We start from the raw sequence: 55,228 nt of genomic DNA, 5'->3' as shown, positions 1-55,228 counted from the left end.
GGCAGGAAGCGCTGCTGCTGCTCGGCGTTGCCGAAGGCCTGGATCACCGGAGCCACCATCACCGGGCCGAAGGGGATGATGCGCGGGGCGCCGGCCAGGGCGGTCTCCTCCTCGAAGAGGTGGCGCTGGATCGAGGTCCAGCCCGGGCCGCCGAACTCCTTGGGCCAGCCGTAGCCCAGCCAGCCCTTCTTGCCCAGGATCCTGGCCCAGCGCTGGTGATCCTCGCGCGTGAGTTCGAGGGCGTTGTGCACCTTGTGCGAAATGTCGGCCGGAAGGTGGTCCTTGACCCAGGCGCGGATCTCTTCTCGAAACGCCTGCTCTTCGGGGGTGAAGCTCAAATCCATGCGTGCCTCGCTGTGGGTGTTGCCGCCGCCCGGGGAGGGCGGTGCGGCGTGTCTCCGGAACCAAAGGTTTTAGCACGGTCGTGCGCCTTCGCGATGTCCTCGCAGCGACACGGATAATCCGGCGCTCCCATGAAGCACAACATCGTCATCCTCATCTCCGGCACCGGCTCCAACATGGCCGCCATCGTGCGCGCCGCCGCCGCCGACCGCTGGGCCGAGCGTTTCGACGCGCGCGTGGTCGCCGTCGTCAGCAACAAGGCCGACGCCGGCGGGCTCGCTTTCGCGCAGGCGCGGGGCATCGCGACCGCCGTCGTGCCGCACAGGGATTTCGCCACGCGCGAGGCATTCGACGCCGCGCTGGCCGAGGCGATCGACGCGCACGTCCCGTCGCTGGTCGTGCTCGCGGGCTTCATGCGCATCCTGACGCCGGGCTTCGTCGCGCGTTACGAAGGACGGCTGCTGAACATCCATCCCTCGCTCTTGCCAGCGTTCCCGGGGCTGCACACGCACCGCCGCGCCATCGAGGCCGGCTGCCGTGTCGCGGGCGTCACGGTGCACCAGGTGACGGCCGAGCTCGACCACGGTCCGATCCTCGACCAAGCCGTCGTGCCCGTGCTGCCCGGGGACACCGAGGCCGTGCTGGCCGCACGCGTGCTCAGCCAGGAGCACCGGCTCTACCCGCGCGCGATCGCCGGCTGGCTCGGCGCCCGGCGCTAGACGCCGCCGTCCCTCAGACGATCTTCAGGAAGCGCGGCCGCGCCACGCCGTTGATCGCCACCGTCTCGTTGAACATCGCGGCGGGACGCACCCACAGGCCGCGCTGACCGTAGAGCGCGCGGTAGAGCGTCATCGGCTCCAGGGTCTCGCTGTGGCGCACGGTGCCGATCACTTCGTATTCGCCGCCCTTGTGATGGCGGTAGAGGCCGGGCGGGGTCTCGATGAGGGGCGGGAGGTCGTCGTCGGTCATGGCGGGGCAGGGTGGAAGCAAGATGGTTTCTGGGAGATCGCCGCGGCATTGTCCCGGGCCGGCGGTCCCCGGCTGAGACAATCGCCCGCATGCATCCCAAAGCCCTGTTGGAGGCGAGCGCCGATCTGGTCGGCCTCGTCCTGAAATTCGATCATCCCGCCGACCAGGTGGTCTCGCGCTTCTTCCGCGATCACCGCGAGTTCGGTCCCCGCGAACGCGCCACCCTGGCCGAGACGGTCTACACCGTGCTGCGCAAGAAGCTGCTGTTCGATCATCTGTCGCCCTCGGGCACGGGCTCGAAGGAGCGGCGCATGGCCATCCTGGGCTTCCACGGCCCGCGCGATTTCCTCAAGAGCGCCCTTAACGACGTCGAGAAGCGCTGGCTGGACAACTGCGACGCCGTCGGCGAGAGCGACCTGCTGGAGCGCCATCGCCACAACCTGCCCGAGTGGCTGGTCAAGCCCCTGAAAGCACAGCTCGGCGACGAGTTCTGGCCGCTGGTCGGGAGCCTGCAGCAGTCCGCGCCGCTCGATCTGCGCGTCAACACGCTCCACGACAAGCGCGCCGACGTGCAGAAGGAACTGTCCCTGGCCGGCATCAAGGCGGTCGCCACGCCGTTCTCTCCCTGGGGCCTGCGCATCGACGGCAAACCGGCGCTGACGAAGCTCGATGCCTTCGCGCGCGGTGCCGTCGAGGTGCAGGACGAGGGCTCGCAGCTGCTCGCCCTGCTGCTGGACGCGAAGCGTGGCGAGATGGTGGTCGATTTCTGCGCCGGCGCGGGCGGCAAGACGCTGGCCATCGGCGCCACCATGCGCAACACGGGCCGGCTCTACGCCTTCGACACCTCGGCCCATCGGCTCGACGCGCTCAAGCCACGGCTCGCGCGCAGCAAGCTGTCGAACGTGCATCCGGCGGCCATCGCGCACGAGCGCGACGAGCGCATCAAGCGTCTGGCCGGCAAGATCGACCGCGTGCTGGTCGACGCGCCGTGCTCCGGCCTGGGCACGCTGCGGCGCAATCCGGACCTGAAATGGCGCCAGTCCCAGAAGTCGGTCGACGAACTGACCGCGAAGCAGACGGCCATCCTGCAGAGTGCCGCGCGGCTGGTGAAATCCGGCGGACGTCTGGTCTACGCGACCTGCAGCGTGCTGCCGGAGGAGAACGAGGCCATCGCGGAGGCGTTCGGCGCGGCGAATCCGGACTTCGTCCTCCAGGAGGCTGGCGACCTGCTCGAGGGCCTGAAGGTCGAGGACGCGGGACGGCTCTGCGCGGGCGGCGAGGATGGCAGGCGTTACCTGCGGCTGTGGCCGCATCGCCACGCGACCGACGGGTTTTTCGCCGCCGTGTGGAACCGCAAGTAGTCCGTACGCTCCAAAACAACGGCAAAAGCCCGATTGATCAAGGCTTTAGCGCTTCTCCGAGGGGCTAACCTTTAAAATCCTCGGTTCCCCTTGGAACTGCACCTTCGTGTGGTAATGGAGTACCTGACTCAATGTTCCTTCCTGACTCTGCCGTGTTGAACGCGGCTGTCGACTGGCTCGCCCATGGCATGTGGGACCTCACGTGGTGGCAGATCGTCCTCTACACGCTGGTGACCACCCACATCACGATCGCGGCGGTCACGATCTTCCTGCACCGCACGCAGACGCACCGGGCCATGGAACTGGGTCCGATCCCGTCGCACTTCTTCCGCTTCTGGCTCTGGCTGGGAACCGGCATGGTCACGAAGGAATGGGTCGCCATCCACCGCAAGCACCATGCGAAGTGCGAGACCGTGGACGATCCGCACAGCCCGCAGGTCAAGGGCTTCGACGAGGTCATGTGGCGCGGTGCCGAGCTCTATCGCAAGGAGTCCAAGAACAAGGACACCGTCGAGCGCTTCGGCCACGGCACGCCCAACGACTGGATCGAGCGCAACCTGTACTCGCGCTACAGCTGGCAGGGCGTGGGCCTGATGATGATCCTGAACGTGGCGATGTTCGGCGCCATCGGCTTGGCCGTCTGGGCCGTGCAGATGGTCTGGATTCCGTTCTGGGCAGCGGGCGTGGTCAACGGCATCGGCCATTTCTGGGGCTATCGCAATTTCGAGGCGACCGACGCCAGCACCAACCTGATTCCCTGGGGCATCATCATCGGCGGCGAGGAACTGCACAACAACCACCACACCTACCCGACCTCGGCCAAGTTCTCGGTCAAGAAGTACGAGTTCGACATCGGCTGGGTCTACATCAGCCTGATGCAGAAGATCGGCTGGGCCAAGGTCAAGAAGCTGCCGCCGAAGATGCTGATGGGTGACGTCCAGCCTGTCGCGGACGAGAAGACCCTGGAAGCCGTGATCGCCAACCGCTACGAGGTCATGGCCGGGTTCGCACGCGAGATGCGCCGTACGACCCGCGACGAACTGGCCCAGCTCAAGGCGAAGGGTGCCGACCTGTCGGTGCTGAAGGCGGCCAAGCAGTGGCTCCATCGCGACGACGACAAGGTGCCGGCCGCGGCCCGCACGCACGTCGTCCAGGCACGCGCCGCGCACCCCGTGCTCGACAAGATGGTCACGATGCGCGAGGAACTGCGTCAGCTGTGGCTCAACACCTCGCATTCGCGCGAGCAACTGGCATCGGATCTGGCGGCCTGGTGTCACCGTGCGGAAGCCAGCGGTATCGCCGGCCTGCGCGAGTTCTCCACGCGACTGCGCGCGGCACGGGCCTGATCGGGTTCGTCGATCGGCTGTTGCCGATCGATCGCCAAGATGAAAACCGACCTGAGAAGGTCGGTTTTTTTACGTCTGTTCGTGGCTCCGCATCGGTATGCGAAAGAAGCACCCAGGCATGAAAAAACCCCGCTGCGGAATGCAGCGGGGTTTCATGTCGAAGCGATCAAATCGCCTCGCGGAAAATCAAATCTGAATCACTTCAGCTTGATTTCCTTGTATTCGACGTGCTTGCGCGCCTTCGGGTCGAACTTCATGATCGACAGCTTCTCGGGCGTCGTCTTCTTGTTCTTGCTGGTGGTGTAGAAATGGCCGGTACCCGCGGTGGATTCCAGCTTGATCTTCTCGCGTCCGCCTTTGCTCGTTGCCATGATCGTGCTCCTTAAGCTTGGCCGCGTGCGCGCAGGTCTGCGAGCACGGCATCGATGCCGTTCTTGTCGATCAGGCGCAGTGCAGCGCTCGAAACCCGCAGGCGAACCCAGCGGTTTTCAGTCTCGACCCAGAAACGGCGGTATTGCAGGTTCGGCAGGAACCGGCGCTTGGTTTTGTTGTTGGCGTGGGAAACGTTGTTTCCCACCATCGGGCCTTTGCCCGTGACTTCGCAGACGCGTGCCATGTGGACACTCTTTCTTGGAACAGCTGGCGTCCGGGTCGCCGTGGGCGTGGACGTTTTGCAGCTTGACCTCGCCATGAAAACGGGTGGCGGTACCCCGGCTCTGCCGCGGGCTGCGAGACAGCCCCTTGTTCGGCAAAGCCTGCGATTATAGCGTGCCGTTGGTTTCAAGATAGCGCTGCGCGTCCAGCGCCGCCATGCAGCCGGTGCCGGCGCTCGTGATGGCCTGACGGTAGATGTTGTCCTGCACGTCTCCCGCCGCGAACACACCCTCGACGCTGGTCATGGTCGCGAGGCCCTTCAGACCGGAGCGTGTGACGATGTAACCATCCTTCATCTCCAGTTGGCCTTGGAAGATGTCGGTGTTCGGATGATGGCCGATGGCGATGAAGCAGCCCTTGAGATCGAGCTGTTCCGTAGCGCCGGTGTCGACGTGCTTCAACCGGATGCCGGTGACGCCGGAGTCGTCGCCCAGCACCTCGTCGAGCACGTTGTGCGTCTTCAGGACGATCTTTCCCTCCTCGACCTTCTCGTGCAGCTTGTCGACCAGGATCGGCTCGGCCTTGAACCTGTCGCGCCGATGTACCAGGGTAACCTTGCTGGCGATGTTGGACAGGTACAGCGCTTCCTCGACGGCCGTGTTGCCGCCGCCGATCACGCAGACCTCCTGCTCGCGGTAGAAGAAGCCGTCGCAGGTCGCGCAGCCCGAGACGCCACGCCCCATGAAGTGCTGTTCGGATTCGAGTCCCAGGTACTTGGCCGATGCGCCGGTGGCGATGATCAGCGCGTCGCAGGTGTAGGTCCCGCTGTCGCCGGTGAGCGTGAACGGGCGCTGGCCGAAGTCGACCTGGCTGATGTGATCGAAGACGACCTGGGTCTTGAACCGCTCGGCATGTTCGAGAAAACGCTGCATGAGTTCCGGACCCTGCACACCCTGCACGTCGGCCGGCCAATTGTCGACCTCGGTGGTCGTCATGAGCTGCCCACCCTGCGCCATCCCCGTGATGAGCAGCGGCTTGAGATTGGCGCGGGCGGCATAGACCGCCGCGGTATATCCGGCCGGACCCGAACCCAATATCAGAACTTGTGCGTGTTGTTTATTTGACATACCTAAAAACCCAAAATTTGCTGTATCAGCGTGTATATTTTCCGGTGGTGAACATGAAAGTATCACCTTCAAGGCCGTCTCTCATCAGGGACGTTTTCAATGCGCGCAATTGTATTTAAGCAATAAGTTCTCCAATGGCGCGCTCTCCGGGATTCGAAGATGTCCATGCTGTCCAATCTTGAATTGCTCAGGCGCGTTCCGCTGTTCTCCGCGCTCACGCCGGCCCAGTCGGCGAGCATCGCAGATGCGATCGTCAAGAAGAGATTCAAGCGGTCCGAGGTGATCGTCGAGCAGGGCAAGAAATCGGACGCCCTCTACATCATCCTGACCGGGAGAGCCCGCGTGATGAGCACGGACACCCGAGGCCGCGAAGTCATCCTGGCGACCCTGCAGCAGGGCGACTATCTCGGTGAGATGAGTTTGATCGACGACGAGCCGCATTCCGCCACCGTCAGGACCGAGATCCAGACCGACGTGCTGGTCCTGGCGCGCGAGGCATTCGGCCGATGCCTGCCGGAGAACGCCTCGATGTCGTACAACATCATGCGCGGACTCGTGCAGCGCCTGCGCCATGCCGACCGCAAGATCGAATCGCTGGCGCTCATGGACGTCTACGGTCGCGTCGCCCGCTCGCTGATCGAATTCGCGGTCGACGATGGCCAGGGCAACCTCAAGATCCGCGACAAGATCTCGCGCCAGGATCTGGCGAAGATGGTGGGCGCGTCGCGGGAGATGGTCAGCCGCGTCATGAAGGACCTCGAGGAGCGCGGCTTCGTCCAGACCCAGACCGATGGATCCATGATCGTGAAGGATCGGTTGTCGTCCCTGACCTGATGTCGCAGGCCCGGTCGTCGCGGCGACGAGCGCTCGCGCGACACCTTTTCCGTTGTAGGCTCGGTGCGTCGACGGCCTGGATCGCGGGCCAGACCACGTTTTCATGACTTACTCGCTGAACTCTCTCCAGACTCCCAACGCTTCCACACCGCCACCGGTCCGCCTGCGCGCGATGCGCTTCGCGCAGGAGATCACCCTGATCGCCGGTTTCGTGGTGCTTCTTTTCTGGCTGATCTCGATGCTCAGCTTCACGCCCTCGGACGCCGCGTGGTCGACCTCGGGCACGGGAGGCGAGGTCAAGAACTGGGGCGGACGCATCGGTGCCTGGATCGCCGACGGCAGCTATTTCCTCGCCGGCTACTCGATCTGGTGGTGCCTGGTCGCCGGTGCGCGCGTCTGGCTGTCGTCGCTCGCCGGCTGGTTGCGTGGTGGCGAAGCGGCGCCGGCGGTGGTCGAGACACCGCCCTGGGGCCGTCTCGATCGGGGTCGGCTCGCCTTCTGGTTCGGCTTGCTGCTGCTTCTGTGCGCCAGTGCGATGCTCGAATGGTCGCGCCTCTACCGGCTCGAGTTCCGCCTGCCCGGGCACGGCGGCGGCGTTCTTGGCTATTTCGTCGGTCCGATGAGCGTGAAGTGGATCGGATTCACCGGCTCGGCGCTGATCGCCATCGCCGCCGGCGTCGTCGGATCGGCGCTGGTGTTCCGCTTTTCATGGGCGCAGGTGGCCGAGCGGCTCGGCTCGCGCGTGTTCTCGCTGTTCGAATCGCGTCGCGAGAAGCGCGAGATCGCCGAGGACCTGGCGATGGGCCGGCGCGCCGTGCGCGAGCGGGAGGCAGGCGCCGAGACGTCCGCCCCCGCAGCGCGCGTCAGCGAGCCGACGATGGACGACTTCGTCCCGTCGCGGCCCACGGCCCGGACGAGCGCCGAAGTCCCTACGCCCGTGGAGGCAGCGGCGCCACGGGCCAGCGTCAAGCGCACGGCAACTGTCTCGGCACCCGTCCCGACGCCGGGTCAACCCGCGGTGACCGAAGCGGTTCGCAACGAGCGCGTCGTCAAGGAGAGCCCGAAGCCCGTGTCGTCCGTGGCCGCCGCTTCGGCCGTGCCGCGCGAGCATGGCGAAGGCAAGCTGCCACGCGTGGACCTGCTCGACGCGCCGCAGCTGCGCCAGGAGACCGTCTCCTCCGACACGCTGGAGATGACCTCCCGCATGATCGAGAAGAAGCTCAAGGATTTCGGCGTCGAGGTGCGCGTGGTGCTCGCCTCGCCCGGACCGGTGATCACGCGCTACGAGATCGAACCCGCCACGGGCGTGAAGGGCTCGCAGATCGTCGGACTCGCGAAGGACTTGGCACGCTCTCTGTCGCTGGTGTCGATCCGGGTGGTCGAGACGATCCCCGGCAAGAACTACATGGCGCTCGAACTGCCCAACGCCAAGCGGCAGTCGATCCGCCTGAGCGAGATCCTGGGCTCGCAGGTCTACAACGACGGCAAGTCGATGCTGACGATGGGCCTGGGCAAGGACATCGTGGGCAACCCGGTGGTGGCCGACCTCGCGAAGATGCCGCACGTGCTGGTGGCCGGCACGACCGGTTCGGGCAAGTCGGTGGGCATCAACGCCATGATCCTGAGCCTGCTCTACAAGGCCGAGGCGCGCGACGTGCGGCTGCTCATGATCGATCCGAAGATGCTGGAGATGTCGGTCTACGAGGGCATCCCGCACCTGCTCGCGCCGGTGGTCACCGACATGCGGCAGGCGGCCCACGGCCTGAACTGGTGCGTGGCCGAGATGGAGCGCCGCTACAAGCTCATGAGCAAGCTGGGCGTGCGCAACCTGGCCGGCTACAACACCAAGATCGACGAGGCCAAGGCGCGCGAGGAGTTCATCTACAACCCCTTCAGCCTGACGCCGGACGATCCCGAGCCGCTCAAGCGCGAGCCGCACATCGTGGTGGTCATCGACGAACTGGCCGACCTGATGATGGTGGTGGGCAAGAAGATCGAGGAGCTGATCGCCCGCCTGGCGCAGAAGGCGCGCGCGGCGGGCATCCACCTCATCCTGGCGACCCAGCGACCCAGCGTGGACGTGATCACCGGCCTCATCAAGGCCAACATCCCGACGCGCATCGCGTTCCAGGTCTCCAGCAAGATCGACAGCCGCACCATCCTCGACCAGATGGGCGCCGAGGCGCTGCTGGGCATGGGCGACATGCTCTACATGCCCAGCGGCACCGGCCTGCCGATCCGCGTCCACGGTGCCTTCGTGAGCGACGAGGAGGTGCACCGCGTGGTGGCCTATCTGAAATCGCAGGGCGAACCCGATTACATCGAAGGCGTGCTGGAGGGGGGAACCGTCGACAGCGACGGCGATCTATCGGGCGAGGGTGGCGACGGCGAGAAGGATCCGATGTACGACCAGGCGGTCGAGGTCGTGCTCAAGAACCGCAAGGCGAGCATCTCGCTCGTGCAGCGCCACCTGAAGATCGGCTACAACCGCGCCGCGCGGCTGGTCGAGGACATGGAGAAGGCCGGGCTGGTCAGCCCCATGAGCGGCGCCGGCCAGCGCGAGATCCTGGTGCCCGCGCGCGCCGAATAGACACACGGAAACATCGAAGATGAAGAAGATCCTGATCGCTCTGGCGATCGCCGCGTCTGCTGCAGGCGCCTGGGCCGACGGCCTGCAGAGCCTGGAGGCGTTCGTGCGCGAGGTGAAGTCCGGCCGCGCCGATTTCACCCAGACCGTCACCGCGCCGTCGCGGGAGGGCCAGCCCGGACGCGTGAAGACGTCGAGCGGCACCTTCGAATTCCAGCGCCCGGGCAAATTCAAGTTCGACTATCGCAAGCCCTTCGCCCAGACCATCGTGGCCGACGGCCAGACGCTCTGGCTCCACGACGCCGAACTCAATCAGGTGACGCAGCGATCGCAGGCGCAAGCGCTGGGTTCGACGCCGGCCGCGTTGATCGCCGCGGCGCCCGATCTGCGCGCGCTGCAGGCCGACTTCAAACTCGAATCGGCGCCCGTGCGCGATGGTCTGCAGTGGGTCAGGGCGACACCGCTGGCACGCGACGGCCAGCTGCAGAGCATCGAGGTCGGCTTCCAGGGCAATACGCTCGCAGCGCTCGAGATCCTCGACAGCTTCGGCCAGCGTTCGGTGCTGAAGTTCGGCAAGGTGGAAACCAATCCGGTGTTCGGTGCCTCCACCTTCGCGTTCAAGGCGCCCGTGGGTGCCGACGTGCTCAAGCAGTAGGGCGATCGATAGTCCGGCCGCCGGTTCCCGGACCCGATGGCCAAAGTCCAGGTCGAACAGGCCGCCGTGTGTAGAAGGAAGCCATGCCCGATCTGTTTTCCCAGGAGCCCGTCGCGCCGCTCGCCGAGGCGCTTCGCCCCAAGACGCTCGACGACGTGGTCGGGCAGTCGCACCTGCTGGGAGAGGGCAAACCGCTGCGCTTGGCCTTCCAGTCGGGCAAGCCGCACTCCATGATCTTCTGGGGACCGCCGGGCGTGGGAAAGACGACCCTGGCGCGGCTGACGGCCTCGGCCTTTCGCTGCGAGTTCATTGCCCTGTCGGCGGTGTTCTCCGGTGTCAAGGACATCCGGGCGGCTATGGAGCAGGCGCAGCAGAACTTGGCCCTGGGCAAGCACACCCTCCTGTTCGTGGACGAGATCCACCGATTCAACAAGTCCCAGCAGGACGCGCTCCTGCCCTATGCGGAAAGCGGCCTGGTGACCTTCATCGGCGCGACCACCGAGAACCCCTCCTTCGAAGTGAACTCGGCGCTGCTGTCGCGGGCGCAGGTCTATGTGCTGAAGTCGCTCACGGACGAGGAATTGAAGCAATTGCTGGAGCGGGCGCAGGAGGAGGCGCTCGGCGATCTCCGGTTCGACGAGCGGGCCCGGGACACCCTGATCGGCTATGCGGACGGCGATGCCCGGCGGTTCCTGAACCTGCTGGAGCAGGCCCACACCGCGGCAAAGACCTCCGGCGTCACCGCGATCACGGCCGAGTTCCTGCAGAACGCGCTGACTCTGAACGGCCGGCGCTTCGACAAGGGCGGAGACAATTTCTACGACCAGATCTCGGCCCTGCACAAATCCGTGCGCGGCTCCCATCCCGATGCCGCGCTCTACTGGCTGACCCGGATGCTCGACGGTGGCGCCGATGCCCGCTACCTGTCGCGGCGGATCGTCCGCATGGCATGGGAGGACATCGGCCTCGCCGACCCGAAGGCCCTGCAGATCGCCAACGACGCGGCGCTGACCTATGAACGTCTGGGCAGCCCCGAAGGCGAACTGGCCTTGGGACAGGCCGTGATCTACCTGGCGGTCGCCGCCAAGAGCAATGCCGGCTACAACGCCTACAACGAGGCTCGCGCCTTCGTGAAGAAGGACAGGAGCCGCGAAGTGCCCGTGCATCTGCGCAACGCCCCGACGAAGCTCATGAAGGAACTGGGCCACGGCCACGACTACCGCTACGCGCACGACGAACCCAATGCCTACGCCGCGGGCGAAACCTACCTCCCGGAAGGCATTGCCGAACCCCGCTGGTACCGGCCCGTGCCACGCGGCCTGGAGATCAGGATCGGCGAGAAACTCGCGCAATTGCGGCAATGGGATCGGGACGCCGGCGACGATTGAGGGCGCGACACGTGCCGCTCGGCGCGGCCCGCGGGGGTAAACCCCCGTCGAACATGCACCACGACGGGTCATCGGCATGCCTACAATGCCGCCCTTGAATCCGCCGAGCGACACATGCTGGCGGGTTTTTTGCTTAGTGAATCGCAGACGCCGATCCGGCCTCCGCGAATCTTGAAAGCACCTTGATACAGGTGCCAACCCACTGGACGAACTTATGGAAATCCTGCTGCAGCAGATCATCAACGGTCTGGTGTTGGGCAGCATGTATGCCTTGATAGCCTTGGGCTACACCATGGTGTACGGCATCATCAACCTCATCAACTTCGCGCACGGCGAGGTACTGATGGTCGGTGCCCTCACGAGCTGGACCATCATCGGCCTGATGCGCGAGTCCATGCCGTGGCTGCCGGGCTGGCTCATGCTGCTGATCGCCCTGGTGATCGCCTGCATCGTCGCGGCCAGCCTCAATTTCGTCATCGAGAAAGTGGCCTACCGGCCGCTGCGCAACAGCCCGAAGCTGGCGCCGCTCATCACCGCCATCGGCATGTCGATCCTGCTGCAGACGCTGGCGATGATCATCTGGCGTCCTACCAACAAGGCCTACCCGACCCTGCTGCCGAGCGCCTCGATCGACGTCGCGGGCGCTTCCATCTCGCCCACGCAGATCATGATCCTGGTGGTGACGGCGATCTCGCTGGCCATCCTGACCTGGCTGGTGAACTACACCAAGCTCGGACGCGCCATGCGTGCCACGGCCGAGAACCCGCGCGTCGCCTCGCTCATGGGCATCCGGCCGGACATGGTGATCTCCGCCACCTTCATCATCGGCGCCGTGCTCGCGGCCATCGCCGGCGTGATGTACGCGAGCAACTACGGCATCGCCCAGCACGCCATGGGCTTCGGGCCCGGCCTCAAGGCCTTCACCGCGGCGGTCTTCGGCGGCATCGGCAACCTGGCGGGGGCGGTCGTCGGCGGCATCCTGCTCGGGCTCATCGAGGCCATCGGCGCGGGCTATCTGGGCACCGTCACGGGCGGCATCCTGGGCAGCCAGCACAGCGACATCTTCGCCTTCGTCATCCTCATCCTCACGCTGACCGTGCGGCCCTCGGGCCTGCTGGGCGAGCGCGTGGCCGATCGCGCCTGAAGGAGGAACGACCATGAGATCCAACAATTTCAAGAACCTGGCCGTGTTCCTGGTGGCCGCCGTGCTGCTGCTGGCGCTGCCGCTGGTGCTGCAGACGCAGGGCAACGCCTGGGTGCGCATCGTCGACATCGCCTTGCTCTACGTGCTGCTGGCGCTGGGCCTGAACATCGTCGTGGGCTATGCCGGCCTGCTCGACCTCGGCTACGTGGCGTTCTTCGCCATCGGGGCATATCTCTACGCCCTGATGGGTTCGCCGCACCTCGCCGAGACCTTTCCGGCGTTCAAGGCGATGTTCCCCAACGGCGTGCACACCTCGCTGCTGATCGTGCTGCCGCTGGCCTTCGTGCTCGCGGGCGTGCTGGGGGTGATGCTGGGGGCGCCGACATTGCGCTTGCGCGGCGACTACCTGGCCATCGTGACGCTGGGCTTCGGCGAGATCATCCGCGTGTTCCTCAACACGCTCGACCATCCGGTCAACATCACCAACGGTCCCAAGGGACTCGACGCGATCGACTCGATCCGCATCTGGGGACTGAACCTGGGGCGGCCGCTGAAGATCGGCGACTACACGATCTCCTCGGTCTCGCTCTACTACTACCTGTTCCTGGTGCTGGTGATCTTCACGGTGATCATCTCGCACCGGCTGCAGCTCTCGCGCGTCGGCCGCGCCTGGATGGCGATCCGCGAGGACGAGATCGCCGCCAAGGCGATGGGCATCAACACCCGCAACATGAAGCTGTTGGCCTTCGGCATGGGCGCGAGCTTCGGCGGCATCTCCGGCGCGATGTTCGCGGCCTTCCAGGGCTTCGTCTCGCCCGAGTCCTTCAGCCTGATGGAGTCGGTGATGATCGTCGCCATGGTGGTGCTCGGCGGCATCGGCCACCTGCCGGGCGTCATCCTGGGCGCGGTGCTGCTGGCGGCGCTGCCCGAGGTGCTGCGCTACGTCGCCGGTCCGCTGCAGTCGATGACCGACGGGCGCCTCGACGCCTCGATCCTGCGGCAGCTCTTCATCGCGCTGGCGATGATCGTCATCATGCTGCTGCGTCCGCGCGGTCTGTGGCCCTCGCCCGAGCACGGCAAGTCGCTTAAGCGGCGCCAGGGCGACGCCACCCCCGGCACGCCGATCGAGGCGCCGGGCGTGGACAGTCCCGCCGACGAGGTGCCGGGTTCGCCGGCGCGGCCGATGTCGATCAATCCGTGACGGCCACGCACACCGAGCCAGGAACACACGAACAATGACTGACACCATCCTCGAGGTGCGCGGCATCTCCAAGCGTTTCGGCGGCCTGCAGGCGCTGTCGGACGTGGGCATCACGATCCACCGCGGCCAGGTCTACGGCCTGATCGGCCCCAACGGCGCGGGCAAGACGACGTTCTTCAACGTCATCACCGGCCTCTACACGCCCGACAGCGGCAGCTTCGTGCTCGCCGGCAAGCCCTACCAGCCGACGGCGGTGCACGAGGTCGCCAAGGCCGGCATCGCGCGCACGTTCCAGAACATCCGCCTCTTCGCCGACATGACGGCGTTGGAGAACGTGATGGTCGGGCGCCATGTGCGCACGCAGTCCGGCGTGATCGGCGCCATCCTGCGGACCTCCGGCTTCAAGGCCGAGGAGCGCGCCATCGCCGAGCGCGCCCACGAACTGCTCGACTACGTCGGCATCGGCAAGTTCGCCGACTACAAGGCGCGCACGCTGAGCTACGGCGACCAGCGCCGGCTGGAGATCGCTCGCGCCCTGGCCACCGATCCGCAGCTCATCGCGCTCGACGAGCCGGCCGCCGGCATGAACGCGACCGAGAAGGTGATGCTGCGCGAGCTCATCAGCCGCATCCGCGCCGACAACCGCACCATCCTGCTGATCGAGCACGACGTGAAACTGGTGATGGGGCTGTGCGACCGCCTCACCGTGCTCGACTACGGCAAGCAGATCGCCGAAGGCACGCCCGCCGAGGTGCAGCGCAACGAAAAAGTGATCGAGGCCTATCTGGGCACCGGAGGCCATTGAACATGAGCGAGATTCTTCTGAAGGTCAGCGGTCTGAAGGTGGCCTATGGCGGCATCCAGGCCGTCAAGGGCGTCGACTTCGAGGTGCGCGAGGGCGAGCTCGTCTCGCTCATCGGCTCCAACGGCGCCGGCAAGACGACGACGATGAAGGCCATCACGGGCACGCTGCCCTATGTCGACGGCGACATCCTCTACCTCGGCCGCAGCATCAAGGGGCGCGGCGCCTGGGACCTGGTGGGCGAGGGTCTGGTGATGGTGCCCGAGGGCCGCGGCGTCTTCACGCGCATGACGATCACCGAGAACCTGCAGATCGGCGCCTACGTGCGCAACGACAAGGCGGGCATCGCCGCCGACATCGAGCGCATGTTCGGCATCTTCCCGCGCCTGCGCGAACGCAAGGACCAGCTCGCCGGCACCATGTCCGGCGGCGAACAGCAGATGCTCGCCATGGGCCGCGCCCTGATGGCGCGCCCGAAGGTGCTGCTGCTCGACGAGCCCTCGATGGGCCTGTCGCCGATCATGGTCGACAAGATCTTCGAGGTCGTCCAGACCGTCCACGGCCAGGGCGTGACGGTGCTGCTGGTCGAGCAGAACGCCAGCCGCGCGCTGCAGATCGCCGATCGCGGCTACGTGATGGAGTCGGGCGTGGTCACGATGTCGGGCGACGCCCGCACGATGCTCGACGACCCGAAGGTCCGGGCCGCCTACCTCGGCGAGTGAGACGAGGGTCCGCGGGCTCCGGAACGCTCCGGGCCGCGCGGGTTCGATGTGCGGTCAGTCGACGCGGGCGCCGGTGGCCTTCACCACGTCGCGGTACTTGGCCAGTTCGCTCTTCATGAAGGCGCCGAACTGCTCGGGCATGCTGGGTGCCGGCTCGGCCAGCAGGCCGGCGAAGCGGCTGCGCGTCTCGGGCGCGTTCAGCGCCGCCACGAACGCCTGGTTGAGCCGGGCGATGGTCGCCGCCGGCGTGCCCGCCGGCGCCACCAGGCCCCACCAAGTGTCGATCGAGAAGCCCTTGAGCGTGTCGGCGATGGGCGCCACGCCGGGCAGGGCGTCGCTGCGTCCCAGGGTCGTGACGGCGATGGCGCGCAGCTTGCCGGAGCGGATGTTCGGCGCGGCGGTGGCGAGGTTGTCGAAGTTGAAGTCGACCTGGCCGGACAGCAGCGCCAGCTGCGCCGGGTTGCCGCCGTTGTAGGGGATGTGCAGGGCGTAGATGCCCGCTTCCTTCTTGAACAGCTCGCCGGCCAGGTGTCCGGCGCTGCCGTTGCCGCCGCTGCCGTAGTTGAGCTTGCCGGGGTTCGCCTTGGCATAGGCGATGAGTTGCGCGAGCGTGCCGATCTTCAGGCGCTGGGCGGCCTCGGCGTTCATCACCAGCACGTTGGGCACGCGCACCATCTGCGTGACGGGCGCGAAGTCGGTCGCGACGTCGAAGGGCATCCGGGCGTAGAGCCACGGGTTGACGGCATGCGTGGCCGTGGCCGCGATGCCGATCGTCAGGCCGTCGGGCGCGGCCTTGGCGATCGCGTCGACGCCGATGTTGCCGCCGGCGCCGGGCTTGTTCTCGATGATGACCGTGCCGAGCGAATCCCTGACCCGCTCAGCCAGGATGCGTGCCGTCACGTCGATGGGGCCGCCGGCCGCGTAGGGCACGATCAGGCGGATCGGGTGCGTGCCGGGCTGGGCCCGCAGCGCCGTGGTCGACAGCGACAGGGCGCCGAGCGCCAGGGTGGCGAGGAAAGGGCGTCTCTGCATGGGGTGGGACTCAGGCAGCGGCCTTGTCGGCCTCGGTCGTGAAGGCGTCGGCGAAGAATTCCTCTTCCGGCAGGCCGGCCTCGACGACGTAGTCGCGCTTGGCGGATTCGACGACGATCGGCGCGCCGCAGGCATACACCTGGTGGCCGGAGAGGTCGGCGAAATCCTCCAGCACGGCGCGATGCACGAAGCCGGTCCGGCCCGTCCAGTTGTCCTCCGGCGTGGCGTTGGAAACCACCGGCACGTAGCGCAGCTGCGGCATCTCGGCGAGCTGCGCCTGCAGCCAGTCGTCCATGTACAGGTCCTCGGGGCGGCGGCCGCCCCAGTAGAGCGTGGCGGGCCGGTCGATGTTCTTGAACTTCATGTGCTCGAGCAGCGCCTTGATCGGCGCGAAGCCGGTGCCCGAGGCGAGCAGCACGATCGGCTTGGTCGATTCCTCGCGCAGGAAGAAGCTGCCGTAGGGCCCTTCGATGCGCAGGATCTCCTTCTCCTTCATGGCGCCGAAGACGTGGTCGGTGAAGCGGCCTCCGGGCATGTGGCGCACGTGCAGCTCGATGCCGGTGCCCGGCTCGAGCAGGGTGTGCGGCGCGTTCGCCATCGAGTAGCTGCGCCGCGCGCCGTCGCGCAGGATGAACTCGACGTACTGGCCGGCGTGGAAGCGCATCGGCTCGCCCGCGGGCATCTGCAGGCGCAGCTGCATGACGTCGTGCGACTTGCGCAGCAGCGACAGCACCCGGGCGGGCATCTTGCGGATCGGGAAGGCGCCGATGTCGGTGACCTGGCGCGATTCGAGCATCACGTCGCTGCGCGCGGTGGCGCAGCAGGTGAGCACGAAGCCGGCGATCTCCTCCTCGGCGCTGAGGGCCTTGCTCTGGTGCGGACCGTGCGTGACCTCGCCCGAGAGCTTCTTGCACTTGCAGGAGCCGCAGGCCCCGTCCTTGCAGCCGTAGGGCAGGCCGACGCCCTGGCGGATGGCGGAGGAGAGGATGGTCTCGTCGCCCTGCGCCACGAAATTGCGACCACTGGGTTCGACGGTGATCCGGAAGCCGGTTTCGGGCGGAGAGGCGCTGGTCATGGGTATTCTCGGGGGCTCGTTCTCGACTGGGATCACGGATTTTGCCTTCAATCGCCCGACCCTCCGGCGCGCTGCCCGCGCGCTTTCGCCGCCAGCGCGTCCTGATCGTCGGCTGCGGCGACGTCGGCCTGCGGGCCGCCGCCCTGCTGCGCGGGCGCGTCCGGCTGATCGCCCTGACGTCGTCGCCCGAGCGCGTGCCGGCGCTGCGCGCCGCCGGCATCGTGCCGCTGATCGCCGACCTGGACGTGCCCGCCGGCCTGCGCCAGTTCGCCGGCCTCGCCACGCGCGTGATCCATCTCGCGCCGCCGCCGGCCAGCGACGCGGCCGGGCGCTGGTGGCGCGACGCCCGCACCACCGCGCTGATGCGCACGCTGATGCGGCGCTCGCCCCCGGCGGCCCTGGTCTACGGCTCGACCAGCGGCGTCTACGGCGACTGCGGCGGTGCGCGCATCGACGAGACACGCGCCGTGCGGCCGCACAACCCGCGCGCGCACCGGCGCGTCGACGCCGAGCGCGCGGTGCGCTGGTTCGGCCGCACCACCGGGGTCGCGGTGCGCATCCTGCGCATCCCCGGCATCTACGCCGGCGATCGCGAAGGGGGCACGCCGCGCGCCCGACTGGAGAAGGGCACGCCGGTGCTGCGCGCCGAGGACGACGTCTACACCAACCACATCCAGGCCGACGACCTGGCGCGCGCCTGCGTGGCGGCACTGTGGCGCGGCGGTCCGCAGCGCGTGTTCCACGCCAGCGACGACACCGAGCTGAAGATGGGCGACTACATGGATGTCGCGGCCGACCTCTACGGCCTGCCGCGCCCGCCGCGCATCGCGCGCGACGAAGCGTCCGCGCGCCTGCCCGCCGCGACGCTGAGCTTCATGGGCGAGTCGAGGCGCCTGGACAACACGCGGCTCAAACGCGAGCTGCGCCTGCGGCTGCGGCATCCGACGATCGACAGCGGCTTGCGGTCTTTCGTCTGACAGGACGCGGATAATCCGCCGTCGCGATGGCCTCCGGGCCTCGTCGTCGTCGGCTCGCCGAGCCGCCCATCCGCATCGATCGCCCATGCCCACGACCCAGCTCTCCGTCTATTTCTTCCTGCAGGCCGCCGTCATCATCGGGGCCTGCCAGCTGGTCGGCCGGCTGGCGCAGAAGCTGGGGCAGCCCCAGGTCGTGGGCGAGATGATCGCCGGCGTGCTGCTCGGACCGTCGCTGTTCGGACTGCTGCTGCCGGACCTGCAGCGCGCGCTGTTTCCCAAGGAGACGCTGGGAATGCTGTATGTCGCCGGGCAGCTCGGCGTCGGTCTGTACATGTTCCTGGTCGGCACCGAATTCCGCGCCGACCATTTCAGGAGCCGTTTTCGCAGCGCGGCCACGGTGTCGCTCGCCGGCATCGGAGCGCCCTTCGTGCTGGCCTTCGCGCTGGTGCCGTGGCTGCAGACGGTGCCGGGCCTGTTCGCCGCCCAGACCCGGCCCCTGGAGGCCTCGCTGTTCCTGGGAGCGGCGATCGCGATCACGGCCTTCCCGATGCTCGCGCGCATCATCCACGAACGTGGACTGGCGGGCACGCCGCTGGGCACGCTGGCGCTCACCGCGGGCGCCGTCGACGACGCGGCCGCCTGGTGCATCCTGGCGATCGTGCTGGCGAGCTTCAACGGCTCCTGGGGCGGGGCCTACGCGGCGATCGGCGGCGGCATCGCCTATGCGCTGTTCATGATCTTCATCGGCTCGCGCCTGCTCAAGCGCCTGGCCCGGCACGTGCGTCCCGACGCGCCGCTGGGCTCGACCCTGCTGGCCACCGTGCTGGCGCTGTTCGCGCTCAGCGCGTTCGCGATGGACGCCATCGGCATCCACGCGGTGTTCGGTGGCTTCCTGCTCGGCGCGGTCATGCCGCGCGGCGCGCTGACGCAGAAGCTGCGCGAGCAGCTCCAGCCCTTCGTGGTGATCTTCCTGCTGCCGATGTTCTTCACCTACTCGGGACTCAACACGCGCATGGCCGTGCTGTTCGAGCCCGGCATCCTGCTGGCCGCGGTGGCGATCATCTCGGCATCGGTCGGCGGCAAGGGCATCGCCTGCTGGGCGGCGGCGCGCGTCTCGGGCGAGAGCCCGCGCGACGCGATGGCCATCGGCGCGCTCATGAACGCGCGCGGCCTGATGGAACTGATCATCATCAACATCGGCCTGCAGGCCGGCGTGATCCAGGGCGGCCTGTTCTCGATCCTGGTCCTGATGGCGATCCTCACGACGCTGATGGCCACGCCGCTGTTCAACTGGGTCACGCGCGAGCGTCCGGCCCGTGTCTTGCAGGTTTCCGCGCCATGACTTCGTCCCACAGCCCCACACCGCCCGCCACCGATTTCGAATCCATGTTCGACCTGGCGCCCGTCTCGCTCTGGCTCGAGGATTACAGCGGTCTGAAACAGCTGTTCGACCGCTGGCGCGCCGAAGGCGTCGTCGACCTGGCGGCCTTCCTCCACGCCGATGGCGAGCGCGTGAAGGCGTGCGTGGCGCAGTTGCGCGTGCTGCGCGTCAACGGGACCACGCTGACGCTCTTCGCCGCCGCGAGCCAGGACGAACTCGTGGCCAACCTCGGCCGCATCTTCCGCGGCGACATGATCGATGGCGTGATCCATGAGTTCGACGCACTCTGGCAGGGGCAGCTGCTGGTGGAGAGCCGCACCGTGAACTACGCGCTCGACGGCCGCCGGCTCGACGTGTGCCTGCGCATCCGCATCCTGCCCGGGCACGAGACCACCTGGGATCGCGTCCTCGTCTCGCTCGACGACATCACCCGCCAGGCACAGGCGGAGCGGCAGCGCGAGGAAAGCGCCCGCTATGCGCACGGTCTGTTCGAGCACTCGCCCGTTTCGCTCTGGGTGGAGGATTTCAGCGCCGTCAAGCGCCTGCTCGACGCCCTGCGCGAGCGCGGCATCAGCGACTTCGACACCTTCCTCAAGGTCCATCCCGAGTTCGTCATGCGTTGCATGCAGGAGATCCGCGTGATCGACGTGAACCGGGAGACGTTGCGCATGTTCGCGGCGCCCGACCGGAAGACGCTGCTGGAGAACATCCCGCGCATCTTCCGCGACGAGATGCGCGACTCGTTCGCCGAACAGCTGCAGGACCTGTGGGTCGGCAAGACGCAGCAGCATCGCGAGGTCTGCAACTACTCGCTCAACGGCGAGCCGGTGCACATCCACATGCAGTTCTCGGTGCTGGAGGACCACCGGGACGACTGGAGCATGGTGCTCGTCTCGCTCATGGACATCACGGCACGCAAGAAGGCCGAGGCCTACCTCGAGTACCTCGGCAAGCACGACGTGCTCACGCAGCTGCGCAACCGCACCTTCTACACCGAGGAGCTTAACCGCCTGCAGCGCAAGGGCCCGTGGCCGGTGTCGGTGATGTCGGTCGACCTCAACGGCCTGAAGCAGATCAACGACGAGGACGGCCACGCCGCAGGCGACGCGCTGCTGCGCCGTGCGGGCGAGGTGCTGTCGAAGGCGGTCGACGAGCCCGCCTGGCCCGCGCGCATCGGCGGCGACGAGTTCGTCGTCCTGCTGCCGGCGACCGACGAGCGCGGCGCGCAGGCGATGCGCGAGCGTCTGATGTCGCTGCTCGAACTCAACAACCAGTTCTATGCCGGGCGCAGCGGCCACGTCTTGAGCTTCGCCCTGGGCATCGCCACCTGTGCGAGCGGCGAGTCGATCGACAACGCCCTGATGCGCGCGGACCAGTCGATGTACCAGGACAAGGTGCAGCACTACGCGGTGCAGGGCGCCGAACGCCGGCGGTGAGATCGTCATGACATTGCGAGCGCCTTTCGGCCATCTCAAGACCTGCGACGGCCAGATCCTGTGGGCGGACGAGGACGCTCACGATCTCCTGGGCTACGCCATCGGTGCCCTGATCGACATGCCTTTCGCCGACGTCTGCGCCGTGCCGTCCGACGTCGGCGAAGCGGGGCAGGGCGGCGACATGCCGGTGCCGGCCCGTGGCGCATCCCAGCGCTCGCGCATCGCGCTGCGCACGCACAACGGCCATCCGCTGCTTGTGGACCTGCGCGGCGAGCGCATGGACGACCGCTGCGTCCTGTGGACGCTCATTCCCGCCGCCACCGGTCTGCGCGCCGAGCGCCTCGGCCTGCTGGAGCGGCGTGACGCCCTCACGCGCCTGGCCAACCGGGTGCCGTCGTTCGACGACATGCCCCTGCGCGCCCATGCCGAGGAGGCGGAACGGCTGCTGGCGGTGTGCTATCTCGACATTGACCGGCTGCGCGACATCAACGACGAGTTCGGCCCGCTCGGGGGCGACGGCGTCCTGCGGGAGGTGGCTCGCCGGCTGCGCAGCGCGTTGCCGCACGACGCGGCGGTGGCACGCGTGGGTGGCGACGAGTTCGCGCTGGTCCTGCCGGTCACCAGCCAGGCGCAGTGCGAGATGCTGCTGCGCCAGCTCCTGGCGCGCATCGAGCATCCGATCCGTCTGCGGGAGCGCCTGACCCGCATCCGCGCGAGCATCGGTGTCGCCCTCATGGTGCACGGCAGCCAGCCGACCGAGGTCATGCTTCAGCACGCCCAGCATTCGGTGTTCTTCGCCAAGCGCGCGGGCAGCAACCAGATCCACTTCTTCGACGCCGACCAGGCGCTCGAGGAGCAGCAGGGGTTGCAGGCACGAAAGCGCATCGCCGACGGCCTGCTGCAGGACGAGTTCCTCCTCGCCTACCAGCCCAAGGTCGACATGCGCTGCGGTCGGGTCATCGGCTTCGAGGCGCTGATCCGTTGGCAGCATCCCGAGCGTGGTCTGCTTCAGCCCGCATCGTTCATTCCCTTGATCGAAGACCACGAACTGGTCGAGCGACTGGGCGATTGGGCCATCGGCGAGGCCCTGCACCAGGCGGCGCTCTGGCAGTCCGAGGGCGTGGCGACCGTGATCGGCGTGAACATCAGTCCACGCCACATGCAGCGGCCCGACTTCCTCGGCCGGCTGGGCGAGCACCTGGCAAGGTTCCCGCGGCTGCCCAGGGGCGTGCTGGAACTGGAGATCCTGGAGACCTCCGCCATCAAGGATTTCGCCGCCGCGGCCCAGTTCATCGAGGCCTGCAAGGCCCTCGGCGTCTCGGTGGCGATGGACGACTTCGGCACGGGCTATTCGTCGCTGACCTGCCTGCGGCAACTGCCGGTGGCCACCCTCAAGCTCGACCAGTCGTTCGTGCGCGGCGTGATCGACAACGTCCAGGATCGAGCGATCCTCAAGGGCATCCTGCTGCTGGCCGAGGGCTTGGGACGCAAGGCCATCGCCGAAGGCGTCGAATCCGTGGCCCATGGCCAGGCGCTGCTGGCACTGGGGTGCACGCTCGGACAGGGCTATGGCATCGCCCGTCCGATGCCACCTGCAGACGTGCCCCAATGGATCGTCGGCTTCGAGGGAACGCCGCTCTGGCAACGCCCATCCGATTGCGCCTGAGACGCGGGATCGGTCCCGCCCATCGATCGCTCCAGGTTTAGAGAATCCTTGAATGCCTGGGGGTCGGGTGCTGCGATCGGCGATATCCGTCAATACCTCGGAATATGCGGGCATCTGAAAACTCCAGTGCCGCTCATTGGGAAAAGGCGGCACGGTGCAACGCCCGTGGACGTACCGGACCGTCTGACAACGACAATCTCCGGAGAACTGTTGTTTCCAGAAATTGTTGTAAGTTCCGCGAAATCGTAAGAAATTAATATCAAATTCCCGACGCAAGATCTTTTTGTTGGGCTCCGTCGACGGTCAATGTATTTTCAATTAGAATTTTCATATCATCATCCTGACGGACTTCCACGAATGGCATCCACACTCGAAGACATCAATTCACAGATTCAGAAGAGCGAAGAGCAGATCGCTCAATTGCGCAAGCAGGCCGATGAACTGCGCAACCGCGAACGTTCCGGCGTGATCGACGATATCCGCAAGAAGATTTCTGAATACGGCCTGACGGCAGCCGACTTGAAATTGTCGACGGGTCGCGCAGGTACTGCGGCCGGAGGGAAGCGCAACGTCGCGGCAGCACCCGCCAAGAGCGCGGCGAAGTACCGCAGCGAAGCCGGCGAGACCTGGTCGGGCGGCCGTGGCCGCAAGCCGCGCTGGGTGACCGAGGCGCTGGCAGCCGGCAAGTCCCTGAGCGATTTCGAGATCAAGTAACGAACGGGTTGCTTTCGAAAAAGCCCGCATCAGCGGGCTTTTTTGTTCGTTCTGCGATCGGATCGATCGACGGCGATCTGAAATAGCGGGTTCGTGTCCTACCGAACCATGACGACCTTGCCTTTGACGCCACGCGATCCCATGTGAGCGTATGCTTGCTTCAATTGCGACATCGGCAGTGTGCGGTCGATGACCGGCTTGATCTTTCCTTCGCTGTACCAGCGGCCCAATTCGGCGAGCATGTCGGCGTTCGCCGCCGGTTCGCGTCGGGCGAAATCGCCCCAGAAGACGCCGACCAGCGAGGCGCCTTTGAGCAGCATCAAATTCAGCGGCAATGCCGGGATGTCGCCAGCTGCGAAACCGACCACCAGGTAGCGGCCTCGCCATCCGATCGAGCGGAAAGCCGGTTCCGCGAAATCGCCTCCCACCGGGTCGTAGATCAGATCGGGCCCTTTTCCATCCGTCGCCGTCTTGACGGCATCGCGAAATGCGCCCGGCACCGGATGGGTCACGTAATTGATCGTCGCGTCGGCACCGATCGACCGGCACAGTTCGCACTTCTCATCGGTCGATGCCGCCGCGATCACCCGGGCTCCAGCCGCCTTGGCGATCTGGATCGCCGCCGTACCCACGCCGCCGGCCGCACCCAGCACCAGCACCGTCTCCCCCGCCTTGAGCTGGCCACGGTCCATGAGCGCATGCCACGAGGTGCCGTAGGTCATGATGAAAGCCGCCGCATCCACATGGCCGAGCTCGGCCGGCAAGGGCATGCATTTGGCTGCCAACGCGATCACGTGCGTGGCGAAACCGCCGGTGCCCGAGAGGCAGGCCACGTTCTGGCCGATCGCCAGGTTCCGTACGCCTGTGCCCAGCTTGCGCACGACACCCGCGTATTCCGAGCCGGGCACGAACGGCAGTGGCGGCTTCATCTGGTACTTGTTCTGCACGATGAGCAGATCGGGGAAATTCAGGCTCGCGGCCTCGATCTCGATCAGCACCTCGCCAGGACCCGGCTCGGGCGTGGGCAATTCCTTCCAGACCAGGGCGTCGACGCCGGTGGGGTTTTCGCAAAGCCAGGCATGCATGCAGTGTCTCCTTCATCGGTCGCGGACAGGGCGCGAGCGCGCGTGATGATAGGAGTGCGATGGACGACGCCGTTGTCCCAGCCGTGACGTGACGGCGCCCTACAATCGCGGCCACTTCCAGCAGCCATGAAGATACTGATTTCCAACGACGACGGCTTCCAGGCTCCCGGCATCGTGGCGCTCCACGATGCGCTCAAGAACGTGGCGGAGGTCGAGGTGATCGCTCCCGAACTCAACAACAGCGCGAAGTCCAATGCACTCACGCTGTCCTCGCCGCTCTACGTGCATCGGGCGCACAACGGCTTCCGCTACGTGACCGGCACGCCCGCCGATTGCGTCCACATCGCGCTCAAGGGCCTGTTGGACTACCGGCCTGACCTCGTGGTCTCGGGCATCAACAACGGCGCCAACATGGGCGACGACACCATTTATTCCGGCACGGTCGGCGCGGCGATGGAGGCCTACCTCTTCGGCGTTCCTGCGATCGCGTTCTCCCAGGTCGAAAAAGGATGGGCGCATGTTGACGACGCGGCGCGCGTCGCCCGCCGGCTGGTGCAGCAGATCGAGCGCGAGCGCATGCTCGAAGGCCCCGCCTGGCTGCTCAACGTCAACATCCCGAACCGGTCGTTCGACGAACTCCAGCCGGTCAAGGTCTGCCGGCTGGGACGTCGTCACGCGTCCGAGCGCGTCATCGTCCAGGACAGTCCGCGCGGCGACAAGATGTACTGGATCGCCGGCGCCAGCGGGGCCCGGGACAGCGGGGAGGGCACCGATTTCCATGCAACCTCGCAAGGCCATGTCGCATTGACGCCGCTGCAGGTCGACCTGACCGACCACGACAACCTGGGTCAGTGGCGCGACACCGTGGTGCGCCTGCTCGGATGAATCGGCGTCCGGGTTTTCCGGTCCGGCTGGTGTCGACGTCGACTTCCACGCCTTCCGCAACGGGCACCCGGACGGTGGCCGCCGGACGCCCGGCCTTCATGCCCGATGCCACGATGTCTTCCGATGCGATGCGTTCGCGCATGGTGCAGCGGCTGGCGATGCAGGGCGTGTCGGACGAACGCGTCCTGCGTGCGATGGCCATGGTGGAGCGGCATCGCTTCGTCGACAGCGCCCTGTCCATCCAGGCCTACGAGGACACCAGCCTGCCGATCGGTTTCGGACAGACCATCTCCAAACCCAATGTCGTGGGGCGCATGGTCGAGTTGCTGCTGGGCGCACCCGCGCTGGCGAACAAACCCGACGGCCGCCTCGGCCGCGTGCTGGAGATCGGCACCGGCTGCGGCTACCAAGCGACGCTGCTGAGCCATGTCGCGTCTGAGGTCTACAGCATCGAACGCGTGCGCGGCATGCATGAACGCGCACGCACCAACATGCGGCCCTTCCGCCTCGCCACGGTGCACCTTCTCCTGGGCGACGGCATGATCGGCTATGCCCGGGGAGCGCCCTACGCCGGCATCATCGCGGCGGCCAGTGGCGACGCGGTGCCTGACGCCTGGATCGACCAGCTGGCCCCCGGCGGGCGCATCGTGGCACCCACGCGTTCGGCCGACGGCAAGCAGGTGCTCGTCGTGATCGACCGCACCCACCTCGGCGTGCGACGGCAGGCCCTGGAGGCGGTCCACTTCGTCCCTCTAAAATCGGGAATTGCTTGAAGGGATGGAACACATGCAGGGTTTTGGCAACGGGAGCTGGCTCGCCGGCATGACGCTGGCGGTGACGCTCGTGGTGGCAGGGTGCGCCGCACCCAGCAGACCTGCCGCACCGGTCGAGGATCGCGGCACCATGATCGGCGCCCCGGGCACATCGGCGGCATCTCCCGGCACACCGATGCTGACCACCGATCCCTACGGCAAGCCGTTGCCCGGCATCGAGAACTACGGCAAGCCCGGCTACTACACGGTCCGCCCGGGCGACACCATCCGCCGCATCGGCGTCGAAACCGGGCAGACTTGGCAGAATCTCGTGCGCTGGAACAACCTGGAACGTCCCGACATCATCGAAGTCGGGCAGGTGCTGCGCGTCATACCCCCGGGCGTCAACCCGGTCGGCACGGCTCCTGCAGCAACCACGACAGGCAGCGTCGATCCCGCCACGGGCGTGGTGACGCGTCCCGTGACACCGCAACCCGCCATCGCGGCCGGCGCCGCTGCGGCAACGGGTGCCACGACGGCCGTGCCTTCCGCCGCCACTCCGCCGACCCGGCCGTCGGCGTCGGGGGCCGGCGACGAGGATGTCGGCTGGATCTGGCCCGCGCATGGCGCCCTGATCGCCGGCTTCAGCGAGGCCAAGAACAAGGGGCTCGACATCGGCGGCAAGGTGGGCGATCCGGTGATCGCCGCAGCCGATGGCCGCGTGGTGTATGCCGGAGCCGGCCTGCGCGGCTATGGCAACCTGATCATCCTCAAGCACAACAACACCTATCTCACCGCCTACGCCCACAACCAGACCTTGCTGGTGAAAGAAGACCAGTCGGTGCAGAAGGGGCAGAAGATCGCCGAGATGGGCAACAGCGATGCCGATCGGGTGAAGCTGCACTTCGAGATCCGTCGGCAGGGCAAGCCCGTCGACCCCGCGCGCTACCTGCCGGCGCGCTGAACCTGGGCGGCCGTCGCGACGGCCGCTCCGAGGCCGGCCATCGCGCCGGCCGGAAAACACATCGGTCATGACGGATTCCAAGAGAAGCAGAAGGAGCGCACCGCCGGCGTCCTTCGACGAATGGCTCGAGGTCGAATCGCTCGATCTCGAAGCGCAAGGCGTGGCGCGCAAGCCCGACGGCATGGTGGTCTTCATCGAGGGCGCGTTGCCGTTCGAGGAGGTCCAGGTCGACGTCCACCGCGGCAAGAACAACTGGGAGCAGGGCACCGTCCGGGCGATCCGGCGCGAGTCGTCGCAGCGCGTGCGGCCGGGCTGCCCGCACTTCGGTCTGCATCCCGGCGCCTGTGGTGGCTGCAAGATGCAGCACCTCGACGCGACCGCCCAGGTCGCCGTCAAGCAGCGCGTGCTGGAAGACAACCTCTGGCATCTGGGGAAGGTGCGCGCCGGGACGCTGCTGCGCCCACTCGAGGGACCGGCCTGGCACTACCGCTATCGCGCCCGATTGTCGATGCGCTACGTCGCCAAGAAGGGCACGGTGCTGATCGGCTTCCACGAGCGCAAGAGCCGTTACCTGGCCGACATGCAGGTCTGTCCGGTGCTGCCTCAGGCCGTCAGCGCGATGCTCATGCCGCTGCGCGAACTGATCGGCTCGCTGGATGCACGCGACACCTGCCCGCAGATCGAACTGGCGTGCGGGGACGCACCGTCGGTGCCGGATGGTCACTCGAGCCCGTCGGCTCGACTCGGCGCCATCGCGCTGGTGCTGCGCCACCTCGCACCGCTCTCGGCTGCGGACGTCCAGCGCCTGCGCGACTTTGCAGCCTGCCACGAAGGGGTTCAGTGGTGGCTCCAGGCCAAGGGTCCGGAGACCGTCAAGCTGCTCGACGCCGATTCGGCGCCGCTGGCTTACGAGCTGCCCGAGTTCGGCGTCACGATGCCCTTCAAGCCGACCGACTTCACGCAGGTCAATCCGCACATCAACCGCGTGTTGGTCGGGCGCGCGCTGCGTCTGCTCGACGTCCAGCCGCACGAGCGCGTGATCGACTGGTTCTGCGGCCTCGGCAATTTCACCCTGCCGCTGGCGTCGCGTGCGCGGGAAGTGCTGGGCATCGAGGGCAGCGACACCCTGGTGGCGAGGGCGACCGCGAATTACGAACGCAATCGACCTGCCAGCCTCTCGGGGCCTTCGAGCCGCGGCGCCCTGGCGCCGGTGAGCTTCGTGACGCGCAACCTGTTCGACATGACGCCCGACATGCTCGTGGCCGACGGCACGGCCGACAAGTGGCTCGTCGATCCGCCGCGCGAGGGTGCATTCGCCCTGGTCAAGGCGTTGTCCGATCTGCATCAGCAGAGGATCCAGCACGATGCCCACGAGGCGATCCGACAAGCGCCCGCCACGGGTTGGGCACCGCCCCGACGGATCGTCTACGTCAGCTGCAATCCTTCGACGCTCGCGCGCGATGCCGGCCTGCTGGTCCACCAGGCGGGATACCGCTGCACGTTCGCCGGCGTGGTGAACATGTTTCCGCACACGGCGCACGTCGAATCGATGGCCGTGTTCGACCTGGTGGTCTGACGTGCGCTGCATTGCGTGATCCGGGTTGGACCCAGACCACGTATTCATCGTTCGAAAACGACGCTCGAAACGCAAAAAGGCCCTGCGGGGCCTTTTCGGTGGTTCGGATGCGGCCCCGGCGCGGCATGTGTCGCTCGCGACGGGATTTCGGCATCCAGCGGGTAGTCTCAGTCGCGCTCGCCGCCAGCGATCCCCAGCAACGCCAGCAGGCTCTGGAAGACGTTGAACAAGTCGAGGTAGAGCGCCAGCGTGGCGCTGATGTAATTGGTCTCGCCGCCGTCGAGAATGCGCTTCAGGTCGTAGAGCATGAAGGCCGAGAAGATGCCGATCGCCAATACCGAGATCATCATCACGCCAGCGGTCGAGCCCACGAAGACGTTGATCACCGCACCCACCATCAGCACCAGCGCGCCGACGAAAAGCCACTTGCCCAGGCCGGAAAGATCGCGCTTGATGACGCTGGCCAGCGAGGCCATCACGAAGAACACACCGGCCGTGCCGCCGAAGGCCGTCATGATGAGTTCGGAACCGTTCCTGAAGCCCAGCACCATGGCGATCAGGCGCGACAGCATCAACCCCATGAAGAAAGTGAAGGCCAGCAGCACCGGCACGCCGGCGGCGGAATTCTTGGTCTTCTCGATGGCGAACATGAAACCGAAGGCCCCCACCATGAAGACGATGAGTCCCAGGCCGCCGGTGAGCGAACGGGTGATACCGGTCTCGACCCCGATCCAGGCACCCAGAACCGTGGGCAGCATGCTCAGTGCCAGTAACCAGTAGGTGTTGCGCAGGACGCGCTGACGATCGCTGGACTGCAGCGTCTGCCCGTAGCCGGTGGCGATGTCTGTCGTGTTGACGCGATCGTTCATGCGAAGACTCCTGGAAAGACACGACCGCAAAGGTCGAAAGAACTCATTCTAGAACCCGCTGAGCTGACATCTGGATGACCATGGAACCCGCAGGGCACGGAGATCAAAGATGCCGGCAGTATGCTCTCCCGTCCTTTCAACTCAGCGACTTCTTAAATCATGCAAACCAAATCCTTCCTCGAACTGGCCGACGTCAAGCTCATCGCTGCCGCAGCCGAGGCGGAAGCTCTCAAGAACAACTGGGCCGTGACGATCGCCATCGCCGATGAAGGTGGAAACCTGCTGTGGCTGCAACGGCTCGACGGCGCGGCGGCGATCTCGGCGCACATCGCACCCGCCAAGGCACACACCTCCGCGCTGGGTCGTCGCGAAAGCAAAGGCTACGAGGACATGATCAACGGCGGCCGGACCGCTTTCCTTTCGGCACCTGCCGTCCATGGCCTGCTCGAAGGCGGCGTTCCCATCGTCAAGGACGGCCATGTCATCGGCGCCGTCGGTGTCAGTGGCGTGAAGGCGAACGAGGATGCGCAAGTGGCCAAGGCTGGCATCGCGGCACTCGGGCTCTGAGAATCGGATCGCAGGGCCGTGACCCTCGGTACTGGCCATTGAAAACGCCGGTTCGCTTCAAGCGAACCGGCGTTTTGTTTTCACGAAGACGCGAAGCGACGGTGCGGGAAAAAAAGCTTGGCTAGTCGGCAAGACCGTTGGCTAGCAAAAAACGACCCTTCGGAGAGTGATCTCCTGGAGTCGCCCCACGATGAAACTTGTGCGAGGGGCGGCCGATGCTCTTACTTGGTGAGGATCAGCTTGCCGAGTTTGGTGGTTCGCAACAGGTAGAGCGAGCCGTTGTGGCGGATCTCGAGCGTCTTGCTGCCGCGAAGCAGGTCCGTGCTCTCGATCGAAATGTCTTTGCTCTGAACCTTCGCAGCCGTCGACCTGCCGCCGCCTGCTTGGTCCAGCGAAGGATGGTTCAGAACAGAGAAGGTGTTGTCGTAGGCGGCTTGCATTTGCGGGCTCCTTGAAGATCGTTATCTGAATGATAATTATTCTCAATGAGAAGTCAACGATTTTTTCGAGATTCTCGGCAAGCCGATGAAGATTCAGCTTCGGGCGGCCTGCCTGGACGTCGTCAATTCGACGGGTTGGGTTCCGTGATGAAGCCGATCTTGCGCACACCGGCCTCGCGCGCGGCCGACATCGCCTGCGCGACACGCTCGTAGCGCACCGCCTTGTCGCCTCGTATATGCAACTCGGGCTGCGGATCCTTGGCGGCCTGTTCGTCGAGCAGAGGCTTGAGCGCGCTGTCCTCGATCTTGTTCTCGTTCCAGTAGTAGCTTCCGTCCGCCGCCACCGTGAAGAGGATGTTCTGCGGCTTGGTCTGCTCGGGCTCGCTGGTGGCCTGGGGCAGGTCGATGTTCACCGCGTGCTTCATCACCGGCACGGTGATGATGAAGATGATCAGGAGCACCAGCATGACGTCGACCAGCGGCGTCATGTTGATCTCGTTCATCACCTCGTCGGGTTCGTCTTGGGTTCCGAAGGCCATGACACTCAGCCCTTCTTCAGAGGAACGATGGTGGCGTCGGTGGATTGCACGCGCGCGCCGGTGACGAAGTAGGCGTGCAGGTCGTGGGCGAAGCTGTTGAGCTTGGTCAGGACGAACTTGTTGCCGCGCACCAGGGCGTTGTAGCCGAGTACCGCGGGAATCGCGACGGCCAAGCCGAGTGCCGTCATGATCAGCGCTTCGCCGATCGGCCCGGCGACCTTGTCGATCGTGGCCTGACCGGCCGAGCCGATGCTCATGAGCGCGTGATAGATGCCCCAGACCGTGCCGAAGAGGCCGATGAAGGGGGCGGTCGAGCCGACGGACGCCAGGATGGCCAGGCCGGCCTGCAGGCGGGCGGTGAACTCGTCGATGCCGTTGCGCAGGGCGCGCGTGATCCAGTCGCTCACGTCCAGCGAATCGTGCAGATGGGCCTTGGTGTTGCGATGGTGCGCCGCTGCCTCGCGGCCTTCGAGCGCCAGGCCCCGGAAGGGGTTGCTCTCGTCCTTGCCGAGCTTGTTGAGCGCGGTGGCGAAATCCTCGCTGTGCCAGAAGTCCTGCGAATGCTTCGCCAGACGCTTGTACTTGATGACGTCGAGCGCCTTCAAGATGATCACGATCCAGCTCGCGAGCGACATGCCGATCAGCAGCACGGCGACGAACTTGGTGACGAAGTCGCCCTGACTCCATACGTTCATCAGGCCAAAGTGGGAATCCATACGAAAAAGCTCCAGAGAAAAATCAGTTGAGAACCCAGTTCACCGGCACGTTGAACTCCATGGGTTCGACGACGCCATTGCGCTTGCCCGGCACGTAGCGCCAGCTCATCACGGCCGTACGGGCGGCTTCATCGAGCCGTTCGTAGCCGCTCGACTGGCGAATGGTGGCGCTTCGGGGCAGACCGTCGACACCGATCAGCACGCGCACGATGGTCTTGCCCTGCTCGCCGAGCCGCTTGCTCATGGCCGGGTAGACAGGCTTCGGATTGTTCAGGTAGTCGGCGTTCGACGACGGCAGCGTCACCGCGGGCGGTGCGGGCGGAGCCGGAGGGGGGGCCGGCGGCTCGGGTGGGGCAGGCGGCGCGGGCGGTGCCAGGGGCGGTGCTGGCGGTTGCGGTTCGATGACGCCGACGGGTGCAGCGGGTGCCGGAGCGGGCGTGCGTACGGCCATGGGACGCGGCGGTGGCGGTGCTTTGGTGATCTGGGGACGCGGTGCAGGCGGTGGCGGGGGTGGGGGGGGCGGTGGCGCCTTGGGCTTGGGCGGTTCGATGAACTCGCTCAGCAGCGTCACGGGAATCACCACTTCGGCCGCCTTGCGGATCAGTCCGCTTTGAAGGGCCCAGAGTGCAGCGACGTGGAACAGGACGACGCTGCCGGTGATGACCACCGTGCGCGACAAGCCGAAAGTGGTGGGAGCAGGACGAGAGAAGCGGTCGGACACGGTTCACCAATTTAGAGAAAGGGCACGTCGGGAACACGTGCCTCCTGGCAGCCTTGATCGCGAACTACCTGCGAAAAATCCACCACGCCGAGCCGGCGACGAAAATCAGGCTGCCAGCGAGAGCCCAGACGAATTCCATGCGCTGCTCTCCTTGATGGATTTGGCAAGCTGGATGGTCCTCATACCATCGTCGCGATGGATGGCGGCAGTGGGATGGGACGCGCTGCACTGAGCGATCACGTCGCGCGCGCAGGTTTCGCATCGACCGCACTGCGTTGCCACGCCGAGTTCGAACTGCACTTCGTCGAACGTCATTCCGGCACGCGCATGGCGGGCAATCTCTCGGTCTGACACCCGGCGGCAAACGCAAACGATCATGGCGTGAAGGCTTTGGCTGGCTAATTGTGGAGCATCGATTATAAATACGAATTCGTCGCATTTGCAATATCTATGGGCTGCGCAAGGACTTCCCGCATCAGCGCATCCGGAACTCCGGACGAAAAAAAGCGGGGCCTATGCCCCGCTGTTCATGTGTCGACTCGATGAAACCTTTCGATTCCTAACCGGATGCAGTCCCTCGACTGCCCGGCGCATCGTCCGAGGATGCGATCAGGCTTCGATCTCGCCCATCTGCGACTGCAGATAGTTCTGCAGGCCGACCTTGCCCAGCAGATCGATCTGCGTCTCTAGGAAGTCGATGTGTTCCTCGGTGTCGTCCAGGATCTTCTGCAGCAGGTCGCGAGAGACGTAATCGCGGACGCTCTCGCAATGCGCCATGCCGGCCTTGATCGTCGCCTGCGCACCGTACTCTAGGCCCAGGTCGCACGACAGGATCTCCGGCACGTCCTCGCCGACACTCAGCTTACCCAGGTCCTGCAGGTTGGGGAGACCGTCGAGCATGAAGATGCGGTCCATCAGCCAGTCGGCGTGCTTCATTTCGCCGATGGACTCGGCATATTCCTTCTTGGCCAGCTTGTCGAAGCCCCAGTGCTTGAGCATCCGGTAGTGCAGGAAGTACTGGTTGATGGCAGTCAGCTCGTTCTTGAGCTGGGCCTGCAGATGTTCGATGACTTGGAGGTCGCCCTTCATGATTCTTCCTTGTTCTGAATAGGACGATTGTGGGCGGCCCTCTACCGGCGAGCAAGCCAATCCCTTTCGGGGCCGGTCTGCATGCGTGTGAGGGCGATAGGCGTTCGCATCCTTGCGATAGTTTTACTCTATTGATATAGGGTAAACGATATGTACAATCTGTCCTGTCGTCACTTTTCTTCAACTACCGGGAGCATCCGAATGTCCGTTATCAATACCGCCATCAAGCCTTTCAAAGCCAGCGCCTACAAGAACGGCAAGTTCATCGAAGTGTCCGACGCGGACGTGAAGAACAAGTGGGCCGTGTTCTTCTTCTACCCGGCCGATTTCACCTTCGTCTGCCCTACCGAGCTCGGCGACGTGGCCGATCATTACGCCGAGTTCCAGAAGCTGGGCGTCGAGATCTACTCGGTGTCGACCGACACGCACTTCACGCACAAGGCGTGGCACGACTCGTCCGAGACCATCGGCAAGATCCAGTACACCATGATCGGTGACCCGACCGGCAACATCACCCGCAACTTCGAAGTCATGCGCGAAGAAGAAGGTCTGGCCGATCGCGGTACCTTCATCGTCGATCCGCAGGGCGTGATCCAGGCGCTCGAGATCACCGCCGAGGGCATCGGCCGCGACGCCACCGACCTGCTGCGCAAGGTCAAGGCCGCCCAGTACGTGGCGGCCCACCCGGGCGAAGTCTGTCCGGCCAAGTGGACGGAAGGCGCCGAGACGCTCAAGCCGTCGTTCGACCTCGTCGGCAAGATCTAAGCGGTCGTCCGTCCCGAGCCCGGGTGCGATGGCGCCCGGGCTTTTTTATTCCCGCATTCAGTCATCAGGAAGTGAGTCCGTCATGCTCGACGCCGGCACAAAGGCCCAGTTGAAAAGTTACCTCGAACGCATCTCTCAGCCGATCGAGATCGTCGCCTCGCTCGACGACAGCAAGGCGTCGGGCGACGTGCGATCGCTGCTCGCGGACATCGCGGCATCGTCGACGCTGGTGAAGCTCACCGAAAGCCGCGACGACACCCAGCGCAAGCCCTCGTTCTCGATCAACCGCCCGAGCGAGAACCACGGCCCGCGCTTCGCCGGCCTGCCGATGGGCCACGAGTTCACCTCGCTGGTCCTGGCGCTGCTGCAGGTCGGCGGCTATCCGCCGAAGGTCGATGCGGCCGTGCTGGAGCAGATCCGCGCGCTCGAGGGCGATTTCGACTTCGAGATCTACGTCTCGCTGACCTGCCACAACTGCCCGGACGTGGTGCAGGCGCTCAACGTGATGGCGGTGCAGAACCCACGCATCCGCGCGACGATGATCGAGGGCGGCACCTTCCAGGACGAGATCAAGGAACGCCAGATCATGGCGGTGCCGACCGTGTTCCTCAACGGCACCGAGTTCGGCCAGGGTCGCATGACCCTGGAGGAGATCCTGGCCAAGATCGACACCAGCGGCGTCGAGCGCGAAGCGAAGAAGATCAGCGCCAAGGCGCCGTTCGACGTGCTGATCGTCGGCGGCGGGCCGGCCGGCGCGGCGGCTGCCGTGTACGCGGCGCGCAAGGGCATCCGCACCGGCGTGGCGTCGGAGCGTTTCGGCGGCCAGGTGCTCGACACCCTGGGCATCGAGAACTTCATCTCCATCAAGGAGACCGAGGGGCCGAAATTCGCGCACGCGCTGGAGGAGCACGTCCGTCACTACGACGTGGACATCATGAACCTGCAGCGTGCCGCGGCCCTGGTGCCGACGGACGACTACGTCGAGATCAAGCTGGAGAGCGGCGCATCGCTCAAGAGCCGCACGGTCATCATCTCGACCGGCGCGCGCTGGCGCACGGTCAACGTGCCCGGCGAACAGGAGTACAAGAACAAGGGCGTGGCGTACTGCCCGCACTGCGACGGTCCGCTCTTCAAGGGCAAGCGCGTGGCGGTGATCGGCGGCGGCAACTCCGGTGTCGAGGCGGCGATCGACCTGGCCGGCATCGTGGGCCACGTGACCCTGATCGAGTTCGACAAGCAACTGCGTGCCGATGCCGTGCTGCAGCGCAAGCTCACCAGCCTGCCCAACGTGACCGTGCATCTGAACGCGCAGACGACCGAGATCACCGGCGACGGGCAGAAGGTCGACGGCCTGGTCTACAAGGACCGCGTCTCGGGCGACAGCCGCACGGTGGCGCTCGAAGGCGTGTTCGTGCAGATCGGCTTGGTGCCCAACACCGACTGGCTCGAGGGCACGGTCGAACTGTCGAAGCACGGCGAGATCCTGGTCGACGCCAAGGGCCAGACCTCGGTGCCCGGCGTGTTCGCCGCCGGCGACGCGACGACGGTGCCGTTCAAGCAGATCATCATCGCCGCGGGCGATGGCGCGAAGGCCGCGTTGAGCGCCTTCGATCACCTGATCCGCACGCCGGCACCGACGGCGCAGGTCCTGGAAGCCGAAACCGTCGCTTGAAGCAGCAGCAGGGCTGCATCGGCCCTGCCACCGAGGCCGCGCGCCGGACGCCAGATCCGACGCGCGGCCGTTGTCGTTTTCGCTTCAGTAGGTGAGCCGTTGCGGCTGCAGTTCCTGCAGGATCGTGGTGGCGATCTCCTCGATCGACTTGGTGGTGGTGCTCAGCCAGCGCACGCCGGCGCGCCGCATCATGGCCTCGGCCTCGCTGACCTCGTGGCGACAGTTCTCGATGCTGGCGTAGCGCGAGTTGGGCCGGCGTTCGTTGCGGATCTCGCTCAATCGCTCGGGCTGGATCGTCAGGCCGAACATCTTCTTGCGATGGGGCAGCAGCGCGGGAGGCAACTGCCGGCGGTCGAAATCCTCGGGGATCAACGGGTAGTTGGCCGCCTTCAGGCCGTGCTGCATGGCCAGGTAGAGCGAGGTCGGCGTCTTGCCGCTGCGGCTTACGCCCACCAGGATCACGTCGGCGCCCTGCAGGTCGCGATTGCTCTGGCCGTCGTCGTGCTGCAGGCTGAAGTCGATCGCGGCGATGCGGTCGTTGTATTCCTTGCTCTTGCTCACGTCGCTGAAGCGGCCGATGCGGTGGTTCGACTTCATCGCCAGTTCGATCTCCAGCGGTCGCACGAAGGTGCCGAACATGTCGAGCAGCATGCCCTTGCAGCCGGTCTCGATCACCTCCAGCACCTCCATGTTGGCCAGCGTGGTGAAGACGATGGGTCGCTGACCTTCGATCTCCGCCGTGTGGTTGATCTGCCGGACCGCCTGATGCGCCTTGTCGACGGTGTCCGTGAACGGCAGCCGGATGTGCCGCGGCTTGAACTCGAACTGCGCCAGAACGGCATTGCCGAAGGTCTCGGCCGTGATGCCGGTGCCGTCGGAGACGAAGAAAACGGAACGAGTTGTCATATTCAGCGGCCTTGTCCTAAGGCGTTTTCAAAGGTGTCGCGCCTACAATCGAAAGCATTATCGGGATTTGGTCCGGCCCGGTCAGTCCTTCGAGGCCCCTTTCGCGCCCGACTCCACGCATCCGATCCTGCACATCTTTGTTCTCCATGCCCGCCGCCCTCGCACCCCAAGCAACGACAACGATCGTGCAGCGCGTTCGCCATGGAGACCCGCTTTCAACTTCTGGAGCTTTCCCATGTCTGCACTTTTCGAAGCGACCGCCCTGGTCGTACCGTTTGAAAACCTGAGGATGACCGACGTCGAGTCGGTCGGCGGCAAGAACGCCAGCCTCGGCGAGATGATCTCCCAGCTGCCCCAGGGCGTGCGCGTCCCCACCGGCTTCGCCACCACGGCGCATGCGTTCCGCCAGTTCCTGGCCCACGACGGGCTGGCCGACCGCATCAGCAAGCGCCTCGCCGCGCTCGATACCGAGGACGTGCGCGCCCTGGCCGTCGCTGGCGCCGAGATCCGCGGCATGGTCGAGGCACAGCCGTTTCCCGAGGACCTGCAGAAGGCTATCGGAGACGCTTTCGCCACCCTGAGCGCCGGCAATCCGGCCGCCTCCTTCGCCGTGCGTTCTTCGGCCACCGCCGAGGACCTGCCCGACGCCTCCTTCGCCGGCCAGCAGGAAACCTTCCTGAACGTGGTGGGCATCGACGACGTCCTGCACAAGATGAAGGAGGTCTTCGCCTCCCTCTACAACGACCGCGCCATCAGTTACCGGGTGCACAAGGGCTTCGCGCACGACGTGGTGGCCCTGTCGGCCGGCGTCCAGCGCATGGTCCGCTCCGACCTGGGCGCCGCCGGCGTCATGTTCACCATCGACACCGAGTCGGGCTTCGAGGACGTGGTCTTCATCACCTCCAGCTACGGCCTGGGCGAGACGGTGGTGCAGGGCGCCGTGAACCCGGACGAGTTCTACGTCCACAAGCAGACGCTCAAGGCCGGCAAGCGCGCGGTCATCCGCCGCAATCTGGGTTCCAAGTTGATCCAGATGGAGTTCGCGACGCCCGAGGAGAAGGCCGCGACCGGCAAGCTCGTCAAGACCACCGACGTCAAGACCGAGCAGCGCAACCGCTATTCGCTCTCCGACGCCGACGTCGAGCAGCTGGCGAAGTACGCCCTCGTCATCGAGGAACACTACGGCCGTCCGATGGACATCGAGTGGGGCAAGGACGGCACCGATGGCCATCTCTACATCCTGCAGGCGCGCCCCGAGACGGTGAAGAGCCAGCAGCAGGGCAAGCCGGAGCAACGCTACAAGCTGCTAGGTCGCGGTGCCGTGCTGGCCGAAGGCCGTGCCATCGGCCAGAAGATCGGCACCGGCCCGGTGCGCCTGGTCTACAACATCAGCGAGATGGACAAGGTCCAGGCCGGCGACGTGCTCGTCACCGACATGACCGACCCGAACTGGGAACCCGTCATGAAGCGCGCCAGCGCCATCGTGACGAACCGCGGCGGGCGCACCTGCCACGCGGCCATCATCGCGCGCGAACTGGGCATCCCGGCGGTGGTCGGCTGCGGCGACGCCACCGATCTGCTCAAGGAAGGCACGCTCGTCACGGTGAGCTGCGCCGAGGGCGACACCGGCTACATCTACGACGGCCTGCTGGAAACCGAGGTGACCGAAGTCCAGCGCGGCGAGATGGCGCCCATCGACCTGAAGATCATGATGAACGTCGGCAATCCGCAGCTGGCCTTCGACTTCGCGCAGCTGCCCAACCACGGCGTGGGTCTGGCCCGGCTCGAATTCATCATCAACAACAACATCGGCGTGCATCCGAAGGCGATCCTCGACTATCCGAATGTCGACGCCGACCTGAAGAAGGCGGTCGAGTCGGTGGCCCGTGGCCACGCCTCGCCGCGCGCGTTCTACGTCGACAAGGTGGCCGAAGGCATCGCCACGATCGCCGCGGCCTTCTGGCCCAAGCCGGTGATCGTGCGCCTGTCGGACTTCAAGTCCAACGAATACCGCAAGCTGATCGGCGGCAGCCGCTACGAGCCGGAAGAAGAGAACCCGATGCTGGGCTTCCGTGGCGCGGCGCGCTACGTGAGCGAGGAATTCCGCGAGGCGTTCCTGATGGAGTGCGAAGCGCTCAAGCGCGTGCGCAACGACATGGGCCTGACCAACGTCCAGATCATGGTGCCCTTCGTGCGCACCCTGAAGCAGGCCGAGCGCGTGACCGGCCTGCTGGCCGAGCAGGGCCTCGAGCGCGGCGAGAACGAACTCAAGATCATCATGATGTGCGAGGTGCCGAGCAACGCCATCCTGGCCGACGAGTTCCTCGAATTCTTCGACGGCTTCTCGATCGGATCGAACGACCTGACGCAGCTCACGCTGGGCCTGGACCGCGATTCCGGCCTCGAACTGCTCGCCGCCGACTTTGACGAGCGCGATCCGGCCGTCAAGGCCATGCTCAGCCGCGCCATCACGGCGTGCAAGTCGAAGGGCAAGTACGTCGGCATCTGCGGCCAAGGTCCGAGCGACCATCCGGACTTCGCGCTGTGGCTGGCCGACCAGGGGATCGAGTCGATCTCGCTGAATCCCGACAGCGTGATCGACACGTGGCAGCAGCTTTCCAAGCGCTGAAAACCTACAGCGGCTCCGACACGCTATAATCGTCGGCTTTGCCTTGCCACACCGCGCCGACGCTGCGGGTGGCTTCACCCCTTCTACGGAAGACCCACAAGGAGCGCCAATGCGTCATTACGAAATCATTTTGCTGATCCATCCGGATCAGAGCGAGCAGGTTCCGGCCATGCTGGAGCGCTACAAGGGCCTGATCACCACCGGCGGTGGCAAGGTCCATCGCGTGGAAGACTGGGGCCGCCGTCAGCTGGCCTACCAGATCAACAAGCTCAGCAAGGCGCACTACCTGTGCGTCAACATCGAGGCCGAGCAGGCCGTGATGGCCGAGCTGGAGCACGCCTTCAAGTTCAACGACGCCGTCCTGCGCCACCTCACCGTGGTAAAGAAGAAGGCCGACACCGGCCCGTCGTCGATGATGAAGACCGTCGAACGCGAAGAAGCCCGCAAGGCCCAGCAGGCCGAGTACGCCGCTGCCAACAACAGCAACTGACGATGTGACGGGTGCGCCGACGCCTGCTGCGGTCAATCAGCTCCTGCTGACCGCCTGCGTCGCCGAACTCGGTGTCCTGCGATTCACGCCTGCCGGCTTGCCGGCCGTCGATCTGAGGCTCGAACATGAGTCCACCGTCGATGAAGCCGGAAAACCCCGGCAGGTGAAGGCGGCCCTGAAGGCCGTCGCGTTCGGCGCAGTGGCCGAACGCCTCGCAAGACAGGCGATGGGAAGCCACTGGCGGTTCCGGGGGTTCCTCGCCACGCCGGGCAACGCCAAGCATCCCGTGCTGCACGTCCAGGATTTTCAGCAAGATTAATTTTCGAAGAGAGGTCCGGAAATGGCCACGTTCAAGAAATTCAACAAAGACAAGCGCCCGAAGCGCAACACCCAGTCGCTGCTGTTCAAGCGCAAGCGCTTCTGCCGCTTCACCGTTGCCGGTGTCGAAGAGATCGACTACAAGGACATCGACACCCTGCGCGATTTCATCGGCGAGAACGGCAAGATCATCCCCGCGCGCCTGACCGGCACGCGCGCGATCTACCAGCGCCAGCTCAACACCGCCATCAAGCGCGCGCGCTTCCTGGCCATGGTGCCGTACAGCGACCAGCACCGCGTCTAAGGAAGAAACCATCATGCAAGTCATTCTTCTGGACAAGGTCGTCAACCTCGGCTCGCTCGGCGAGATCGTCAAGGTCAAGGACGGCTACGCACGCAACTTCCTGATCCCCTCGGGCCGCGCACGCCGCGCCACCGAAGCGAACAAGGCTGAATTCGAAGCCAAGCGCGTCGAGCTCGAAAAGGCCGCCGCCGCCAAGCTGGCCGAGTCGCAAGCCCAGGGCGAGAAGCTCGCCGGCACCAGCGTCAAGATCACGCAGAAGGCGGGCGTCGACGGCCGCCTGTTCGGCTCCGTCACCAACCACGACGTGGCCGACGAGCTCAACAAGCTGGGCTACAAGGTCGTGAAGTCGCAGATCCGTCTGCCCAACGGCCCGATCAAGACCACCGGCGACAGCACGGTCAGCGTCTCTCTGCACACCGACGTGGTGGTCGACATCAACGTGACGGTCTACGGCGAAACCGCCTGATCGTCGGGTCCGGCGGTATCTTCGGATGCCGTCGAATCCTGGAGCGTCCGGGTTCGTTCCCTTGTCGCTCCTTGAAAGCCGCCCTCGGGCGGCTTTGTCTTTGGCGCTGCACGCATCGTCTTGTCCCGGGCTTCGCACCGGAAAACCACTGCTTATCCACAGCGTTATCCCGTGACGCTGAGGTCTGCGCGCCGTAGCATGCAACGCTGCTTCCCATCGAAGGTTCCATGTCCGCTGTCTTTTCCCACGCCGAGAACGATTCGTCGAACGACCGACAGGTCGCCCAGCTGCGCATTCCGCCGCACTCGATCGAGGCCGAGTCGAGCGTGCTGGGCGGGTTGCTGCTCGACAACGGCGCTTGGGACCGCATGGGCGATCTGCTGGTCGACGGCGATTTCTACCGTTTCGAGCACAAGCTGATCTACGCGGCCATCGGCACGCTGATCAACGCGTCCAAGCCGGCGGACGTGATCACGGTGTTCGAACAGCTCAAGAACCTCGGCAAGGCCGAGGAGACCGGCGGACTGATCTACCTGAATTCGCTCGCGCAGTACGTGCCGAGCGCGAGCAACATCCGCCGCTACGCGGAGATCGTGCGCGAGCGCTCGATCCTGCGCAAGCTGGTGTCGGCGGCCGACGAGATCGCCACCAACGCCTTCAACACCCAAGGCAAGGCGGTCGACAAGATCCTCGACGAAGCCGAGCAGAAGATCTTCAACATCGGCGAGGAAGGCTCGCGGATGAAGCAGGGCTTCCAGGGCATGGATTCCCTGGTGGTCGACCTGCTCGACCGCGTGACCGAGATGGCCGACAACCCCAACGACATCACCGGCGTGCCGACGGGTTTCATCGACCTCGACCGCATGACTTCCGGCTTCCAGGCCGGCGACATGGTGGTGCTGGCGGCGCGGCCGTCGATGGGCAAGACCGCGCTGGCGATCAACATCGCCGAGCACGTGGCGCTCAACGAGGGCCTGCCGGTGGCGGTGTTCTCGATGGAGATGGGCGCCTCGCAGCTCGCCGTGCGGATCGTCGGCTCGATCGGCCGCATCGATCAGACCCACCTGCGCACCGGCAAGCTGACCGACGAGGAATGGCCGCGCTTGACCGAGGCGATCGAAAAGCTGCGCAACATCTCGCTGCACATCGACGAGACGCCCGGCCTGACGACGAGCGAGTTGCGCGCCAATGCCCGGCGCCTCTCGCGCACCTGCGGCCAGCTCGGGCTGATCGTGGTCGACTACCTGCAGCTCATGAGCGTGTCGACCAGCATGAACGACGAGAACCGCGCCACGGCGGTCGGCGAGATCTCGCGCGGCCTGAAGATGCTGGCCAAGGAGCTGAAGTGCCCGGTGATCGCGCTGTCGCAGCTCAGCCGCGGCGTCGAGAGCCGCACCGACAAGCGCCCGATGATGAGCGACCTGCGCGAGTCCGGCGCCATTGAGCAGGATGCCGACGTGATCATGTTCATCTACCGCGACGACTACTACAACAAGGACTCCAAGGAGCCGGGCGTCGCCGAGGTCATCATCAGCAAGCAGCGCAACGGCCCCACAGGCACCGTCAAGCTCGCGTTCCTCAAGCCGATCACCAAGTTCGAGAGCCTGGCGAGCGGCAGTTACGGCAGCGAGTACTGAACGCGACTTCGCGTCACGCTACGCGATGCGGTCTGCGGACGGTCGTGCGCAGTCACAGGCACGTACCCGGCGCAGCAGGTCGGCCAGCGTCTTGCCGGCTTCGTCGCCGAAACGCTCCGGCAGCACCTCGACACGCTCCATGCGATCGATCCTGAAGCTGCGGAAGTCCTGGCGCAACTCGCACCAGGCCGCCAGCGTCCACACCGCGCCCCAGTAGAAGCAGCCCAGGGGTCGCACCGTGCGCTGGCTGACTGCGGCGTCGGCAGTCCGGTAGTTCAGCCGCAGCCTGTGACGCGACTGAGCCGCTTCGCGCAACTTGCGCAGGCTGGCGCGGGCGGCGATGTCCAGACCCGGCGCCGGGGCGTGGAGGGCCAGGGCCTCGGCCGACGCGCGCGCTTCGCGTGGCAGCACCGAAAGGACCTTGCCAAGGGCGCTTTCGATGTCGTTCGCCAGTGCCGGATCGACCCAGCGCCGTGCGAGGCGGGCCGCTGCCACCAGCGCACCGGCTTCGCCGCGTGTGAACATCAGCGGTGGCACGTCGAAGCCAGCACCCATGCGATAGCCGGTGCCGGCTTCGCCGTCGATCGGCACGCCTTGATGCTGCAGGTGCGCGATGTCGCGATAGACCGTGCGTGCCGACACTTCCAGCCGCTGGGCGAGGAATGCCGCCGTGGTGAGCCGGCGACCGCGGATCAGCTGGACGATCTGGAACAGGCGGTCGGCGCGGCGCATGGCGTCATGGATGGGCGGCTCGGTGCATCGGCGGATGATGTTTGCCAGTCACCATGCACGAGGTTCAATCCGCTGCGTGGAGGCCGACGAGGTTGCCATGCGGATCTTCCACATGAGCGAAATAGCCGATGCCCGGACCGATGTGCGTGCGCTGCGTCACCACACGTCCGCCGGCCGATACGGCGCGGTCCAACGAGGCTTGCACGCTGGGCTCGCAATTCAGATAGACGAGCGTGCCGCCATTGGTGGCGCGGTGCCCGGTGCGCTCGACCAAGCAGCCGCCGGCACCCGGCTTCTCGTGAATGAAGACCGCGATGGTCTCGCCACCGGCATCCGTCGTGCCGCGCATCGGGCGATCGAGCATCTGCTCGTAGAAGGGCCGCGAGGTCGCCAGATCGGCGACCGGGATCTCGAACCAGGTATTGGCGCTGTGAACGTGCATGGAAGGCTCCTTGAAGTGGGGGAGTCCCGATGCTGCAGCCGTGCTCCTGACAACGTTCTGTCAGCAGTCCGGACAGTCGCCTGCAGGCGGCTGAAAAAAGCCCGCGCGGCCTTGCGGCAGCGCGGGCTCGTTCCGGCGGCACGAAGGCCGTCAGAGCACTTCGCTCGCGAAGTCCGCCAGCCGGGAACGCTCGCCGCGCGCCAGCGTGATGTGCCCGCTGTGCGGCCAGCCCTTGAACTTGTCGACCGCGAAGGTCAGGCCCGACGAGCCCTCGGTGAGGTAGGGCGTGTCGATCTGCGCCAAGTTGCCCATGCAGATGATCTTGGTACCCGGACCCGCGCGCGTGATGAGCGTCTTCATCTGCTTGGGCGTCAGGTTCTGCGCCTCGTCGATGATCACGTACTTGTTGAGGAAGGTGCGACCGCGCATGAAGTTCATGCTCTTGATCTTGATGCGGCTGCGGATCAGCTCGTTGGTGGCGGCGCGGCCCCATTCGCCGGCACCGCCGCCGTCGCCCTTGGCCAGGAATTCGAGATTGTCGTCGAGCGCGCCCATCCACGGACCCATCTTCTCTTCCTCGGTACCCGGCAGGAAACCGATGTCCTCGCCGACGCTCACGGTCGCGCGCGTCATGATGATTTCGGTGTAGCGGCGGTCGTCGAGCACCTGCGTGAGGCCGGAGGCCAGCGCCATCAGCGTCTTGCCGGTGCCGGCCGTGCCAGCGAGCGTGACGAAGTCGATGTCCGGGTCCATCAGCACGTTCATCGCGAAGTTCTGCTCGCGGTTCTTGGTCGCCACGCCCCAGACGGCGTTCTTCGCCGAGCCGTAGTCCTTGAGCGTCTTGAACACCGCCGTCTTGTCGCGGATTTCCGTCACGCGCGCGTACATGCTCGGCTCGCCGGGCGCTTCGAAGAAGACGAACTGGTTGATGTGCAGGTTCGGCACGATCGGCCCGCTGATGCGGTAGAAGGTGCTGCTGCCGCTCTGCCAGCTCTCCACCGTCTTGCTCTGCCGCGTCCAGAAGTCCGGCGGCAGCGCCAGCGAACCGGCGTAGAGGAGGTCGCCGTCCTCGAGCGTCTTGTCGTTCTGGTAGTCGTCGGTCGCCAGGCCCAGCGCGCGCGCCTTGACGCGCATGTTGATGTCCTTGGACACCAGCACCACGTCGCGCTTCGGCTGACCCGGACGGTCCTCGGCATGGAGTTCGCTCAGGGCCTGGACCACGCCCAGGATCTGGTTGTCGGCCTTGCCCTGCGGCAGGCTGGTGGGCAGCGAATAGTCCAGCGGCGAGGTCTGGAAGAACAGCTTGCCGCCGGCCTCGCGGTGACCGGTGGTGTCGAGCTTCAGGCCCTTGGCGATGTCCGCGCCCTGGGCGCCGGCGAGGGCGTCGAGCGTGCGGCTGGTCTGGCGGCCGTTGCGCGCGACCTCGGTGGTGCCCTTCTTGTGGCCGTCGAGTTCCTCCAGCACGATCATCGGCAGGAAGACGTCGTGCTCCTCGAAGCGGAACAGGCACATCGGATCGTGCAGGAGCACGTTGGTATCGAGCACGAACAGCTTGGACGCACCGCCCTGGCGCGCCGTGCGACGCGAGCGGGTGGTTTCCTGCGCGTCGCCACGCTCGACGCGCGCACGGGCCGCGGGCACCGACGCCGGCGAGGGTTCGGGCAGGCCCGGTGCCGGGGCACGTGCCTGGATGTCATCGCCGACGGGCGCCGAGACCATCGGGGCCGGTGTCGGGGTCACCGTGCGGTTGCCTCGCCTGCGGGAGGTGCCGCGTGCTGCGGTGCGTTCCTGCTGCATGGGCGCATCTGCGACTTCGCCATCGGTCGAAGCGACCTTGGCGACGGCGTCCGTATCGGTTGCCGACTGCGCTGCGGGGCGGGACTTGGTTTCGATCTGCTGTGCCGGTTCGGCGCCGGTCACATGGCCGAACGCGCGTGGCGAGGTCGACACGGCCGGTGCGGCCACGATCTCGCCACCAGCATGGACGGACTCGTTCCGATCAAGCGCGACGGAATTCTGCAGGCTGTCGTCGCGCACATCCTCAAGGGCTCGCGTGCTGCTGCCGCGACGCGAAGATTTGTGCGAGGAACGCGCGGGTGCATCGAGCGCATCGGGTGAAAGAAGGGCTGCGCGTTTCGTGGGTGCGGGAGGCAAGGGCATGAGGCGTTCTGCTCGCAAGATGAAAAGGGCCAGAAAGCGAAAAAGCCGCCTGGAAACCAGAGCGGCTTTGTTCGGAGGATGCAGTCGGAGCGCTCAAAGGCATAAGTTCATTATGCACATCGCACCTGCCCGAGGCAGGGCCGTGGAATCAGGCGGGTTTCTTCAGGGCCTTCACGGCCTTGAGGACGTCGTCGACGTGGCCCGGTACCTTCAAGCCGCGCCATTCGGCCTTCAGGATGCCATCGGCGCCGACCAGGAAGGTGCTTCGCTCGATGCCCTTGACCTTCTTGCCGTACATGATCTTGTTCTTGACCACGCCGAACATGTGGCACATCTTCTCTTCGGTGTCGGCGATGAGTTCGAACGGCAGTTCGAGCTTGGCCTTGAACTCCTCGTGGGACTTCATGTTGTCGCGCGACACACCGAAGACGGTGGCGCCGGCCTTGACGAAATCTTTGTAGCGGTCACGGAACTGCATGGCTTCCGTGGTGCAGCCCGGCGTGTTGTCCTTGGGATAGAAATACATCACCAGAACGTGCCCGAGGTGCGAAGTGTTCGAAACCTTCAGACCGCCGGTGGCGGTGGATTCGAACTCGGGAATGGGTTTGTTGACAACGATCGCCATGAAACTTGTTTTCTCCGTTGGGTTCCATCGCGGGGCCGCGCCGCTGGGGCGATGGGGGATTGGTCGTTGCTCACTTTGGGGGCGGATCGGGCAGGCGGATCGCCAAGTCGCAAGCCTGCGATTTTAACGCGAAATGTTTCTCAAGTTCCACCCGAGGGGCGCTCCACCAGCAGGGCGGCCACGACGCGGCGCCCTTCGGCGGCCAGAATGTTGTAGGTGCGGCAGGCCGCCGCGGTGTCCATGGTTTCGACCCCCGTGCGACGGGCCATGAGCGGCTGCAGCCACGAAGGGTGCGGGAAACGCAGGCGTGCTCCGCTGCCGAAGATCACCATCTCCGCATCCAGCGTCGCCAATTGGGCGAAGTGCTCGGCGCCTAGCGTCTCGAAGCTCGCGCAGTCCCAGGCCAGACGCTCGCCACCAGCGCTCACGATGACGCTGGACTCGAGGCGTTCGTGGTTGATCGCGATCCAGCCCGGGCCGTACGCGGTGATGGTCTGGACCTCGGATTTGTCGGGCTGAAGCTTCATTGGGGCGTCGTGGAACTGTGGTCAAATTATAGGTTTTCCCCTGTGTGGGCAGCCCTCGGAGGGACTTTGAAGCAGCTCAAGAAATCGGCCAAGCTGGCCAACGTGCTCTACGACATCCGCGGCCCCATCATGGACGCCGCCAAGCAGATGGAGGAAGAGGGCCAGAAGATCATCAAGCTCAACATTGGCAACCTCGCCGTGTTCGGCTTCGACGCCCCCGAGGAAGTCCAGCAGGACATGATCCGCAACCTGCCGGCGTCGGCGGGCTATTCCGACAGCAAGGGCATCTTCGCGGCGCGCAAGGCCGTCATGCACGAGACGCAGAAGCAGGGCATTGCGGGCGTGACGCTCGACGACATCTACCTGGGCAACGGCGCGAGCGAACTGATCGCCATGTCCACCAACGCGCTGCTCGACGACGGCGACGAGCTGCTGGTGCCGGCCCCCGACTACCCGCTGTGGACCGCGTCGACGAGCTTGTCGGGCGGCCGTCCGGTGCATTACCTGTGCGACGAGGACAACGGCTGGATGCCCGACCTGGCCGACATCCGCGCCAAGATCACCCCGCGCACCAAGGGCATCGTCGTCATCAACCCCAACAACCCGACCGGCGCGCTGTATTCCGAAGGATTGCTGCGCGGCATCGTCGACATCGCGCGCGAGCACGGCCTGGTGATCTTCGCCGACGAGGTCTACGACAAGGTGCTCTACGACGGCGTGCGCCACACGGCCATCGCCAGCCTGTCCAACGACGTGCTCACGCTGACCTTCAACTCGCTGTCCAAGAGCTACCGCTCGTGCGGCTACCGCGCCGGCTGGCTGGTGGTCTCGGGCGACAAGAAGGTGGCGCGCGACTACATCGAGGGGCTCAACATGCTCTCGAACATGCGCCTGTGCGCCAACGTGCCGGGCCAGTGGGCGATCCAGACGGCGCTCGGCGGCTACCAGAGCATCAAGGACCTGGTGGGCACGGGCGGTCGGCTGCGCCGCCAGCGCGACCTGGCCTACGAGCTCATCACCGCGATCCCCGGCGTGACCTGCGTCAAGCCCGTGGCGGCGCTCTACATGTTCCCGAAGCTCGACCCCAAGGTCTATCCGATCGAGGACGACCGCCAGTTCTTCCTCGAACTGCTCAAGGAGACCAAGGTGATGCTGGTGCAGGGCACCGGCTTCAACTGGGCCACCCCCGACCACTTCCGCATCGTCTTCCTGCCGCACGAGGAAGATCTCCGCGAGGCGATCGAGCGCATCGCGAAGTTCCTCGAGCGCTATCGCAACCGCCTGCGTCTGGCCGCCACGGCCTGACGTCTCACTCGACGCCGCGGCCGCTCCTCCCGCACCCCCGGTGCGACCGTCGAGCCGTCCGGCGTCCCGCTCCGTTTCCTTGACATGACTGCTGTATCCATGAAACCCATCCAAGTCGGCCTGTTGGGCATCGGCACCGTCGGCAGCGGCACTTTCAACGTGCTGCGCCGCAACCAGGAAGAGATCAAGCGCCGCGCCGGCCGCGGCATCGAGATCACGATGGTGGCCGACCTCGACGTCGAGCGTGCCCGCGCCGCCGTGGGCGACGGCGCGCGCGTCGTTGCCGATGCGCGCGAAGTCATCGCCAACCCCGACATCGACATCGTCGTCGAACTGATCGGCGGCTATGGCATCGCCCGCCAGCTGGTGCTCGAGGCCATCGCCGCCGGCAAGCACGTGGTGACGGCCAACAAGGCATTGCTGGCCGTGCACGGCACCGAGATCTTCGCCGCCGCCCAGCAGCAGGGCGTGATGGTCGCCTTCGAGGCGGCCGTGGCCGGCGGCATCCCGATCATCAAGGCATTGCGCGAGGGCCTGACGGCCAACAGCATCCAATGGATCGCCGGCATCATCAACGGCACCACCAACTTCATCCTCTCGGAGATGCGCGACAAGGGGCTCGACTTCGCGACCGTGCTCAAGGAAGCGCAGCGCCTGGGCTACGCCGAGGCCGATCCGACCTTCGACATCGAGGGCGTCGACGCCGCCCACAAAATCACGCTGATGAGCGCCATCGCCTTCGGCATGCCGGTGCAGTTCGACAAGGCGCACGTCGAGGGCATCACCCAGCTCGCCGCGCAGGACATCAAGTACGCCGAACAACTCGGCTACCGCATCAAGCTGCTGGGCATCACGCGCCGCGCCGCCGGCGGCATCGAACTGCGCGTGCACCCGGCGCTGGTGCCGGCCAAGCGGCTGCTGGCCAACGTCGAGGGCGCGATGAACGCGGTCGTCGTGCACGGCGACGCCGTCGGCACCACGCTCTACTACGGCAAGGGCGCCGGCAGCGAGCCCACGGCCAGCGCCGTGATCGCCGACCTGGTCGACATCACGCGCCTGCACACGGCCGATGCCGCGCAGCGCGTGCCGCACCTCGCGTTCCACCCCGACGCCATGAACGACCACCTCGACGTCGTTCCGATGCGCGAGGTCGTCACCAGCTACTACCTGCGCCTGCGCGTGGCCGACGAGGCCGGCGTGCTGGCCAAGGTCACCGGCCTGCTGGCCGAGGCCGGCATCAGCATCGACGCCGTGCTCCAGCGCGAGGCCGACGAGATCGGCGGCGAGGGCTCGACCCAGACGGACGTCATCATCCTGACCCACGACACGCGCGAAGGCACGCTCGACGACGCCATCGCCGAACTGCAGGCCCTGCCGACCGTGCTCGCGCCGATCGTGCGGCTGCGCAAGGAAGAGCTGAGCTGATGCACTACCTCTCCACCCGCGGCGACGCCACCCCCCGCCGCTTCTGCGACATCCTGCTCGAGGGCCTGGCGCCCGACGGCGGCCTGTACCTGCCGGCGCACTACCCACAGGTCGACGCGGCCACCCTCGGGCGCTGGCGCGCGCTGCCCTATGCCGAGCTGGCCTTCGAGATCCTCTCGCTCTACATCGACGACATCCCGGCGACCGACCTGCGTGCCCTGTGCGCGAAGACGTACACGGCCGAGGTCTTCGGCAGCGCCGAGATCGTGCCGCTGCGCGAGCTGGAGGACGGCACCTACCTGGAAGCCTTGTCCAACGGCCCCACGCTGGCCTTCAAGGACATGGCGATGCAGTTGCTGGGCAACCTGTTCGAGTACGAACTGGGCCGCCGCGGCGAGACGCTCAACATCCTCGGCGCCACCAGCGGCGACACCGGCAGCGCGGCCGAGTACGCGATGCGCGGCAAGCAGGGCATCCGCGTCTTCATGACCTCGCCGGACGGCCGCATGAGCCCGTTCCAGCAGGCGCAGATGTTCAGCCTGCAGGACGCCAACATCCACAACATCGCCATCGAGGGCGTGTTCGACGATTGCCAGGACATCGTCAAGGCGGTCTCCAACGACCTGCCGTTCAAGCGTCAGTACCGCATCGGCACGGTCAACTCGATCAACTGGGCGCGCCTGCTGGCGCAGGTCGTCTACTACTTCGCGGGCTACTTCCAGGCCACGGGTTCGAACGACCGGCAGGTCAGCTTCTCGGTGCCCTCGGGCAACTTCGGCAACGTCTGCGCCGGCCACGTGGCGCGCATGATGGGTCTGCCGATCCGCACGCTGGTGGTGGCCACCAATGAGAACGACGTGCTCGACGAGTTTTTCCGCACCGGCGTCTACCGCGTGCGCTCGGCGGCCGACACGCACGAGACGTCGAGCCCGTCGATGGACATCAGCAAGGCGAGCAACTTCGAACGCTTCGCTTTCGACCTGCTCGGCCGCGACGGCGTGCTCACGCGCAACCTGTTCGAGGGCGAGCTCGGCCGCCACGGCTTCTTCGACCTCAGCGCCGATCCGCGCTTCGCCGAGGCCGCCACGCGCTTCGGCTTCGCCAGCAGCCGCAGCACGCACGCCGACCGCCTGGCGACCATCCGCGACACCGACCGGCGCTTCGCCACCCTGATCGACACGCACACCGCCGACGGCCTGAAGGCCGCGCGCGAGCACCTGACGCCCGGCGTGCCGATGATCGTGCTGGAGACGGCATTGCCGATCAAGTTCGCCGCCACCATCGTCGAGGCCCTGGGCCACGAGCCGGATCGGCCGGTGAAGTTCGAGGGCATCGAGGCCCTGCCCAAGCGCGTGCACAAGCTCGCCGCCGACGCGCGGGCCGTCAAGGCCTACATCGCGCAGCACTGCGACGCGGTCAGCGCGTGAGGCGCGCGCGCCCTTCGCTCCGGCCGGCCGGCACGGTGCGCGGACGCTTCGCGCATCGCACGGGTGAACGAGGCGGCCGTCCCGCCGTGAGCGCCGCATGAAGGCGATCGGCTTCGCCGGCTACTCGGGCGCGGGCAAGACGACGCTGGTCGAGCGCCTGATCCCGCTGCTCAAGGCGCGGGGGCAGCGCGTGTCGGTGGTCAAGCACGCGCACCATCGCTTCGACATCGACCATCCGGGCAAGGACACGTACCGTCATCGGGAGGCGGGTGCCTTCGAGGTCGTCGTCGCCTCCGACCGGCGCCTGGCGCTGATCCGCGAGTTCGAACGGCCCATGGAGCTGTCCGTGCACGACCTGATCGCCGAGCTCGACCCCGGCGTCGACTGGGTGCTGGTCGAGGGTTTCCGGCATGCCGACCTGCCCAAGGTCGAGGTCTGGCGCGAGCCGGCATCCGACGCGCCGCCGCGCCCGCCGCACTACGCCGAGGACGCCCACGTCGTCGCCGTCGCCACCGACGCGCCGCGGCGGCTGCCGCATCCGACGGCGCTGCCGGTGCTCGATATCAACGACGCCGACGCGGTCGTGGCCTGGCTGCTCGCGCAGGCGGACCGCTTCGACTACAAGCTCCCCCACCATGCCTGAACCGACTTCCTCCGCGGCCCCCGCCGCGTCCGCGCCGCGACCCGCCCTGATGCCCCTGGAGACCGCGCTGGCGACGCTCCTGTCCAAGGCCGCGCCGACAACGGCGACCGAGGACGTCCCGACCTTCGAGGCCGACGGCCGCGTGCTGGCGCAGGACGTGGTCTCCGGCCTGACCGTGCCGCCGCACGACAACAGCGCGATGGACGGCTATGCCGTGCGCGGCGCCGACTGCGCCGCGGCCGGCGCCGAGCTGCCGGTGTCGCAGCGCATCCCGGCTGGCAGCGTCGGCATGCCGCTCGCGGCCGGCAGCGTGGCGCGCATCTTCACCGGCGCACCGATCCCCGAGGGCGCCGACGCGGTCGTGATGCAGGAGGACGTCGCCGCCATCGCCGGCACCGATCGCGTGCGCATCGGCATCGTGCCCGCGCCCGGCCAGTGGATCCGCCGCGCCGGCGAGGACGTGGCCCGGGGCGACGTCGTGCTCGCGAGGAGCGCGCGCCTGACGCCCGCCGCGCTGGGGCTGGCCGCTAGCGTCGGCCTCGACCGCCTTCGGGTGGCGAAGCGCCCGCGCGTCGCGCTGCTGTCGACCGGCGACGAGCTGGTGATGCCCGGCGAGGTCGCGCCCGAGGCCATGAAGCCCGGCACCATCTACAACTCCAACCGCTTCTTCATGCGCGCGCTGCTCGCACGCCTGGGCTGCGAGGTCACCGATCTGGGCCTGGTGCCCGACCGCCTCGAGGCCACCGTCGCGGCCCTGCGCACGGCGGCGGCGTCGAACGACCTGATCGTCACCACCGGCGGCGTCTCCGTCGGCGAGGAGGACCACATCCGCGTCGCGATCGAGTCGCTGGGCGAACTCTCGCTGTGGTCGCTGGCGATCAAGCCGGGCAAGCCCTTCGCGTACGGCCGCATCGGCGACGCCCACGTCACCGGCCTGCCGGGCAATCCGGTGTCGAGCTTCATGACCTTCCTGATGCTGGTGCGGCCCTTCGTGCTGCGCCTGCAGGGCGTCGAGCACGTCGAGCCGCATGCCGTGCCGATGCGCGTCGACGCCGACTGGCCGCGCGCCGACCGGCGCCGCGAGTTCCTGCGGGCGCGACGCAACGCGGCCGGCGGGCTCGACCTCTTTCCCAACCAGAGCTCGGGCGTGCTGACCTCGGTGGTCTGGGGCGACGGCGTCATCGACACGCCGGCCGGCCAGCCGTTCCGGCGCGGCGACACCGTGCGGTTCATTCCCTTCGAGAGCCTGCTGGCCTGAACGACCTTCCATGAAAACCATCCGGATCCGCTACTTCGCCTCCGTGCGCGAAGCCCTGGGCGGCGGCGAGACCGTCCGCACCGAGGCCGGCACGCTGGCCGACCTGCGCGACGAACTCATCGCGCGCGGCGGCGCGCACGCCACGGCGCTCGCGCGCGGCAAGGCCGTGCGCATGGCGCGCGACCAGCTCATGAGCCGGGAGGACGCCGAGCTGGCCGACGGCGCCGAGATCGCCTTCTTCCCGCCGGTCACCGGGGGCTGAGCATGGCCGCCGATCCCCGTCCGCCACGCGTCTCGGTGCAGACGGAAGACTTCGACCTGCAGCGCGAGATCGAGGCGCTGCACGGCGCCGACGCCCGCATCGGCGCCGTCTGCAGCTTCGTCGGCACGGTGCGCGACCGCAACGACGGCAGCGCCGTCGCCTCGATGGAACTGGAGCACTACCCCGGCATGACCGAGCGGGCGATCGAGGCCATGATCGACCAGGCCCACGCGCGCTTCGACATCCTCGGCGCCCGCGTGGTGCATCGCGTCGGGCTGCTGCAGCCGCTCGACCGCATCATGATGGTCGCCGTCGTGTCGGCGCACCGCGGCGAGAGCTTCAAGGCCTGCGAATTCCTGATGGACTACCTCAAGACCCAGGCGCCCTTCTGGAAGAAAGAAGGGACGCCCGAAGGCGCGCGCTGGGTCGACGCCCGCGTCGCCGACGACGCCGCGCTCGCGCGCTGGGGCATCGAGGCCTCCAACGCCTGAGCGGCGTCGGCCGGCCTCGGGTCGGCTTCAGGCGGGCCTGAAGCCGTTGGCCTGGATGATCCGCCGCCAGGACTGCGTGTACGTCCGCACCCGCCCGGCGAACTGGCCCTGCGGCTCGTAGCCGACGGTCAGGCCCATCGCGGTGAGCTTCTGGCGCACGTCGGGCATCATCAGCACCTTGGCCAGCGCGGCGCCGAAGCGCTCGACGAAGGGCTGGGGCGTGCCCACCGGCGCGAAGACGCCGTAGTAGGGCAGGTCGTCGAGGTTGGCGAAACCGAGTTCGCCGAAGGTCGGCACCTGCGGCAGCAGCGCCTGGCGCCTGGCGCCGATCGTGGCGACGATGCGGACCTTGCCGGCGCGGTGGTTCTCGATGAAGTCCGGCACCGACGCGATGCCGGCGCTGATCTGGTTGCCCAGCATGTCGGCCATCATCGGCGCGCTGCCGCGGTAGGGCGCGGCCTGGATGTCCAGGCGGGTCCGGTCGGCGATCATCTTCACCAGGAACTCGGGGATCGACGCCGGAGCCGGCACGCCGATGGTGTCGCGCCCGCCGCGCCTGGTCTTGATCCAGGCGACGTACTCGTCGAGGCTGCGCGCCGGCGTGCCGCCCGAGACCGCCAGCACGTTGGCGAAGCTGGCGAAGCCGGCCACCGGCACGAAGTCGACGGCCGGGTCGAAGCCCGGGTTCCTCACCACCTGCGGCAGGATCGAGATCGTGTGGTCGTGCGAGAGCAGCAGCGTGTGGCCGTCGGCCGGCGCGGCCCGGAGCGCCTGGGCGGCGATCTGGCCGCCGGCGCCGGCGCGGTTCTCCACCACCACCGGCACGCCGAGTTCGTCCTTGAGCTTCTCGCCCAATGCCCGCGCGATGGCGTCGCTGCCGGCGCCGGCCGGGAAACCCACCAGCAGGCGGATCGGCGCGCCGCCGCCCTGCGCGCGGGTCGTTCCGGTGGCCAGGGCCGCGAGGCCGCCCAGGCCGGCGGCCAGGATGCCGCGCCGTGAGGGGGAAGGAGTCCGCATCGTCGATGTCATGTGTCTGTGTCGGAAGAAAGGTGGATGGGAGGAGGGGAGTGCGCGCAAGATCGGGACCCGGACCCGGACCCGGACCCGGACCCGGACCCGGACCCGGACCCGGACCCGGACCCGGACCCGGGGCCGGCGCGCCGGTCGGCCGACCCTTGAATCGCCGCG

58 protein-coding genes (1 of these 58 running past the window's edge) are annotated in these 55,228 nt (G+C 66.5%); 36 read left to right on the top strand and 22 right to left on the bottom strand.

The features are described from left to right. On the bottom strand, positions 1-344 hold the 5' portion of the coding sequence (locus ABID77_RS11445; RefSeq protein ID WP_429595363.1) for an acyl-CoA dehydrogenase family protein. The gene continues 838 nt to the left of window position 1, outside the view; only the first 344 of its 1,182 coding nucleotides appear in the window; it begins with the start codon at positions 342-344; its stop codon lies beyond the left edge, outside the window. A 129-nt stretch (positions 345-473) separates the two neighbouring features. Here ABID77_RS11445 and purN point away from each other — a divergent pair, with 129 nt between their 5' ends. Next, positions 474-1,061, top strand: coding sequence for a phosphoribosylglycinamide formyltransferase (purN, locus tag ABID77_RS11440; protein WP_429595360.1), 588 nt, complete (start codon positions 474-476; stop codon positions 1,059-1,061). 13 nt (positions 1,062-1,074) lie between these two features. Here purN and ABID77_RS11435 read toward each other — a convergent pair whose 3' ends face one another. Beyond that, positions 1,075-1,311, bottom strand: coding sequence for a DUF1653 domain-containing protein (locus ABID77_RS11435; RefSeq protein WP_429595357.1), 237 nt, complete (start codon positions 1,309-1,311; stop codon positions 1,075-1,077). Between the two features lie 89 nt (positions 1,312-1,400). Between ABID77_RS11435 and ABID77_RS11430 the strand changes: the two genes are divergently transcribed. Both ABID77_RS11430 and ABID77_RS11425 read left to right on the top strand, forming a co-directional pair. After that, on the top strand, positions 1,401-2,672 hold the full coding sequence (locus tag ABID77_RS11430) for an RsmB/NOP family class I SAM-dependent RNA methyltransferase (protein WP_429595354.1): 1,272 nt from the start codon (positions 1,401-1,403) through the stop codon (positions 2,670-2,672). A 131-nt stretch (positions 2,673-2,803) separates the two neighbouring features. Continuing rightward, the gene (locus tag ABID77_RS11425) at positions 2,804-4,018 is read left to right on the top strand and encodes a DesA family fatty acid desaturase (RefSeq protein WP_429595351.1); all 1,215 of its coding nucleotides are present in this window, start codon (positions 2,804-2,806) and stop codon (positions 4,016-4,018) included. A gap of 197 nt (positions 4,019-4,215) precedes the next feature. Here the strand turns inward: ABID77_RS11425 and rpmG are convergent, their stop codons facing one another. From rpmG to trxB, 3 genes are all read right to left on the bottom strand, one after another. Continuing rightward, the gene (gene rpmG, locus ABID77_RS11420) at positions 4,216-4,389 is read right to left on the bottom strand and encodes a 50S ribosomal protein L33 (RefSeq protein ID WP_296306076.1); all 174 of its coding nucleotides are present in this window, start codon (positions 4,387-4,389) and stop codon (positions 4,216-4,218) included. 11 nt (positions 4,390-4,400) lie between these two features. Next, complete coding sequence (gene rpmB, locus ABID77_RS11415) at positions 4,401-4,634, bottom strand: 50S ribosomal protein L28 (RefSeq protein WP_028251282.1); 234 nt, start codon at positions 4,632-4,634, stop codon at positions 4,401-4,403. 145 nt (positions 4,635-4,779) lie between these two features. Beyond that, positions 4,780-5,739: a thioredoxin-disulfide reductase gene (gene trxB / locus ABID77_RS11410; RefSeq protein WP_429596132.1), complete on the bottom strand. Its 960-nt coding sequence runs from the start codon at positions 5,737-5,739 to the stop codon at positions 4,780-4,782. A gap of 159 nt (positions 5,740-5,898) precedes the next feature. Between trxB and ABID77_RS11405 the strand changes: the two genes are divergently transcribed. The 8 genes from ABID77_RS11405 (at position 5,899) to ABID77_RS11370 (ending at position 15,072) form a co-directional block, all read left to right on the top strand. Next, positions 5,899-6,573 (top strand): Crp/Fnr family transcriptional regulator, encoded by a 675-nt coding sequence (locus ABID77_RS11405; RefSeq protein WP_429595348.1) that lies wholly within the window; start codon positions 5,899-5,901, stop codon positions 6,571-6,573. A 103-nt stretch (positions 6,574-6,676) separates the two neighbouring features. Beyond that, positions 6,677-9,163 (top strand): DNA translocase FtsK 4TM domain-containing protein, encoded by a 2,487-nt coding sequence (locus tag ABID77_RS11400; RefSeq protein WP_429595345.1) that lies wholly within the window; start codon positions 6,677-6,679, stop codon positions 9,161-9,163. Between the two features lie 19 nt (positions 9,164-9,182). Then, positions 9,183-9,815 (top strand): outer membrane lipoprotein chaperone LolA, encoded by a 633-nt coding sequence (lolA, locus tag ABID77_RS11395; protein ID WP_429595342.1) that lies wholly within the window; start codon positions 9,183-9,185, stop codon positions 9,813-9,815. An 83-nt stretch (positions 9,816-9,898) separates the two neighbouring features. Then, a complete protein-coding gene (locus ABID77_RS11390; RefSeq protein WP_429595339.1) occupies positions 9,899-11,203 on the top strand; it encodes a replication-associated recombination protein A in 1,305 nt (434 codons plus the stop codon). 214 nt (positions 11,204-11,417) lie between these two features. Then, positions 11,418-12,347, top strand: a complete 930-nt coding sequence (locus tag ABID77_RS11385; protein WP_429595336.1) for a branched-chain amino acid ABC transporter permease — start codon at positions 11,418-11,420, stop codon at positions 12,345-12,347. Positions 12,348-12,360: 13 nt separating this feature from the next. After that, positions 12,361-13,548, top strand: a complete 1,188-nt coding sequence (locus ABID77_RS11380) for a branched-chain amino acid ABC transporter permease (protein ID WP_429595333.1) — start codon at positions 12,361-12,363, stop codon at positions 13,546-13,548. Between the two features lie 34 nt (positions 13,549-13,582). Next, a complete protein-coding gene (locus ABID77_RS11375) occupies positions 13,583-14,353 on the top strand; it encodes an ABC transporter ATP-binding protein (RefSeq protein ID WP_429595330.1) in 771 nt (256 codons plus the stop codon). A gap of 2 nt (positions 14,354-14,355) precedes the next feature. Further along, positions 14,356-15,072, top strand: coding sequence for an ABC transporter ATP-binding protein (locus ABID77_RS11370; protein ID WP_429595327.1), 717 nt, complete (start codon positions 14,356-14,358; stop codon positions 15,070-15,072). Positions 15,073-15,126: 54 nt separating this feature from the next. On the opposite strand, the gene ABID77_RS11365 is transcribed toward ABID77_RS11370, so the two are convergent. Both ABID77_RS11365 and ABID77_RS11360 read right to left on the bottom strand, forming a co-directional pair. Continuing rightward, positions 15,127-16,104 (bottom strand): Bug family tripartite tricarboxylate transporter substrate binding protein, encoded by a 978-nt coding sequence (locus ABID77_RS11365; protein ID WP_429595324.1) that lies wholly within the window; start codon positions 16,102-16,104, stop codon positions 15,127-15,129. A 10-nt stretch (positions 16,105-16,114) separates the two neighbouring features. Further along, positions 16,115-17,179 carry a CDP-6-deoxy-delta-3,4-glucoseen reductase gene (locus ABID77_RS11360; protein ID WP_429595321.1) on the bottom strand — a complete coding sequence of 355 codons (1,065 nt, stop codon included), beginning with the start codon at positions 17,177-17,179 and terminating at the stop codon, positions 16,115-16,117. Between the two features lie 41 nt (positions 17,180-17,220). Here ABID77_RS11360 and ABID77_RS11355 point away from each other — a divergent pair, with 41 nt between their 5' ends. The 5 genes from ABID77_RS11355 (at position 17,221) to ABID77_RS11335 (ending at position 23,353) form a co-directional block, all read left to right on the top strand. Continuing rightward, on the top strand, positions 17,221-18,156 hold the full coding sequence (locus ABID77_RS11355) for an NAD-dependent epimerase/dehydratase family protein (protein WP_429595318.1): 936 nt from the start codon (positions 17,221-17,223) through the stop codon (positions 18,154-18,156). 85 nt (positions 18,157-18,241) lie between these two features. Next, positions 18,242-19,498, top strand: a complete 1,257-nt coding sequence (locus tag ABID77_RS11350) for a cation:proton antiporter (RefSeq protein ID WP_429595315.1) — start codon at positions 18,242-18,244, stop codon at positions 19,496-19,498. Next, positions 19,495-20,973, top strand: a complete 1,479-nt coding sequence (locus ABID77_RS11345) for a diguanylate cyclase domain-containing protein (protein WP_429595312.1) — start codon at positions 19,495-19,497, stop codon at positions 20,971-20,973. The genes ABID77_RS11350 and ABID77_RS11345 overlap by 4 nt, the downstream gene beginning before the upstream one ends. A gap of 7 nt (positions 20,974-20,980) precedes the next feature. Next, positions 20,981-22,639, top strand: coding sequence for an EAL domain-containing protein (locus tag ABID77_RS11340; protein ID WP_429595309.1), 1,659 nt, complete (start codon positions 20,981-20,983; stop codon positions 22,637-22,639). A gap of 357 nt (positions 22,640-22,996) precedes the next feature. Next, positions 22,997-23,353 (top strand): H-NS family nucleoid-associated regulatory protein, encoded by a 357-nt coding sequence (locus ABID77_RS11335; protein ID WP_429595307.1) that lies wholly within the window; start codon positions 22,997-22,999, stop codon positions 23,351-23,353. A gap of 98 nt (positions 23,354-23,451) precedes the next feature. Here the strand turns inward: ABID77_RS11335 and ABID77_RS11330 are convergent, their stop codons facing one another. Then, positions 23,452-24,438, bottom strand: a complete 987-nt coding sequence (locus tag ABID77_RS11330) for an NADPH:quinone oxidoreductase family protein (protein ID WP_429595304.1) — start codon at positions 24,436-24,438, stop codon at positions 23,452-23,454. Positions 24,439-24,564: 126 nt separating this feature from the next. Here ABID77_RS11330 and surE point away from each other — a divergent pair, with 126 nt between their 5' ends. The 4 genes from surE (at position 24,565) to rlmD (ending at position 28,615) form a co-directional block, all read left to right on the top strand. After that, positions 24,565-25,323, top strand: coding sequence for a 5'/3'-nucleotidase SurE (surE, locus tag ABID77_RS11325; RefSeq protein ID WP_429595301.1), 759 nt, complete (start codon positions 24,565-24,567; stop codon positions 25,321-25,323). Beyond that, the gene (locus ABID77_RS11320; RefSeq protein WP_429595298.1) at positions 25,320-26,096 is read left to right on the top strand and encodes a protein-L-isoaspartate(D-aspartate) O-methyltransferase; all 777 of its coding nucleotides are present in this window, start codon (positions 25,320-25,322) and stop codon (positions 26,094-26,096) included. The genes surE and ABID77_RS11320 overlap by 4 nt, the downstream gene beginning before the upstream one ends. 13 nt (positions 26,097-26,109) lie before the next feature. After that, positions 26,110-27,039 carry a peptidoglycan DD-metalloendopeptidase family protein gene (locus ABID77_RS11315; RefSeq protein WP_429596129.1) on the top strand — a complete coding sequence of 310 codons (930 nt, stop codon included), beginning with the start codon at positions 26,110-26,112 and terminating at the stop codon, positions 27,037-27,039. A gap of 67 nt (positions 27,040-27,106) precedes the next feature. Beyond that, positions 27,107-28,615, top strand: coding sequence for a 23S rRNA (uracil(1939)-C(5))-methyltransferase RlmD (gene rlmD, locus ABID77_RS11310; protein ID WP_429595295.1), 1,509 nt, complete (start codon positions 27,107-27,109; stop codon positions 28,613-28,615). A gap of 167 nt (positions 28,616-28,782) precedes the next feature. Here the strand turns inward: rlmD and ABID77_RS11305 are convergent, their stop codons facing one another. Then, entirely contained in the window at positions 28,783-29,484 is a 702-nt protein-coding gene (locus tag ABID77_RS11305) for a Bax inhibitor-1/YccA family protein (protein WP_429595292.1), read from the bottom strand. 159 nt (positions 29,485-29,643) lie between these two features. Between ABID77_RS11305 and ABID77_RS11300 the strand changes: the two genes are divergently transcribed. Beyond that, on the top strand, positions 29,644-30,051 hold the full coding sequence (locus ABID77_RS11300; protein ID WP_429595289.1) for a heme-binding protein: 408 nt from the start codon (positions 29,644-29,646) through the stop codon (positions 30,049-30,051). Between the two features lie 221 nt (positions 30,052-30,272). Here ABID77_RS11300 and hemP read toward each other — a convergent pair whose 3' ends face one another. From hemP to bfr, 6 genes are all read right to left on the bottom strand, one after another. Continuing rightward, positions 30,273-30,491 (bottom strand): hemin uptake protein HemP, encoded by a 219-nt coding sequence (gene hemP / locus ABID77_RS11295; protein WP_429595286.1) that lies wholly within the window; start codon positions 30,489-30,491, stop codon positions 30,273-30,275. A 122-nt stretch (positions 30,492-30,613) separates the two neighbouring features. After that, the gene (locus ABID77_RS11290; RefSeq protein WP_429595283.1) at positions 30,614-31,030 is read right to left on the bottom strand and encodes an ExbD/TolR family protein; all 417 of its coding nucleotides are present in this window, start codon (positions 31,028-31,030) and stop codon (positions 30,614-30,616) included. 5 nt (positions 31,031-31,035) lie between these two features. After that, positions 31,036-31,746: a MotA/TolQ/ExbB proton channel family protein gene (locus ABID77_RS11285; RefSeq protein ID WP_429595280.1), complete on the bottom strand. Its 711-nt coding sequence runs from the start codon at positions 31,744-31,746 to the stop codon at positions 31,036-31,038. 22 nt (positions 31,747-31,768) lie between these two features. Beyond that, a complete protein-coding gene (locus ABID77_RS11280; protein WP_429595277.1) occupies positions 31,769-32,467 on the bottom strand; it encodes an energy transducer TonB in 699 nt (232 codons plus the stop codon). Positions 32,468-32,572: 105 nt separating this feature from the next. Further along, positions 32,573-32,845: a (2Fe-2S)-binding protein gene (locus ABID77_RS11275; RefSeq protein WP_429595274.1), complete on the bottom strand. Its 273-nt coding sequence runs from the start codon at positions 32,843-32,845 to the stop codon at positions 32,573-32,575. Positions 32,846-33,076: 231 nt separating this feature from the next. Continuing rightward, on the bottom strand, positions 33,077-33,556 hold the full coding sequence (gene bfr, locus ABID77_RS11270; RefSeq protein ID WP_429595271.1) for a bacterioferritin: 480 nt from the start codon (positions 33,554-33,556) through the stop codon (positions 33,077-33,079). Between the two features lie 201 nt (positions 33,557-33,757). On the opposite strand from bfr, the gene ahpC reads away from it, so the two are divergent. Then, positions 33,758-34,321 (top strand): alkyl hydroperoxide reductase subunit C, encoded by a 564-nt coding sequence (gene ahpC / locus ABID77_RS11265; RefSeq protein WP_429595268.1) that lies wholly within the window; start codon positions 33,758-33,760, stop codon positions 34,319-34,321. A gap of 82 nt (positions 34,322-34,403) precedes the next feature. Further along, on the top strand, positions 34,404-35,993 hold the full coding sequence (gene ahpF / locus ABID77_RS11260; protein WP_429595265.1) for an alkyl hydroperoxide reductase subunit F: 1,590 nt from the start codon (positions 34,404-34,406) through the stop codon (positions 35,991-35,993). Between the two features lie 84 nt (positions 35,994-36,077). Here the strand turns inward: ahpF and ppsR are convergent, their stop codons facing one another. Beyond that, a complete protein-coding gene (ppsR, locus tag ABID77_RS11255) occupies positions 36,078-36,899 on the bottom strand; it encodes a posphoenolpyruvate synthetase regulatory kinase/phosphorylase PpsR (RefSeq protein ID WP_296307805.1) in 822 nt (273 codons plus the stop codon). A 235-nt stretch (positions 36,900-37,134) separates the two neighbouring features. Here ppsR and ppsA point away from each other — a divergent pair, with 235 nt between their 5' ends. The 6 genes from ppsA to dnaB all read left to right on the top strand — a co-directional run bounded on the left by ppsA (position 37,135) and on the right by dnaB (position 42,743). Continuing rightward, entirely contained in the window at positions 37,135-39,528 is a 2,394-nt protein-coding gene (ppsA, locus tag ABID77_RS11250; protein WP_429595262.1) for a phosphoenolpyruvate synthase, read from the top strand. A 109-nt stretch (positions 39,529-39,637) separates the two neighbouring features. Next, positions 39,638-40,018, top strand: a complete 381-nt coding sequence (gene rpsF / locus ABID77_RS11245) for a 30S ribosomal protein S6 (RefSeq protein WP_296311039.1) — start codon at positions 39,638-39,640, stop codon at positions 40,016-40,018. A 4-nt stretch (positions 40,019-40,022) separates the two neighbouring features. After that, positions 40,023-40,337 carry a primosomal replication protein N gene (gene priB, locus ABID77_RS11240; RefSeq protein ID WP_429595259.1) on the top strand — a complete coding sequence of 105 codons (315 nt, stop codon included), beginning with the start codon at positions 40,023-40,025 and terminating at the stop codon, positions 40,335-40,337. Positions 40,338-40,358: 21 nt separating this feature from the next. Beyond that, the gene (rpsR, locus tag ABID77_RS11235; RefSeq protein WP_286546009.1) at positions 40,359-40,640 is read left to right on the top strand and encodes a 30S ribosomal protein S18; all 282 of its coding nucleotides are present in this window, start codon (positions 40,359-40,361) and stop codon (positions 40,638-40,640) included. Between the two features lie 13 nt (positions 40,641-40,653). Next, positions 40,654-41,106, top strand: a complete 453-nt coding sequence (gene rplI / locus ABID77_RS11230; protein ID WP_429595257.1) for a 50S ribosomal protein L9 — start codon at positions 40,654-40,656, stop codon at positions 41,104-41,106. Between the two features lie 227 nt (positions 41,107-41,333). Continuing rightward, positions 41,334-42,743, top strand: a complete 1,410-nt coding sequence (dnaB, locus tag ABID77_RS11225) for a replicative DNA helicase (protein ID WP_429595254.1) — start codon at positions 41,334-41,336, stop codon at positions 42,741-42,743. Positions 42,744-42,761: 18 nt separating this feature from the next. Here the strand turns inward: dnaB and ABID77_RS11220 are convergent, their stop codons facing one another. From ABID77_RS11220 to ABID77_RS11200, 5 genes are all read right to left on the bottom strand, one after another. Beyond that, on the bottom strand, positions 42,762-43,475 hold the full coding sequence (locus ABID77_RS11220; protein WP_429595252.1) for a helix-turn-helix transcriptional regulator: 714 nt from the start codon (positions 43,473-43,475) through the stop codon (positions 42,762-42,764). A 64-nt stretch (positions 43,476-43,539) separates the two neighbouring features. After that, positions 43,540-43,917 (bottom strand): VOC family protein, encoded by a 378-nt coding sequence (locus tag ABID77_RS11215; RefSeq protein WP_429595249.1) that lies wholly within the window; start codon positions 43,915-43,917, stop codon positions 43,540-43,542. A 150-nt stretch (positions 43,918-44,067) separates the two neighbouring features. Then, positions 44,068-45,657 (bottom strand): PhoH family protein, encoded by a 1,590-nt coding sequence (locus ABID77_RS11210; protein ID WP_429595246.1) that lies wholly within the window; start codon positions 45,655-45,657, stop codon positions 44,068-44,070. A 568-nt stretch (positions 45,658-46,225) separates the two neighbouring features. Continuing rightward, positions 46,226-46,702, bottom strand: coding sequence for a peroxiredoxin (locus ABID77_RS11205; RefSeq protein WP_296307823.1), 477 nt, complete (start codon positions 46,700-46,702; stop codon positions 46,226-46,228). Between the two features lie 140 nt (positions 46,703-46,842). Beyond that, on the bottom strand, positions 46,843-47,229 hold the full coding sequence (locus tag ABID77_RS11200; RefSeq protein ID WP_429595243.1) for an Mth938-like domain-containing protein: 387 nt from the start codon (positions 47,227-47,229) through the stop codon (positions 46,843-46,845). 66 nt (positions 47,230-47,295) lie between these two features. Between ABID77_RS11200 and ABID77_RS11195 the strand changes: the two genes are divergently transcribed. From ABID77_RS11195 to ABID77_RS11165, 7 genes are all read left to right on the top strand, one after another. Next, positions 47,296-48,534 carry a pyridoxal phosphate-dependent aminotransferase gene (locus ABID77_RS11195; RefSeq protein ID WP_429595240.1) on the top strand — a complete coding sequence of 413 codons (1,239 nt, stop codon included), beginning with the start codon at positions 47,296-47,298 and terminating at the stop codon, positions 48,532-48,534. Between the two features lie 99 nt (positions 48,535-48,633). After that, on the top strand, positions 48,634-49,959 hold the full coding sequence (locus ABID77_RS11190; RefSeq protein ID WP_429595238.1) for a homoserine dehydrogenase: 1,326 nt from the start codon (positions 48,634-48,636) through the stop codon (positions 49,957-49,959). Next, entirely contained in the window at positions 49,959-51,386 is a 1,428-nt protein-coding gene (gene thrC, locus ABID77_RS11185) for a threonine synthase (protein ID WP_429595234.1), read from the top strand. The genes ABID77_RS11190 and thrC overlap by 1 nt, the downstream gene beginning before the upstream one ends. Positions 51,387-51,483: 97 nt before the next feature. After that, on the top strand, positions 51,484-52,029 hold the full coding sequence (gene mobB / locus ABID77_RS11180) for a molybdopterin-guanine dinucleotide biosynthesis protein B (RefSeq protein WP_429595231.1): 546 nt from the start codon (positions 51,484-51,486) through the stop codon (positions 52,027-52,029). After that, positions 52,022-53,287, top strand: coding sequence for a molybdopterin molybdotransferase MoeA (locus ABID77_RS11175; protein WP_429595228.1), 1,266 nt, complete (start codon positions 52,022-52,024; stop codon positions 53,285-53,287). Before mobB ends, ABID77_RS11175 begins: the two co-directional genes overlap by 8 nt. 10 nt (positions 53,288-53,297) lie before the next feature. Next, positions 53,298-53,549 carry a MoaD/ThiS family protein gene (locus ABID77_RS11170; protein ID WP_429595225.1) on the top strand — a complete coding sequence of 84 codons (252 nt, stop codon included), beginning with the start codon at positions 53,298-53,300 and terminating at the stop codon, positions 53,547-53,549. Between the two features lie 2 nt (positions 53,550-53,551). Next, positions 53,552-54,040 (top strand): molybdenum cofactor biosynthesis protein MoaE, encoded by a 489-nt coding sequence (locus ABID77_RS11165; protein WP_429595223.1) that lies wholly within the window; start codon positions 53,552-53,554, stop codon positions 54,038-54,040. Positions 54,041-54,067: 27 nt separating this feature from the next. Here the strand turns inward: ABID77_RS11165 and ABID77_RS11160 are convergent, their stop codons facing one another. After that, a complete protein-coding gene (locus tag ABID77_RS11160) occupies positions 54,068-55,057 on the bottom strand; it encodes a Bug family tripartite tricarboxylate transporter substrate binding protein (RefSeq protein WP_429595220.1) in 990 nt (329 codons plus the stop codon). Between the last annotated feature and the right edge of the window lie 171 nt (positions 55,058-55,228).

Source organism: Variovorax sp. PvP013, assembly GCF_050435945.1.
Classification (GTDB): domain Bacteria; phylum Pseudomonadota; class Gammaproteobacteria; order Burkholderiales; family Burkholderiaceae_C; genus Variovorax.
Note: the sequence above shows the minus strand (reverse complement) of the source record. Positions and strands in the feature narration are given on the sequence as shown.

Coding starts and splice junctions, on each gene's coding strand:
- ABID77_RS11380 (WP_429595333.1), top strand. CDS start 12,361: ATGAGATCCAACAATTTCAAGAACCTGGCCGTGTTCCTGGTGGCCGCC.
- ABID77_RS11160 (WP_429595220.1), bottom strand. CDS start 55,057: ATGCGGACTCCTTCCCCCTCACGGCGCGGCATCCTGGCCGCCGGCCTG.
- ppsR (WP_296307805.1), bottom strand. CDS start 36,899: ATGACAACTCGTTCCGTTTTCTTCGTCTCCGACGGCACCGGCATCACG.
- ABID77_RS11170 (WP_429595225.1), top strand. CDS start 53,298: ATGAAAACCATCCGGATCCGCTACTTCGCCTCCGTGCGCGAAGCCCTG.
- ABID77_RS11390 (WP_429595339.1), top strand. CDS start 9,899: ATGCCCGATCTGTTTTCCCAGGAGCCCGTCGCGCCGCTCGCCGAGGCG.
- ABID77_RS11435 (WP_429595357.1), bottom strand. CDS start 1,311: ATGACCGACGACGACCTCCCGCCCCTCATCGAGACCCCGCCCGGCCTC.
- ABID77_RS11190 (WP_429595238.1), top strand. CDS start 48,634: ATGAAACCCATCCAAGTCGGCCTGTTGGGCATCGGCACCGTCGGCAGC.
- ABID77_RS11200 (WP_429595243.1), bottom strand. CDS start 47,229: ATGAAGCTTCAGCCCGACAAATCCGAGGTCCAGACCATCACCGCGTAC.
- rpmB (WP_028251282.1), bottom strand. CDS start 4,634: ATGGCACGCGTCTGCGAAGTCACGGGCAAAGGCCCGATGGTGGGAAAC.
- ppsA (WP_429595262.1), top strand. CDS start 37,135: ATGTCTGCACTTTTCGAAGCGACCGCCCTGGTCGTACCGTTTGAAAAC.
- ABID77_RS11335 (WP_429595307.1), top strand. CDS start 22,997: ATGGCATCCACACTCGAAGACATCAATTCACAGATTCAGAAGAGCGAA.
- mobB (WP_429595231.1), top strand. CDS start 51,484: ATGAAGGCGATCGGCTTCGCCGGCTACTCGGGCGCGGGCAAGACGACG.
- ABID77_RS11315 (WP_429596129.1), top strand. CDS start 26,110: ATGCAGGGTTTTGGCAACGGGAGCTGGCTCGCCGGCATGACGCTGGCG.
- ABID77_RS11365 (WP_429595324.1), bottom strand. CDS start 16,104: ATGCAGAGACGCCCTTTCCTCGCCACCCTGGCGCTCGGCGCCCTGTCG.
- ABID77_RS11175 (WP_429595228.1), top strand. CDS start 52,022: ATGCCTGAACCGACTTCCTCCGCGGCCCCCGCCGCGTCCGCGCCGCGA.
- ABID77_RS11430 (WP_429595354.1), top strand. CDS start 1,401: ATGCATCCCAAAGCCCTGTTGGAGGCGAGCGCCGATCTGGTCGGCCTC.
- ABID77_RS11205 (WP_296307823.1), bottom strand. CDS start 46,702: ATGGCGATCGTTGTCAACAAACCCATTCCCGAGTTCGAATCCACCGCC.
- rpsR (WP_286546009.1), top strand. CDS start 40,359: ATGGCCACGTTCAAGAAATTCAACAAAGACAAGCGCCCGAAGCGCAAC.
- rplI (WP_429595257.1), top strand. CDS start 40,654: ATGCAAGTCATTCTTCTGGACAAGGTCGTCAACCTCGGCTCGCTCGGC.
- ABID77_RS11370 (WP_429595327.1), top strand. CDS start 14,356: ATGAGCGAGATTCTTCTGAAGGTCAGCGGTCTGAAGGTGGCCTATGGC.
- ABID77_RS11275 (WP_429595274.1), bottom strand. CDS start 32,845: ATGATCGTTTGCGTTTGCCGCCGGGTGTCAGACCGAGAGATTGCCCGC.
- ABID77_RS11340 (WP_429595309.1), top strand. CDS start 20,981: ATGACATTGCGAGCGCCTTTCGGCCATCTCAAGACCTGCGACGGCCAG.
- purN (WP_429595360.1), top strand. CDS start 474: ATGAAGCACAACATCGTCATCCTCATCTCCGGCACCGGCTCCAACATG.
- ABID77_RS11300 (WP_429595289.1), top strand. CDS start 29,644: ATGCAAACCAAATCCTTCCTCGAACTGGCCGACGTCAAGCTCATCGCT.
- ahpC (WP_429595268.1), top strand. CDS start 33,758: ATGTCCGTTATCAATACCGCCATCAAGCCTTTCAAAGCCAGCGCCTAC.
- bfr (WP_429595271.1), bottom strand. CDS start 33,556: ATGAAGGGCGACCTCCAAGTCATCGAACATCTGCAGGCCCAGCTCAAG.
- ABID77_RS11285 (WP_429595280.1), bottom strand. CDS start 31,746: ATGGATTCCCACTTTGGCCTGATGAACGTATGGAGTCAGGGCGACTTC.
- dnaB (WP_429595254.1), top strand. CDS start 41,334: ATGTCCGCTGTCTTTTCCCACGCCGAGAACGATTCGTCGAACGACCGA.
- ABID77_RS11165 (WP_429595223.1), top strand. CDS start 53,552: ATGGCCGCCGATCCCCGTCCGCCACGCGTCTCGGTGCAGACGGAAGAC.
- ABID77_RS11220 (WP_429595252.1), bottom strand. CDS start 43,475: ATGCGCCGCGCCGACCGCCTGTTCCAGATCGTCCAGCTGATCCGCGGT.
- ABID77_RS11425 (WP_429595351.1), top strand. CDS start 2,804: ATGTTCCTTCCTGACTCTGCCGTGTTGAACGCGGCTGTCGACTGGCTC.
- ABID77_RS11345 (WP_429595312.1), top strand. CDS start 19,495: ATGACTTCGTCCCACAGCCCCACACCGCCCGCCACCGATTTCGAATCC.
- ABID77_RS11330 (WP_429595304.1), bottom strand. CDS start 24,438: ATGCATGCCTGGCTTTGCGAAAACCCCACCGGCGTCGACGCCCTGGTC.
- ABID77_RS11320 (WP_429595298.1), top strand. CDS start 25,320: ATGAATCGGCGTCCGGGTTTTCCGGTCCGGCTGGTGTCGACGTCGACT.
- ABID77_RS11385 (WP_429595336.1), top strand. CDS start 11,418: ATGGAAATCCTGCTGCAGCAGATCATCAACGGTCTGGTGTTGGGCAGC.
- ABID77_RS11375 (WP_429595330.1), top strand. CDS start 13,583: ATGACTGACACCATCCTCGAGGTGCGCGGCATCTCCAAGCGTTTCGGC.
- hemP (WP_429595286.1), bottom strand. CDS start 30,491: ATGCAAGCCGCCTACGACAACACCTTCTCTGTTCTGAACCATCCTTCG.
- lolA (WP_429595342.1), top strand. CDS start 9,183: ATGAAGAAGATCCTGATCGCTCTGGCGATCGCCGCGTCTGCTGCAGGC.
- rpsF (WP_296311039.1), top strand. CDS start 39,638: ATGCGTCATTACGAAATCATTTTGCTGATCCATCCGGATCAGAGCGAG.
- rlmD (WP_429595295.1), top strand. CDS start 27,107: ATGACGGATTCCAAGAGAAGCAGAAGGAGCGCACCGCCGGCGTCCTTC.
- trxB (WP_429596132.1), bottom strand. CDS start 5,739: ATGTCAAATAAACAACACGCACAAGTTCTGATATTGGGTTCGGGTCCG.
- surE (WP_429595301.1), top strand. CDS start 24,565: ATGAAGATACTGATTTCCAACGACGACGGCTTCCAGGCTCCCGGCATC.
- ABID77_RS11215 (WP_429595249.1), bottom strand. CDS start 43,917: ATGCACGTTCACAGCGCCAATACCTGGTTCGAGATCCCGGTCGCCGAT.
- ABID77_RS11290 (WP_429595283.1), bottom strand. CDS start 31,030: ATGGCCTTCGGAACCCAAGACGAACCCGACGAGGTGATGAACGAGATC.
- ABID77_RS11360 (WP_429595321.1), bottom strand. CDS start 17,179: ATGACCAGCGCCTCTCCGCCCGAAACCGGCTTCCGGATCACCGTCGAA.
- rpmG (WP_296306076.1), bottom strand. CDS start 4,389: ATGGCAACGAGCAAAGGCGGACGCGAGAAGATCAAGCTGGAATCCACC.
- thrC (WP_429595234.1), top strand. CDS start 49,959: ATGCACTACCTCTCCACCCGCGGCGACGCCACCCCCCGCCGCTTCTGC.
- ABID77_RS11350 (WP_429595315.1), top strand. CDS start 18,242: ATGCCCACGACCCAGCTCTCCGTCTATTTCTTCCTGCAGGCCGCCGTC.
- ABID77_RS11405 (WP_429595348.1), top strand. CDS start 5,899: ATGTCCATGCTGTCCAATCTTGAATTGCTCAGGCGCGTTCCGCTGTTC.
- ABID77_RS11305 (WP_429595292.1), bottom strand. CDS start 29,484: ATGAACGATCGCGTCAACACGACAGACATCGCCACCGGCTACGGGCAG.
- ABID77_RS11400 (WP_429595345.1), top strand. CDS start 6,677: ATGACTTACTCGCTGAACTCTCTCCAGACTCCCAACGCTTCCACACCG.
- ahpF (WP_429595265.1), top strand. CDS start 34,404: ATGCTCGACGCCGGCACAAAGGCCCAGTTGAAAAGTTACCTCGAACGC.